Raw genomic sequence first — 57671 nt, forward strand, 5'->3', positions numbered from 1 at the left:
ATACCATAACAGCACTTTCGCTTTGGAATGCTGCTGCACTGGGACTCACATCAGATGAGGTGCTCAAACGCCTTGAAGCCTATTCAAAATACCCTCTGCCTCAGAATGTCGCTCAAGATATTTCTGAATTAATGGGGCGTTTTGGTAAAATTACCCTTGAGAGTGTTTCTGAGGGGTTGGCTATCTGCTCACAGGATACCCAGATGCTGCAAAATCTCTGCAAGCATCCGATGGTAAAACCTCTGCTGGGGAAAGCACATAACCAAAACAGCTTTCTCGTGCCGGCTCAAAACCGTGGCTTGCTTAAGCAGGTGCTTATAAGCATCGGCTACCCGGCCCACGATAAAGCTGGCTATGTTGATGGTGATCCATTTCCCATAGATCTGCGGAGTGAGACTAAAGGTGGAGAGCCGTTTAATGTACGTACCTATCAGCATCAGGCCGCCGAAAATTTTATCGGTAATAAAGAGTCGCCCGGTGGAAGCGGGGTGGTGGTGCTTCCCTGTGGTGCCGGAAAAACCATCGTGGGCATTTTGGCCATGAGTCTTCTGAAACGAAGAACTCTTATATTGGTCACCAATGTTACAGCTGCTCGTCAGTGGCGACGGGAAATACTCGATAAAACAACTATCGACGAAAAAGATATCGGTGAATACAGCGGAGAGTTAAAAGAGATCAAGCCGGTAACGTTAGCCACCTATCAAATTCTTACCTATCGCAGAAAGAAAAGCGACATTTTCGTTCATTATGACATCTTTAACTCTGAAAACTGGGGGTTGATCCTGTATGATGAGGTGCATCTGTTACCCGCACCCATATTTAAATTTACCGCCGACATTCAGGCAAGGAGGCGCTTAGGGCTTACTGCAACTCTTATAAGGGAGGATGGGCATGAAAACGATGTTTTTACACTCATCGGGCCCAAGAAATTTGATATGCCCTGGAAAGATCTCGAGAAGCAGGGCTGGATTGCATGTGCAACATGTGTGGAGATCAGAATTGATCTGCCTGCAGCTGAAAAGATGCGTTTTCTCTCACTTACTCCAAAGCAGCAAATTAGACTCGCCTACGAAAACCCCAACAAACTCGATGTAATAGAGGAGTTGATTGAAACACATAAAGAAGACCAGGTGCTTATAATCGGTCAGTATATCTCACAGCTGGAGCAGGTTGCTACTCGTTTCAACACGGCAATAATCACCGGTGCTACTCCAAACAAAAAAAGAGAAGAGCTGTTCAACGCGTTTCGCGCAGGGGAGATAAAGGTACTTGTTCTTTCAAAAGTAGGAAACTTTGCAATTGATCTGCCCGATGCGAATATCGCGATTCAGATATCTGGCTCTTTTGGGTCCAGACAGGAGGAGGCTCAAAGGCTGGGACGAATTCTAAGGCCTAAGAAAAAAGGTGAGCAGGCAACCTTCTACTCGATTGTAACCCGTGAATCAAAGGAGTTGGATTTTGCAATGAACAGACAACTTTTTCTAACCGAACAGGGCTACTCTTATGAAATTCAATACAGGGAGAGCGATAATTAAGTGCTGGCAGAAGGTTTGTGAGAAGCCTTCTGTGTACTTTCAAAAAACTTGACCGCCTCTTCAACCAAAGACATATCAACGCAGGTGTTATGGCAGGGACCATAAGGCCTGTCATTGATCACTCCGTATACAGGAATAGGGTAGGCATCTAGAATACCAAGTGTCAGATCTCTTTCGCATGCTACAGCTATAATACCGTCAGGCCTGAATTGAACTATTCTGCGCCTTGCAAGAGTGCCGCCGTTTACGACTTCAATTTTTATACCGTGTTTTTGCCCCAGCTCAACAAGACTGCCCACATGGCACCGAGCGCAGTTTATACAATTATTTATATCGTTGGTGATTTTTCTGTTACAAACATCAATCTGAAGACAATGAGGCAGCAAAATAAGAACGCGTTCTCCTCTGATCCGTTTTGACTGTGCCAGCGTAAGGGCGTTGTTTACCTTAACAAAAGATACTCTCAGTGTGTTGCGGTTGACTCTGAGCATCTCTCCGATAAAAATGGCTATGGGAAAAAGAAGTCTTACTGTTACAGACTTTTTTCTATGGGGATACAGAAGGTCAATACCACTGAGAGCAGTAATGGTAATAAGGCTCAGTCCGCCTGAAGGGATAAGAAACATAAGAGAAAAGAGTGCGATCGTTACGGAATTTAAGACAGGGTTAATTGTCTGCAGGCGCGGCTGAATAAGGTATAGAATCAAAAACAGGACCGCTGCATACGTGATAAGCGATGCCCAGCAAAATCCCAGAAAAGGCAGCTTTCTCCAGGCTCTGCGCCAGGCAGACTCGTTACCAATTGCCTGGCGATTTAGAATAGCAGTTTGATTTTGTTCCATTATTGAACGTTTTCAACCCCTTTGACTTCAGGAATTTTTTTGATAAGGTATCGTTCTACTCCCATTTTTAGGGTCATAGCAGCACCCGGACATCCTGCACAAGCGCCCTTGAGTCGTACTTTTACAATCCCTTCTTCAGTAACATCCACTAATTCAATGTCTCCACCATCGGCCTGTAGATTTGGACGAATCTCTTCAATTACTTCCTGAACCCTTTCTTTCATCTCAGATCCCTTCATTCAAAGTTTTAAAGACTTAGGCAATAAAATAATTACTTTTTTTTACTCCAAACAGAATTAACTGATATTTTCTGCAGCCTTAGGGTCATCTGTTTTTGATCGGTCGGCGAACTGGATATCATAGAGGTATCGGTAGCGCCCATCTAAGCCCAGTAGTTCTTTGTGAGTACCACTTTCAACAATCTTGCCATTATCGAGTACAAGAATGCGGTCAGCATGTTGAATTGTAGAGAGACGGTGAGCAACGACAAGAGCAGTCCTGTGTTGCATAAGGTTATTTATTGCAGATTGTACCAGACGCTCAGATTCGGTATCCAGGGCCGAGGTTGCTTCATCAAGAATAAGGATGTCGGGGTTTTTCAAAAGGGCTCTTGCGATTGAGAGCCTTTGACGCTGTCCACCGGAAAGCATTACTCCACGTTCACCGATAATAGTATCCATACCCTTTGGAAGCTTTTCGATGAAATCCATTGCATTAGCGGCTTTGGCTGCATTTAATACCTCTTCATCGGCAGCATCAGGTAAACCGTAGGCAATGTTGTTAAAAATTGTATCGTTAAACAGAACTGTTTCCTGGGATACAATGCCAAAAAGTTCTCTTAACATGGAGAGGTCGAAATCCCTTATATCTTTTCCGTCTATGGAAATTGAGCCTCCGGTGACATCATAAAAACGTGGTAACAGATCAAGAATCGTTGTTTTACCACTTCCACTTGATCCAACGAGTGCAATTATGGAGTTCTTTTTCATACAAAAGTTAATATTGTAGAGTACCTGTTCTTCACTGCCCGGATAGGTAAAGTCAACATTTTTGAAGCAGATTTCATTGTTAAAGGAGATCTGTTTGTCTTCGGTAACGGTTCCTACTGCTTCTGTATCTTTATCCAGAACAGTAAAAACTCTTTGTGCAGCCGCAAAACCCTTTTGTAAGACATTGTTAACTTTGCTGAGAGCTTTAAGGGGCGTAAAGGTAGAAAACAGGAAAATCAGGAATCGTACAAAGTCGTCTGCCCCAAAGTCGCCGCCGGTTAAAACCTGACTTCCGCCATACCATAGCAGAATGACTACTACTACCACCCCAAGAACTTCAGTAAGTGGGCTTGAGATGGCACTTATATATACTGAACGCATTGAGTGATGAACGTAGCGACTGTTCTTGTCAATGAATTTTTGTGATTCTTTGTTGTGCATATTAAACATTTTAACGGCACGAACTCCGTGGACTGTTTCGTTGAGTATAGAGACCAGTCCCGACATTTGTTCAAGAACCCGCTTGCTTCTTCTTCGAACAGCCTTGCCGATGTAGGCAATAGTAAAACCAAGGATTGGAAAGATGATAAAAACTGCCAGTGTAAGGCGAACGTTAATAATGAAAAGGGCAGAGATAAAGAAAATAACTCGTATCGGTTCAATGAAAAGTTTGTCAAAAGTGCCGGTCATAGAGGCATTGATACTTGCGATGTCGTTGAGTGTAAGGGATATTATGTCACCGGATTTAGACCGGTCGTAATAGGTAACCGGAAGTTTTAGGGCATGAGTATAGAGTTCATTTTGCATGTCACGCACGACAAATAGATTCAGGCGTGACATAACAATGGTTTTTAGATAGAGAAAGATGTTTTTGAATAGAAAAGAAGCAGCCATTATGGCGCAAACAAGTTTTAAAGAGTCGAGCGGGTTGTTTTGCTGAATTAATCGGTGGGTATAATATTTTAAGATCTCATTTAAATTGGCGAGATTAAAATCAGGCCTGGTCATCGCCGATTCTTCTGGATTAAAAAGTGTCTCTACCAGTGATGCACTGAACCATAACGATAAGGCTTCAGATGCAACGACTAAAAGGGAGAGAAGCATGGAGCATGCAATAAAAATTCGGTACCTCCAGAGGTACCGAAACATCCTGTTGTATAACCTGGTACTTTTCATGCTACTGTTTTTCCGGGGTGATTCACTCTATACTTTAAGGTAGAGAGTAAATAGGGGGTGTTTTATTCTTTCTCTCTGTAATCCCATATCAAAATAGAGCCACAGCTTTCGCAAAGAATTATCTTGTGCCCTTTTTTGATTTCGTTATAAAGCTGCGGTTCGAGTATTTTAAAACAAACTGTGCAGTTCTTGGACTCAGCAATTAAGCTCAGTGCTTTTCCGGTTTTGCGCTTTTTTCGAATATTGTCATACACCCTGAGAACCTGTTTTGAAATCTTAGGCTCAATTTCTTCTCTCTCTTTGGTGATTTCAGCAATAACGGAATCTATTGCATCAATTTTACTTTGAAGCTCTTGTATTTTGGGTAAATTTTCACCTTTAATCGTTTCCAGCTCTTGTTGCGTTTCATTTACCGCAGCATTTAAAACCTCGATTTCCTCTGTAAGGTTGGCTTTTTTTGCTTCAGCATTTGAAACGCTGTTTTTCTGCGATTCGATTTGTGAATGAATGGCATCGTACTCACGGTTGGTTTTGATAAAGCTCAATCTTTCCTGGCTTTGTTCCAGCGCACTTTGGGCTTCCTTGATTTGCTGGTCGATTTCATCGAACTGTGCCTTGGCTTTATTTAGACGCTCCTGAGCAGAGTTATACGCCTCTTCTGCTCTGGTGATACCGCTTTTTAATTCTGAAACTGCTACAGGAAACTGCTCCTGGCCCATCTCCTGTTCCTTGATACGTAGATCAATTTCCTGCAACTGTATTAAATGCTTCAATTCCTCGTTCATAAAACCTCCGTGATATAGGGAAGTTGCAACCGCTGCTGAATAAAAAAAGCACTCCCAACAGGAAGTGCTTTTTTTATAATTTCAATATTTAGTTAAAAACTGTAGATGTCTGCGAACCAAGAACGGTTGCAAGGGACCCCCCCAAAGCTTTTGAAATTTTATGGGCCCACTAGGACTCGAACCTAGGACAAACGGATTATGAGTCCGCTACTCTAACCAACTGAGTTATGGGCCCTTGAAGTTTAAATATAATACAATCCACTTTTAAGAGCAATAAAGATATTGATTGTCGGGAATGTTTTTTGCATCTCAGTATCTAAAAGATGTGAAAGGGATAAGAATTTTAAAGAGATAAATATGCTTTTATGGCTGGTGATCTTTTTGCTGCTGGCAGCATTGGCTGCACTATTTGGTTTCACGGAAATAGCGGTCTCTTTTGCTCAGATCTCAAGAGCCCTCTTTTTTCTATTCATACTCTTATTAATTACCCTTTTGCTCGTAGCTCTGTTTTCTGCACCAGTAGCAGAGGATGGGCCAGGTACCAGTAACAAAACGGTACTTTTAGCTAAAATAAGATAAATGGTTATTTTCTTAAGCCTAACCAGAGTATATTTTTTTAAATCTGATTTTTTATTACTGTAGACCTACAACATCTGTATGGTGTTGTATCAAATTAAACTCAAGGAGTATGTATGGGTAGAGGAGATCGTAGATCACGTAAGGGGAAAATTTTTCGTAAAAGTTTTGGAAAGACCCGCCCCAGAAAAGAAAAAAATGAGCAGCAATCAAATAAGACTATTTCTCAGTCATAGTACTTTGCTGAAATGGTTACATCAGAGGCGATTCAGAGCAGTTCATTGAACTTTCTGAGTTCTGCCTCTATAATAAACGAGCAAAAAGAGTGCTTGCATATCAAAAATGATTGTTGCTAAAGAAAATCTTTTCTCCCCTCAAGTTGCACCCGCCCAAAAAAGAAGTACACCAATGGCCCGATAATGTTTATCAGTGAAATGAGCCTCCACCATAGTTTTCGACCTCTGATCTGAAAGGGCGATCTTTTGGTTATACTAATTTGGGCAAGTAGTAAAAGAGAAAGTTGCGCAGTTATCAGCAGGGCAATAGGTGTGCTATGTTTTTTAATTTCCCCTTTAGAGATAACTGATTTCATAAAGTTACTCCATGACTTGAGGTTCTAGTAGTAGAAAAAGGGAACCAAACACAAAAATTTGTAGTATCCAACCCACAAGTACTACCAGTACTGCTCGTAAGGTGCTGGTGTAATCAAGCGCCTGGCGGACTGCAATTACCATTGCCACAAGCATCCATAGAGATGCAATGAAAAAAACAGGGTCCCTGATTTCTGGAATAATTCCTAAAATACGAATAATTCCAGGGGAACTTGAGAAACCTATAGTTCTAAGCAGTTGCCCGTAGTCTGCTTCTGTTTGGGATTGAGGGAAAACTTTTGCGCCTAAGAGATAGGTGATTAATGCCCAGAGAAACCATCCTACCAAAGCTCCAAATGTAGTGCTAATTAACTCTATAGAGGTGATTTCGGCTACAGAACCTATTCCTGCTGCAATATTTGAGGCCACGATCACTATAATAGCCTGGCTTAATGAACTACGGTCAGCTTCTACTTCTTCATAAAGGTTTGGGTCCAGCCTTGCCGCACGAATAATTCTTGAAACAAAAAGATTCAAAACATTTACCTGGTGTTTGGGGTGGTATTTTTTTCTCTAATTAGTGCAAATAGTATGCCTTTGAACGTGAAGCCTTCTGATAACCTGAAGAAATAAGTCCTTAACCACCAAAGCCATCTAAGAAAAAACGGAGGGCATGGCAGGGGAATCACTCAGGCTCAGGGATGAAGTATAACACTGGTGTTTTTGTGTACTAGTGTTTAAATGGGAAATGTAAGGGGCATGACTGTCACTTGTTTGTGAATACTCTGAGAGTTGCCAGATCTGGGACGTTTCCATGGTTTCGCCTGGCTGAAGAGTTACATAGGGAGTATGGTATTCAAGCTCATTGAGCGCCTCACTTCTGGAGTGAGTGGTGTAGTTATACAATTCAACAAGTGAGTGTTCGGGATGTATAAGAGATTCAGGGTGTGGTTTAAAATGAATTATTAAAGATTGCGATTGGTTGAATGCAGCCATAAACCCTTTATCAGCAGGAATAAACGCTTTTGTCCACCTGCACTTTTTCTCCTTTTTCGGAGAAAGGGGGTCAAGGCAATAGAAACCCTGAGTGTGGGAAAAGTCACTCTTTTGTTCAAGCCTGCTGTTTGTGGCACAAAGGGTTCTTACTTTAGTGGGGTTATTTACAGGGACATAACATCTGGCAAACCCATCGAGCCGGGTATTGAGCCAAAGGTCCCATGATACAGCTTCATTTCTTATATTTTTCGCTCTTACCTTGAAAATTACCCTGTCCAGTTCATCAATATAAATGCTTTTAAGAAGCTGAACACCGCTGAATTCACTTTCCGGGCCCAGCATGAGAAGGTAGCGGTTAGTAATCTCAAGTATTTGGTAGTTACCATAGCACAGATAGGGGTCTGGTGGCCACTGAGCTTTTCTTCTAAGTCTTCTGGGGCTTTTGTCTTGTTGTGTCCACCAGCCGCTTTGAGGGCCCAGCCACACAATATGCCCGTTATAGGCTCTCCATCTGGCTTCAGGGGAAAAGGTTTTTTTGATCTTTGGGGGACTGTTCCATAAAGAGCTGTCTGCTTTTAAGATATTATTCATGCCTGCCAGTCTCAGTAATACTACCCGTCCCCCAAGATCAGCAAGAACTCCAACTTCCACATTCCCTGAAGAGAGTTTGATTAGCCTTTCAGCCATGAATTTCCCCTATAAGTGCAAGAAACCTGTTTAGAATAGCACAATATAGAAAATCGAGCGGTTTAGGGCAATACAAAAGCGTTGATATAGTAGGCCCGTTGTGAGATCAAATACAGAAATGTATTTAAATAGGGGACAATATGAGGGGCTAATGATTCGAAATATCAGTTAAATCGGCAGATGGTTTAAAAAAATCTGGGTGAAGTGTGAGGTTGGCATAGTAATTGTTTGTTTATATGGGTGAACGCTAATTATGACTTCGCCTGAAAGGAGAGAAAAATGAGGAGAAACGATGCTCCCGGGCGCATAAAGAAGGAAAAAAGAGTAGAAGAACAGAGAAAAAGGGCCATCCCTTTTCTTCGGGGCAGACCAGAACGGGAAACAGCAATAGGAGCAGATGACATTACAAATTTGGTGATAGCTCTGTATGCAAGTAAGTCCTTAGAGGAGTTCTTAAGGAAAACTTAAAGAGAGCGAGCGGTGAATGATCTGCCTAAAAAAGACCATTCACCGCTGGTTTCGCTCCCCCCTCAGCCCCTCGCTAGGTCATCCATCGTCTATCTGATGTCCCTTGTACCCCTTGTATCTGAAGTTCAAAATCATCGGGATTGCTTGCGTTTTGCTTTGCGGTTTCAAGGGTTATATGTTCATCCTGGTAAAGATGTAAAAGCGCCTGGTCAAATGATTGTGAACCGTAGGTAGTGTAGCCATCGCAGATCGCTGGCAAAATCATATGGTTCATTTCAGGCTTTTGGATATACTCTGCTATTGATGCATTGTTTATGAGAACTTCTGCTGCCGGAACACGTCCTGCCTTCTCTTTTTGGGGCAGCAGTCTTAAGGATACAACCCCAACAAGCACACTTGAGAGCACAAGTCGGATCTGGTCATGTTGATGTGGTGGGAAAAAGGATACTATACGGCTGATCGTTTCAACCGTATTCATTGTATGCAGGGTGCTTAATACCAGGTGGCCGGTGTCTGCTGCACTAAGAGCAGTCTCCATTGTTTCCTGATCTCTTATTTCTCCTATGAGCAAAATGTCGGGATCTTGTCTGAATGAGGCTCTAATCCCTTCGGCAAAATTGGCCGCATCAGTACCGATCTCTCGCTGGGCGATGATACTTCTTTTGTCCCTGTACAGAAACTCAATCGGGTCTTCAATAGTGATAATGTTAACAGAGGAAACTTCGTTGATATGGTTAATCATGGAAGCCAGAAGTGTGGATTTACCACTACCGGTCGTTCCGGTTACCAATATTAAACCCCGCTTTCTCATCGCCAGATCCAAAATGACCTCGGGTAAGGTTAATTCAGAGAACTGTGGCACAGTAGTTTTTATTGAACGGATAGCCATAGAGGCGGTACCTCTTTGTCTGAATGCGTTCACTCTGAATCTTCCAATACCTTTGATTCCAAGGGCAAAATCCAGCTCATTGGTGAGCTGAAAAGTATTGTATTTGTCGGCAGAAAGAACGGATTTAAGCATCTGCTCCATGTCGTCAGGAAGGATAGGGTCCATAGATGCTCTGAAAAGATTACCGTTCACTCTGTATACCGGAGCTGTCCCACACCGTAAGTGAAGGTCAGATGCTTCACGGTCAACCATAATTTTTAGCAGCGCGTTTAAGTTTATCATAGTCCCAACTCTATAAGCTTTCGAGGTGAATGAGTGAGAAGTTTTGAACCATTATTAACCACAACAACCATATCTTCAATACGTACCCCCCCCACTTCTTCTAAATATATTCCTGGTTCAATGGTAATGACACTATTTTCTGAAAGAACCGATTCATTTTCTGCTTTAATTCGTGGCTTTTCATGAATCCTTAGCCCCAAACCATGGCCAGTGGCATGGCCAAAAGCGCTTCCATATCCAGCCTCTTTAATGTGGTCGCGGGCTGCAGCATCTACAGCTTTGCACTCGGTTCCAGCCTTTACAGCTTCCCGTGCCTTTGCCTGAGCCTGGTAAACAACCGAATAAATCTTTTGCTGTTGATCATCTGCTTTGCCTGCCACAATTGCTCTGCTCATATCGGAACAGAAATTCTCTACAGTACAGCCAAAATCAAAAAGAATCAGATCGTTTGGGGCTAAACGACTCTTACCTGGTCTTCCGTGAGGCAGCGCTGTACGCTTGCCAAACAGAACAATAGTATCAAATGAGGGCTTTTCTGAGCCAAATTCACTACACAAACTATCAAGAGACTTTGCAAGCTCTATCTCGGTCATTCCCAGTCTGATTTTTGGTAAAACAGCTTCAAAGGCCCTGTCTCCTATTTGGGCTGCTTTCTGCATACTGCTTATCTCTTCAGGAAACTTAGTAACCGAAATAGTAAGCAGGTGCTCTGAAATGCTGACAAACCGAACCCCTTCGCAGGCCTTTTTAAGCTCTCTGTAATGGTCCATTGTAAGAACATTTGTCTGTATTCCGGCTACCGATCCCTTTTTTAAGTACTGTGAGAGAAATCGATAATTTTTATCTTTTATTTCTATGAATTCATAAAGGGGGTTATGCGCACAAAACTCCTGTGCAACACTTCTGTAACGAAAATCGGTGAAAAGATAACCTTTTTCCTGAGAAAGTAGCAAAGTAGCATTAGATGATCGAAAACCAGATATATACTCTATGTCGGTATTGTCGGTGATAAGTGCGTGGGATAAATTATCCCCGCTCATTAGTGCTCTCAGTTGCGATACTCTTGAATTCATAGAACTTACCTTTTTCAGGTGGATCGTTTTTTGGTCTTTTTAAGATTACGTTTATTTATCCTTACACCTGCAAGGGGACGAGTATCCTTAGTGGTTTTTCGTTTCTTTGCGGGTCTTTTCTTTTTCGTTTGTTTGGACAGATGACCTTCTATCGACAATGTTTCGTTTTTTTTTTGACTTTCAATCCCTTCTTCAGCCTGCCCCTGTTCAATGAGCTGTTTAACCTGCTTTGCCTTTGCGGTAAGCGATTCATTATCGGGGTCTTTTTCGATCAAACGATTATAAATGTGGTATGCTACCTTAGGTTGCCCCTGTTTAAGATAAATGTCAGCTAATGTTGGAGTCAGCACATGGTCTGGAATCGAGAATGGTTGATCTATCGATTGATTCTCCTCGGCGAATTGAGAGTAAGTTTCAATTGAATCCGTTTCTGTTTCGGTGCTGTTGGATGAATCCTCCGATATACTGTTTGCTTTTGCCCTATTTTTTTCAGCTGACTCTTCTGTTTTGCTTACTGTGTTTTTATTTATTTGGTTATCAGATTCTTTCGGTGGCTTAAGGTCATCAGCTATCGTCTCTTCAGTTTGAAATTCATCGGTATCGATCTGGTCTGAAACGGTGTTATCTTCCATTTGAGGCAGATCAGGCTCAGCAGTTTGCTCACTGTTATCGCCATTGTGCTCAGGTTGCGGCAGATCGCTTATGGTGTCTTGCTCACTGGTGATAGCGCCAGGATCTTGTGATGATTTACGATCATCCTCCAGCACCTCTTCAGTTTGAAATTCATCGGTATCGATCTGGTCTGAAAGGGTGCTATCTTCCATTTGAGGCAGATCAGGCTCCTCAGTTTGCTCACTGTTATCGCCATTGTACTCAGGTTGCGGCAGATCGCTTCTGGTGTCTTGCTCACTGGTGATAGCGCCAGGATCTTGTGATGATTTACGATCATCCTCCAGCATCTCTTCAGTTTGAAATTCATCGGTATCGATCTGGTCTGAAAGGGTGCTATCTTCCATTTGAGGCAGATCAGGCTCCTCAGTTTGCTCACTGTTATCGCCATTGTGCTCAGGTTGTGGCAGATCGCTTCTGGTGTCTTGCTCACTGGTAATAGCGCCAGGATCTTGTGATGATTTAGGATCATCCTCCAGCATCTCTTCAGTTTGAAATTCATCGGTATCGATCTGGTCTGAAAGGGTGCTATCTTCCATTTGAGGCAGATCAGGCTCCTCAGTTTGCTCACTGTTGTCGCCATTGTGCTCAGGTTGCGGCAGATCGCTTATGGTGTCTTGCTCACTGGTGATAGCGCCAGAATCTTGCGGTGGTTCATAGTTGCTGCCAATTATCTCTCTTGCCTCATCTTCAGTTTTACTGATAGGGTCTAAATCTGCTGGTTGGTTTGATACTTCACTTTCTGGTACGTAATGTATTGTATCCTGTTCATTGTCGTTTGACTGACTTCTCTGCTCAGGTGAAGGAACTGTATCAGAAAAAATTTCTTCAATTTTTCCCTTCACCTCTAAATCTTCATCTGTATCTTCTGTAGCCGGGGGGAGGGTACCAGACTCTGATAAGTCTTCATCAACAAACGCAAGCGTATCATCATTACTGTCATTCAGACTTGAATCACTGAAGTCATTACCATTTTGATTACTATCATCCAAATCTTCGAAAACGACGTCTTCATCATCGGTGATGCTGTCCACTGCAGGGGCAGGTTCACTACTTTGGGAGGCATTATCACTGCTGCGATCAAGTCCTTTGAGGTGTTGATCAATTACTTCACGGTCAAGCTGAATGGTCTCTTCCATATTGAGCTCCGGATCGAACATAGCGGGTTCGTTATCTTCATCCTGATCGCTAAAAGAGACTTCCGATTCAGATTCGTTTTGATCTTCCCGAATTAAATAAGCGGTGTCTAAAAAATTGGGGTCATCCTCTGTGCTTTGCTGTTCAAAATAAGTCGTTTCTTCATGATTGAAAGCATCGTTAGGCTCGTTTTCGTGACGGATCTCGTTATCATACTTTTCGGGAGTTTTTTCTCCCTTTTCCTGACCAAATAAGTTATCAATTTTTTCAGCGATATCATCACCGGATATACTTTTGGTTTCATCATCTGGACTGCTTTTAGTATCCTGGAACTGCTCAGATGTTTCTACCTCTCCACTTTCATCGTTACCTTGTGTTTGGTTTTCAAACATCTGATCGATTTTTTCTGAAACATCATTTCCGGAAATCGCTTGTTGCCCCTGGTCCTCAGAATTAGAGTCGTTGGCCAGCAGCTCATTTAAGTTCTGATCATCAGAAGTATCGGGAGTTTGTTTTTCCTGCTCAAACATCTGATCGATTTTTTCTGAAACATCATTTCCGGAAATCGCTTGTTGCTCCTGGTCCTCAGAATTAGAGTCATCGGCCAGCAGCTCATTTAAGTTCTGATCATCTGAAGTATCGGGAGTTTGTTTTTCCTGCTCAAACATCTGGTCTATTTTTTCTGAAACATCATTTCCGGAAATCGCTTGTTGCTCCTGGTCCTCAAATTTAGAGTCATCAGACACCAGCTCATTTAAGTTCTGATCATCGGAAGTATCGGGAGTTTGATTTTCCTGCTCAAACATCTGGTCTATTTTTTCTGAAACATCATTTCCGGATATCGCTTGTTGCTCCTGGTCCTCAGAATTAGAGTCATCGGCCAGCAGCTCGTTTAAGTTCTGATCATCTGAAGTATCCGGAGTTTGATTTTCCTGCTCAAACATCTGATCGATTTTTTCTGAAACATCACTTCCGGAAATTGCCTGTTGCCCCTGGTCCTCAGAGCTAGAATCATCAGTCAGCAGCTCGTTTAAGTTCTGATCATCTGAAGTATCCGGAGTTTGATTTTCCTGCTCAAACATCTGATCGATTTTTTCTGAAACATCATTTCCGGATATCGCTTGTTGCTCCTGGTCCTCAGAATTAGAGTCATCGGCCAGCAGCTCGTTTAAGTTCTGATCATCTGAAGCATTCGGAGTTTGATTTTCCTGCTCAAACATCTGGTCGATCTTTTCGGATACATCTTCACCAACTATCTCGTCACTCTCTGCAATTTCGAATTGGTCTGCTTGAGTATCCGGTTGGGTATGAGGTTGGGTATGAGGTTGGGTAGCCTGGTTCAGGTCCAATGTGGTAGCATCAAATGCAGAGTCACTTCCAGCTGAATCATCAGCAATAGGGTTAGGAATATCAATTTCAGATTCAACACTTTGTACATTGGAAGAGAGAACAGAAAGTTCTTCTGAAGACTGAGCGTTAGGTTTAAGTCCAAGAATATCAAACAGATCAGTTCTGCCTGTGGGCTTGTATTTAAAGCATAAAAGATTTATAGATTCATTGTCAGGATCGAGGTTGTGTAGAAGCCAGTAGAGGTCGCCTGCATTTTCTTTCATGTCCTGTTGCACATAAATGTCTGCTAACATTTTAATTGCAATTAGGTTTTTAGGATCTAAGATGCAGGCTTTTTGAAATTCCTGAAGGGCACTATTGTAGTTTCCCTGCTCGAGGTAGCATCTACCAAGGATTATTCTCCCGGTAACATATTCTGGATGAGCTTTTAACCCCTCAATACTCACTTCAATAGCGCGTTCGATTTCACCATTTTTTCTATATACATCTGCAAGCTGTGAAAATAGGCGTGAATTAGGGTTGTCCCTGAACTTCTGTTCCAGGGATTCTGTTGTTATCTCCTGAGACTGAACAGCCATCAATAGCCTCCATTAACCTGACCATATACTCTGAAGGGGCAAAATCATTCAGAGTAGTTTAAAAACGAATTTAGTAGTTCTCGAATATTCGAGTATTTAGTTATACTGTATTCTATATATAATGAAGCTTACTATGGTGCTGTAGAAAGATCAACAGCACTAAGCGATTCATAAACGAATTTTTTTGATAAGAGACGAAGTCGAGCACTCATCAACGAAAGAAACAATTCTTACCTGGCCGCCATTATTCTCTACCGTTTCCCTCTCGAGAATATCTTGTGAATAATCCCCGCCCTTAACATGTATGTCTGGTTTAATAATGTCCAGGAATGTGCGTGGGTCATCTTCCCTGAAAATAAAAGCAATATCGACCATTTTTAAAGATGCAATTAAAAATACCCGTTCCTCTTCGTCCTGAACAGGTCTTGAAGGACCTTTGAGTGTTTTTATTACATCATTGCAGTTGATGCCGACCAGAAGTAGGTCGCCCAAATCAGCAGCCTCATAGAGATACTTTACATGTCCTGCATGAACGAGATCAAAACAGCCGTTTGTAGTGACTATTTTTTTACCCGAGTCGCGAAAAGGTTTAAGATATTCTGCAATCTTGAAGTAATCTGCAAATATTAAAGGCTTTCTTTGCATCTTTTTGGTTTTTTCTTTTCAGGGTTTTTCTCTTTTTACTGTAGAAATATACCATCTGGGCACTTGCAGATCTAAATTTGTGTTGGGAAGTAAAATAAAAAGTAGTAATTTTTGCGAGAAAAAAGCAACGGGGATAAAAAAAAAGACAATACACATGTCAGCGAATTTCAAATTTGGCCAGCGTCTGGTGCATGCTGGCCAAAATTGAAATGCATAACCTGTAGCAGAAAAATGTACCTGTGCTTCTGAACTTTTTGAACTGAACTTACTTTAAAAAAGATGAAGTTCAGGACTTTGAGTTAGATGCATTGGAAATGATTCTATATGTTTGAGAAACCGACAGCTTAATTTTTTGGGCAATTTTTGTACCCGGCATACCCTCATTATACAACTTGAGGATTTCCTGGTTGCGGCTATCATACTTGTCCTCAACTGGTCCAATGTCATACTTCTTACGCATCTGGTGAACAGCCTGCCTGGTTATACCGAAAAGCTCTCCAATGGCTTTATCGGTTTTATACTTTTTTTGCAGCTTAATTAGCTGTGCTTTGCTAATTTTACGCACGTTTAGTAACCTCTTTCAGAAAGGTTGAAGTAATACTTATTATGTAAATATATCAAGTGCAACAAGACAATTACAACTTTTTATCATTTTTTTTTATGGAGTCATGTGATAAGGTGATTTAGGGGGCAAAATGGCACGGCCAAAGGGAGTCGAACCCCTAACCTTCTGATCCGTAGTCAGATGCTCTATCCAATTGAGCTATGGCCGCACAATTTTTTTTCCAGATAACCAATATAAATAATATTCGGTATCAAAGTCAAATTCGGTGTAATAATTATTCTGCTAGTATGAAGAATGGTTTTGGAAGCCCTGTTCTGGGTTTAGGCTAAAACAGGTTGACATATTTATAAACAGGTGTATAATCAAAGAAATGGGGTTGTGTGTTGGGTTAGTGGTCAGTGGTGTAGATAAGACAAAATTTGCAGTAACAGTTCTTTAGGGTATAGATTCTTTTGCGAAAAGATCAGGTGATTGAAACAACCAGGAGGAGAGATGAGGATTAAAAGCTGTTATCTAACCACTGGTCAGGTAGCAAGTCGTTTGAGGGTTTCAGTTTCAACGCTTAAAAGGTGGCTTGAAGTGCATGATTTGGCAATAGCTGAAAAACGAAACGCCAACGGTTGGCGACTTTTTTCGGAACTAGATGTGGAAAGGTTACGGCAACTTAAGCGGGAACTAAGAAAAAAGGGGCGGCGGTTTAGTGAAGCGACCCTTTTACCTGTTGAGTCCTTGGAAAAAAAAGATGGGCCTTCTAAATAAAAGACATATAATGGTTGTCATGATTTTGTTATTCTCTACGATATCTGCAGTGGGGCAGGGTACGGTTAAAAGAGGAAGGAATGAAGGTACAGCAAACATTCCAGCATCAAATGTACTTGGTAGTGGCAACGTAAATGTCTATACATCTTTTATCGGGGATCTGGTTTCAGAGGGTGTTAGTTCAAATGTTTCAGCAGGAGCATCGATAGGTGTTGCAGAGATGTTACAGCTTTCCTTCTCAGCTTCACTGGCTGACTTATCAAGAATTGGGCCGTTCGAGTCTACTTTACAAGTTACTTTGCCGGGTAATGATAGGTTTAAAATCTTTGGGACGGCACTTCTTCTCCAACTTTTTCTGTCTACAGAAGCAGATACTTTGGGAGAATCAGCGCGAGCTGATAAACCCGATTTCCACTCGTTTATAAGACCGGCGGTGATTTTTGATCTGGATTGGTTTGCTTTAAACAAATCGTTACCATTAAAAAACTACCTTATGTTTTCGTTTGTAGAAAATCAAAATATTCTTCATTTATATAACCAGGCTGTTATCAGTGCTGGTATTGAATGGAAAGGCTATAAAAACAGCTTTTTTGTTGACGGTAGATACAGTATATATAAAGAACGACGTATAAGAGGCTTTCATGGTGATAGGGGGTATAAACAAAGTCTGCTATGGATTGAGCCTGGGTGTAGGTTAAGAATAGCAAAAAATCTAAGAATTACAGTATCGGCCAGGTTACTATTAAGAGAAAATTTGAAACAAGAAACTTTGATACCTGTTACTTATAATAGGCTTGCAGTAGAAGTTGAAATTCCTCTTTTATTCAGAAAAACAAATACTGAAACTATTAGGAGTTTGATCTTTAAGGAAAAGCGGAAGAAAGAAAAGGAAAATGAAGTAGAAAAAATTTTAAAAGAGCAACAACACATTGAAGCTATGCTTCGGGATATTGTTATTGATTTACCAAAAGAAGATGACCATGAGGGTGAGATCCGCAAAAAGAGAAAAGAAATAATGCTAAAAATGGAAGAAATCAAAGAGAAGCTTCAAATTTTGGATTAGAAATATGGGAAAAAAAATTCATTACCATAAGAGTGTATTTCAAGGTGCTGCCATTTTTATAATGTTTTTTATTTGGTCGCATTGCTATGGACAGCCAGGAAGTGTAAGGGATAGAGGTGAATCCTATCTGGGGTGTCGCACATCAAATACCACAAGTTTTGGGGATATATGGCTCTCTTTTGGAGGGGTAGGCCATGTATGGGACAAGCACCCATCACTATTAGACAGTGTATCAAAAGACCAACTGAAGTGGTATTCAAACGCAAGATTCTTTCCTGAGTTCAGAGTACATGCCGGGCTGTTTAGTTTTGGTATGATAACGATTGAATCAAGGCCGGTTTCCTGGTCTTTGGAACCAGGCTGGGTATCGGGTGAACTGAAATTAACAATGCCCCAAAATGATCACCTCCGATTTGTTGGAATTGGTTATTCATTACGATATGCCCATCATTTCTGGGATGGCCCTCCCACAATAGGAGGGTACCGCGGATTTACACCAGAAGGATATATAACAGAAGGTGGAAGAATTGAAAACCGATTGCTTTTGGAATTAGATTTTCTCGCACACAAAGGGCGTTTGCCTATTAGATTTATTACTAATTTAGGGCTGAGGGTGCCAACGGATCGGGAGTTATGGTCATCTTCTCAACTGTTACTAGATGTGGGCGTAGTGTACAATGCTCATGCATATGATCTCTTTTTTCAGTATTCGCTTGAAGCGTTCAGGAATTTTCTTGAGCCCAAAGTATTTACTATGAATGATTCGCAAAAACACAGTAAACGGTGGCTTGTTTATTTTACAGAAAATATGAGCTACTTGTCCTTAGGTGGAAACGTAAGATTTCCAAAAGGTTCAATGTTTTCCATATCTATACCAATGCTTCTTAGTGTAAACCAGCAATCAAGTATAAGTATTCATCATCAGGAACTACTTGACAGAAAAAGTGGTGCTTTTCCTGATGAAGAAAAACGTGGAATAAGAGATCCCTTTGATCCATGGTTTGTGAAATGGAAGATTGTAACAACCGTTACTGTTCCGATCAGATTTAAAAGTAGTAATTCTGAATTAATCAGAAGTCATTTGTTATATCAAAACAGAAATAAACCGAACCGTATAAATTTTGATGAATTCATACGAGAACTAAATAAATAGCTGCTAGTAAAAGAGTTCTGTTTGGTGAGGAAAGAATGATAAAAATAAGAAATGAGCAACTGGCGTTAAAAAGTATCATTGTTTTAGCGCTTATTATGTTCTCGTTCACGTTCACAACGGTGGCTTATAGTGAGAATAGAGATAAATTCTTTTCAAACGAATTGATGGTAAGCAGAATGTTTGCTCATTATAATAAAGCAGACCAATTTGAAAAAAGCGTTGAAATGTTACAAGTAATCGTCGATGATATACAGTTGATAATAGATGCATATCCAAAAATTTTGGAAAGAGATGAAAGAATTCGCTTGGATGAAACGATAGCGATGGCAAAAAATAAGTTAAGGCAAAAAGAAAATAGTGTCAAAATAATTAGAAACGACATAGCCGAAGATTTAAAAATACTTCGGACGACAATCGTATCAAGGGTAAGTGAAACTAAATTAAAAGCCATTTTGGAAAAAAGTAATCATAAAAGAGTTGAAGAATTATTCAAGATAGAAAGAATGTTTCACAAACTCTGGATGGATCTTAAGGGGCAAATAGATAATCTTGGTATGAGTGCTGCAGGTTTTGATACGTCTAAGATAGAAATATTGGAGCCAACATCCACTGTAACATTTTACAAATATGGGATAAAAGAATTATCAATAAAATTAAGTCGCATTAAAGAAGGTATCATTAATAATGGCTCTGATGAAAAAGTAGGTAAGATGTATGACACGGAAGTGGTAAATCTTACTCATTATCTTGAAAAAAGTAAATATACGGCAGCTAAAATTAAAATCAAGGAGATAAATAATAGTTATAAAATAAGTGAAGAAAAAATAGATAGAATGCATATTAAACTACTGTATAAAACTGGGAAAAAATCAGATGCTTTGTTGGAACTTGAATCATTTAGAGCTGGCCCTTTTAAAAGACTTTATACTATAAAATGCCAGTACGCTTTGGGGCATTATGAGAAGGTATGGGACCAGGAATTAGAATCAGAAATAGATAATATCAATGCTGAGGAACTTAATGAAGTAATTTATCTAATGATTGAAAGTGGAATAAAGCTTGGGTATAAATCGCCAAGATTTGCACACCTTGCATCACTTGTAGATAAAGACGCTTCTTATTCTTTGCATGTGATGCATGCGTTAGGGCGATACTATTTGAATAGCAATGATATTATTATGGCAAAAGATGTCATGTATAATGCTATAAACAGTAGCAAAAAGGATCTGATAGATAATAAAGCAGCAAAAAATATTCAAATAAATCTTGCAGAGCTCGCTTATGAAGCAGGGGAATACCAAAAAGCGTTAGGGATCTATTTTTCACTTCTTAGAAATCAGTATAATATTGATAGAATACTGTTTGGTATAGCCTGGTGTTATTATAAAATGGGGCATCGTGAACATGCTCAAAAAGTTTTTAGGCAGGTATTGAATCAAAAACCCGATTCCCACTATGCAGTCAATGCTGCCTTTTATATGGCTAAACACTTATATGGTAACGCTTTAGAAGAGTGGGATATGGTGCTGAGTATAAATGCAGAAGAACAGAGAATCACTAAGTTTATTAAAGATATTGAAATGAGAAAAGGTGATTTTGTCGGAACCGAACAAGAGAAAAAAATCATTGCAGCAACTGAAAAGTTGCTGCAGCTAAAATCAAAACTTAAAGAGCAAAAAAATTCAGGCGTTGTAGATACTATGTTTACTCATTCATTAAAGGTAATAGAATTTATTAATAGGCACTACTCGATTGGAGCATTTCAGCAAGCTTATTTAGATCTGGATGAAGTGTACCTGTTAAAAAAAATCGATTCTCTTGAAACTGTTATGAAAAAGAAAAACTCATACAGAAGTGAGGCGCTCAATTTTTATGGGGAAAACAAAAAGATCCAAGAAATTGTTAATCGGGCCAATGTTTTAAAAACGGATATATTGCTAAAAAAGCATAGATGGGAAATGGATTATATAGACTTGCAAAAAACAAAACATGCAAACAGTACCGGTAGTAGTGAAGATGAAGTAAAAATTAGTAATAACATTATAGATTCACTATTGCAATTAGAACATGAAAAAAGAGAAAAAGCTATATCTTCAATTGAAAAGCAGATTAATAAAGTTATAAATAGTGGTATAACTATGAACGATAAAGCTTATTTCAGATATCATTTGGGAGAAATGTACTATTCACGAAACAACATCCAGTACGAGATAGAATACGAAAAATACGAACAGGCTATGAAAATATATGAAGAACAACAAAATAGTAAGGATAGGGCTATAAATCCAGAAGACCATACTATACCACAAAAGCCCAAAATAAGTCACGAGCAAAGTATAAAAGAATTTAAAAAAGCCATTGAGATAAATGCTTGTGAGCAGGTATCTGCTGCTGCATCCTATAGTCTGGCATGGTGTTATAATGATCTTGATATGATTGATAGTGCCTATAAATACATGAAAAAAGTCGCTGAAAAATTTTACAATAGCCAGTATGCACCGCAAGCTTTGATGTATTGTGGGGAACATAGTTTTGATATTGGCAGGCTTGATGCAGCAGCACGCTACTACAGGGCTGTTTTAAACTATCATGAAAGTGAATGGTTTGATAAAGCACTTTATAAATTAGCATGGACACAGTACAGGTTAGCTTATCCTAAGCAGGCGATTAGTACATTTCTTGCGTTGGTTGATCTTGGAGATATGGAAAGTATGGAAGCTTTGCTTCAGAGTGAGGCTCTTGATTACGTTGCAATTAGTTTAAGTGAAATTGATATGGTTGGTGAATCAGGAGTCAGAAGAGCAGTAAATTTTGCAAAGAGAATGAAAAACCATAAAAGAGGCCATGAAATTCTCCACAGGCTTGCTAATGTCTATAGAGAACAAGGAAGATATGAACTATCCAACAAAACCTATACTGAAATATTGGAGCATTTTCCTGCATATCAGAAAAATCATATCATAAGAAAAGAACTGCTTGAAATAAAAAAGAGGAATTTAGAGTATAACGAGTCTGCTAAATTGATGATGAATTATTATGAGATGTATAATAGATATAGCACTTGGGCAAAGGAACAGAATGACATTGAAGTAGTAACAGAAGCAGACAGTATTGCCTCAGACATGTTATTTAACGCTGCTAATCAGTTTCATCATCTGGCGCTGCAAAATAATATGGAAATGCATTATAAAGAAGCATTAAAGGCATACAGAAGATACAATGAGAAGTATTCAAATAGTCGATTTTCAGATGAAAGCCACTATAACATTGCAGAAATTTACTTTTCTATTGGCGAGTATAAAAAAGCAGCTTTAGAGTATATTGAAGTTTCAAGACAAAAGACAAATTCTCAGTATAGCGAAACAGCTGCATGGAATGCAATAGTTGCATCGCAGAATTATCTAAGGGATTTAGAGGAGAAATAGATAGTGAAAAGGACACTGTATCTCTTGGTACTAATTCACACTCTCTTTAGGTGTGCTGCTGTAAATACTTTTGAAAGTGATAATTTAAATAAAAGTGATAAAGTAAAGGAAACGATAATTACAGATAAAGAAGGTAGTCGCCAAAGCAAGAATCTGAAAACAGACACGCTAGATAAATTTCATAAGAACAAGCTTTTGGATGCAGAAAAAATGGTAATGGAAGCTTGTGCTAATTATTTACATCTTTATCCATCCAGCCCCAAAAGATCTGAGGTTTTAGAGATAAAAGCAAATATGTTATACAATAGGGGGCGTTTTGGTGAAAGTAGAAAGATATATCAGAAGATAATTTTAGAGTTTCCGGAGGAAAACGATATTGCCATAAGAATGACTGCTCAATCATATTATGAAGAAGAAAAGTACGATTCAGCACAATTATGGTACGGTAAGTTAATTAAGGAAGCAACCGGGAGTGAAACTAAAAGAGATGCACAATTAAGGATGGCACAAACTCTATTCAGAGTTGCTGAGCAGTATGAAAAAGAAGAAAGATATAGGGATGCAGCAGTACAATATAAAAGAGCCGCCAGGGAATTTCCGGAAACAGAAATTGCTGATGTCTCTCTTTTTAACACTGCTTTAATGTATGAAAAACTCTCGCAACTCTTGCGTGCAATAAAAACTCTCCAAAATCTTATCGTAAACTATGAAAACTCTGCAATGATTCCAGGAGCTAAATTCAGAATCGGTTTGAATTTTGAAAAATTAGAGCGGTGGGATGATGCTGCCGAAATATATTTACAATTAGTTTCAAATCATCAGGATTCTGAGCTTGCCGCAAATGCTATGTTGAATGCAGCATATTGTTTCGAACAGAGTAACCGGTTGCTGGAAGCGGCAGCAACATTTGAAAGAAAAGCCATTGTCTTTCACTCAAGTGATAATGCCCCCGATGTTCTTTTTAGGGCTGCTGATTTATATGGCCAAATAGGAGACTGGGAAAGTGCTTCAAGAGTTTCTGAAAAATTTACAAAACGTTTTGGTAGTGGAGATAATCGTTTAGTTCAGGCTCATTGTTTGGTTGGCATATCCCTGAAGAATCAAGGAAAGAAAGAGATGGCAATTCAACAACTTTTGACAGCTGTTGAAAGTTTATCAAAGATAGAAAAACCAGATGATAATAGTGTTTATTACGCCGCAAAATCATTATTCACTATTGCTCAAATCTACAAAGAAAATATGTCACAGATAGAACTAGTGCTTCCTGAAAGGGAATATAGAGAAAGAATAACTCGAAAATATGATTATCTGCACAAAGCAATAGATTATTATACGGAAGTAATTCAATTGGGACTTCTTGAATGGACCACAAAGAGCCTTTACCAGATTGGTGAAACTTACGAGGTGTTTGCGGAAGGTCTTTTCAATCAAGAGCGACCATCAAATGTCGACCTAAATAAACAAATCGCCCTTGAACTTGGTATAGTAGAAGCAATTGAAAGATATTCTGTAGAACAAGCTCTCTATTATCACCAACAAAATGTAGAACTTGGTATAAAGCAGTTTATTGAAGATGAATACATATCGGCGTCTAATAAGAAATTGACTTTACTGCCAATGATTGCAGCTAATCAATATTTATCACTTGCGGATATAGCACTAACTATGAAAAGCGCAGAAGGTCTTCAAGGTCCCAGGCTGATTGCAAAAAAACTAGATATACTGCAAAAAGTAACACCACTTCAAAAAAACGCTATAAACCTTTTCTTAAAAACACTTGAACTTGGAAGCAGATATAAACAGTTTGATAATAGTTATTTTGAAGCTGGAAAAAAGATTTTAGAAACTTCATTAACTTTAGGTGACAGTTATTATGAAGTTATTAATATAGCACGCCAGGCCCCTGTGCCCAAAGGTTTAGATGAATATGAACGATTAATTTATAAAACGAGACTTCTTTCCCAAACTGAAGATTATAAAGAAGAAGCTGTAGAGTCGTATCTATATGGGTTAAAAATAGCGCAGGCCTACAATTTAGAAGAGAGCGAAACAACAATTCCAAAGGAAAGGATTGCGCAATTACAGTTTGAGTGGGCTCGTAGCTATGATTTACTCTATCAAACAATAAAAACGGATCCGCCAATCCCTTCAAATATATCTGTACATGAAAAAGATAACTACAGAGGAAAATTTGAAGAGCTTGGGAAGCAACTAAGAAGAGAGATGATAAAAAATTATGAACGTGTCTTGGAATTTGAACAAAAAGGATATACGGCCGGTGAGTATGTCAGGCATGCATATGTTAGACTCTTTCAGAAAAGCAAAGAAATATACGGAATAAAAAAAGATACGATAATAGTCAGAACAATGTCTTCGGGAAGACGGTGGCGAGTTAAAAGGGGAATGGCCAAAGAGAATGCTGAGAGGTGGTATGAAAGAAGTTTTGATGATAGCGGCTGGAAGGAGCCAAAGAGAGTTGAAGTGTTGGACCAGGACCATTCAATGCTTAGAAATGCTTCAGAAACGGCAATGTGGATCGACGAGGAGAACTCTACTGAAAAAAAGAACAGAGATGTCTATTTTAGAAGAGAAGTGATCATAGAGGTAATACCCTTTAATGCAGAAATATTTTTAAGAGCAGACGGGGACATAAGTCTGTTTGTAAATGGTACAAAAGTGTCTTTGGAAGAGGCCCAGCCCGGCACATATAGGGCAGATCTGTTAGGAAAAGTACAAAGAGGCAATAATCTGATAGCTGTATCAGTCTCTCCCCAAAAAGATGCCAAACATGGGTTGTTACCCCTTTTGAGGATTAAGTCATCTTCTTATCATTTTATTCCCCAACCACCTAACGAAAACCCTTTACCAAAATATAGTGTTCGTCCGGAAAATTATATCTTTCCCGAAATAAAAAGTAAACTGGAGTAATAAAGTGAATGTCTTTAGAAGCGTAAGACTGTTGTTAGTAGCTATGCTTTTTCTGTATTCCTATCCTGCATGGTCAAACGAAGAAGAGGGGTTCAGTTATAAAATAGAAAAACCCGGGACAATAACTTTTACCGTAGGTGCACAAATTTCTGCCGATGTACATAAACCACAAGTAATAATTTTTCTCCCTAAGGAGGAAATTTATTATAGAGATATAAAGATGACTCATTCATTTACAGAACAAATATCAAAACCCTTATCTTTAAAAAGGATACGGAAAAATGAGATTCGATTTGACGGGGAATCATTTGAATGATACACTGATAGTGAGAGGCAGAAATCAAGATGTTGTAACTCTTTGTATGAGATTTTATTACCTGGAGTGAATAAATGGAAGTATTAGCTAAATTTTTCCAACAAGGTGGGTACTGGATGTATCCAATTGTTGCAGTATCTGCAATTTCATTAGCAATAGTCATAGATAGGGTATATTATCTATATGTTCATTGCAAGATAGATTCAAGGGCTCTTTTATTTCAGATTACCCGACTTGTTCGTAATGGAGAGGCGGAACGGGCTTCAAAGCTATGCAGTAAACTCAAAAAACCTTTGGCTATTATACTTGAAAGTGCTATTTGGCATTATGTTCAAAATGAGCCGGATCAGGAGATCCAAAATTCTATGGATGAAATAGCGCTGAGGGAGTTACCAAAAATTCAAAAAAGAACACATTATTTGTCGCTTTCGGCAAATGTTTCTACTTTGCTTGGGCTGTTAGGTACCATTTTTGGTTTACAGCAAGCTTTTGGTGCTCTGGCTGCAGCTGATCCTGCTCAAAAAGCAACTGTTCTTGCACAAGGAATTGCTATAGCTATGAATACTACAGCAATGGGTTTGATAGTAGCAATACCTTGTATGGTAATGCACTCAATTCTTGGTGCAAAAGCTAATGCTATTATTGAAGAAATCGATGAATGTACGGTCAAACTACTAAATTTGTTAAATGCCCAGGGAAGAAGTTAGTGTTTAGAACATGATGAACTTACCCAGTGAAAAAAAAAGGTCTCTGATAAAACGTTTAAAAATGGGCGGAAAAGAGGTAGATCTTTTTGATTTGGATGTTACGCCTGTTATGAATCTATTTATGGTACTTATCCCTTTTTTGGTATCGATGGCAGTATTTACACATATAGCAGTGATTGATTTTAGACTGCCATCCTCAGATGTTCAGGATTCACAAGTAGTGGCTGATAAAAGAAATGATCTGGACCTCTCAGTAGTTGTTTCTTCAAAAGGATTTAGAGTAGTTGGTACGGGGAAAAAACTGAATCTTGTACCGATTGAGCATGGTCAGTACAATTTTGATACATTAAAAGAATTGTTAAGAGTAGTAAAACTCGAATACCCTTCCCAGGAAAGCATAATACTGGTTTTTGAGGGAGGGGTTCTTTATGAGAATATTGTAAGATTTATGGATATATGCCGGGAACTGCAGTTTGAAGATATTGGTTTATCCGGAGATATCGGATGATAAATCACAAAAAAAAAGGCAGCTTTTACACAAGCAAAGGATGTAAGCCCCAGCTAACTTCTCTTATCGATGTTATGGTTATATTGCTTATATATCTGCTTCAGTCATTTTCTGCTGAAGGTGAAATAATGACTGTTGGACCTGATCTTATACTGCCAGAATCAAGTTCTGAATTAACTCCTGAAGCAATGACGACCGTTATAGTGAATAATAGTTTCATTATGGCTGAAAACAGGAAGCTAACTACAGTTGACAAAGTGCTTGACTCTGAGGATCTAATAATACCTGAACTTAGTGAATGGTTGCGTCAGCGCAGAGAGATTTCAGAAAAACTGGGTAGGGTTACAGGCAGGGAATTTAAAGGTGAAATAACTATTCAGGGTGATAAAAGAATTCCGTTTGATTTGCTTAAACGGATTTTATACACATGTGGATATCAGAATTATAATCAATTCTCACTTGCAGTACGTAAGAGAGAAGAATAAAAACCTACAATGGGTAAGATAATTGTATCAGGTTCTACTGGATGTAATATAAATAAAACGGTGCTAAAACAGGTAAAGGGATCTTTTTACCGACCCCAAAATAAAGCTTTTTTGGCTTTAATCTTAGCATCTGTTATACTACATTTTCTTATCCTTTATTATTCAAATAAAAACTTAGTACATTATGTTGAAGATGTTGAAATCGATACTGTTCCTGAAAGGTTTGCCAGATTAATTATAGAAAAACCAATACCGCAGGATCAAAGTGTAAAAGAGTTTATAAAAAAATCAAAAGTTACACATAGTGATATAGAGACTGAAATAGAAAGTAAAATGGCAAAAACTAATGTGGAAAAAAAAGCTACTGAAACCATAACTAAGGTAGAAGAACGGGTGAGAAATGTAGGGTTACTTGGAATGTTAACCGGAACTGGAAAGTCTGCAAATGAAACATCTGTACCAGATGTACTTGGAGCAATAGATAGGAAAAACAGATCGAATGATCTGGAAGAGGCACTTAAAAACATTCAGGGGCTTAGGCGGGTGCAAAAAGGTGATGCTTTAGAGCAAAAGCTTGTGAGAAGAGGTGTTGAAGCTTCTATGCAGCGGGAAAATATTGATGATCTGATTGCTGAAATCGGTTCTGCTAATGTAACTACGTTGAGTCGAAAGGGTGATCTATTTATTGAGCGACCGGAAGCTATAGAGGGTGCGGGTTTAACTAATGTAAAAAGGGGACAATCTGCAATTAATTCAGTGGTCGCTTCCCATCGATCTACTATTAGATTGGTCTATCAGAGATATTTAAGGCGTGATCCGAATCTGAGTGGTAAAATTACTGTAAAGTTTACAATCAAAGCATCAGGAAGAGTTGTTGATGTGGTTGTGATTGAAAATTCAACAGGAAGTGAAAGTTTTAAAGAAGAAGTTATTAGAAGAATACAACTTTGGCAATTTGAGAAAATTCCTGAAGGAGATGTTACTGTCACGTATCCTTTCATTTTCTCTGCTGGGGGGTAGAGGTGTATTATGAGTAGAAATAAAGCCAGATTATTGGGTTTTGTATTATTTATTATTGTTTTTAGCACCGAGTCTTCAATTTTGCAGCCCGGTGATGTGGTAGACATTCAGATAATTTCTCATCCGGAAATGTCAGGAAGGTTTACTGTCAGAGCCAATGGTACTATTAACTATCCTCTTTTCAGTGATGAAATAGTAGAAAACAGAACCACTGCAGAGTTGATGAATGATCTTGTATTCAGGCTGGCAAGGCATATTGAGAACCCTTTGGTTATGGTATCAAAAGTAGAAAACCCCGAAATTTTAGTCACAGTTCTTGGTCAGGTAAAAAAACCAGGACCAGTTGTGCTCTATGAAAATGCATCAGTGCAGGAGGCAATAGTAAAAGCAGGAGGTATCTTATCTGATGCTAATTTAGAAAAAATAAAAATACATAGAAACGGTAAACGCATACAGGCGATAGAAGTTAATCTGAAAGATTTTTTCAGCAGTGGGGATATAAATTTGCTTCCGGATTTAAAAGCTGATGATGTGGTAGTTGTACTTGGTCATAAAAAAAACAGAATGGTTAAGGTATTGGGTGCGGTAAAAAGACCGGGATTATATGAAATTGAAGAACAGGCTAATATCTTCGAAATGATATATATGGCAGGTGGGCCTAACGATAGAGCTGATTTGAGAAGGGTACGAAAAATAACCAAAGAAGACGACAAAACATCTGAAGAAATAATTGACATTCAGGCTTTATTGGACCAGGGGGATATGGATAGTATGCCCACAGTGGAAAGAGGAGATGTAATCCTGGTTTATTCCAGGTGGTTTGACTGGAAAACTATGATGAGTTTTTTAAACAATACCTTACTACTGTTAATAACCGTTCAAACCTTCGCAGGATGGTTTAAATAAAAAATGGAAGAGGTACGCAATGATTGGGTAATGGCACAACCTGCAATTAAGGACTATATTGCCGTTATAGTAAACCATAAATGTATAATCCTGTTGGCATTATGTACAGTAGTATTGTCAACGATGTACTATGTAAGACAAATTGAAGATGAGTTTGAATCATATTCCAAAATTGTGATCGAAGAACAAAGTGCTCTTCTGAACCCTGTGTTAAGATCGAACTACAGGCCTCTTAGTTTCTATGAGGGAATACTAAATAGCCGATCCTTTCTTGGAGGGCTAGTAGATAGTATTGGGATGAAAACATTTAATAGTACATACCCTGACTTATCCCCAGAAGGTGCCAGGGAATATATACGTTCAAATATGGGCCTGCGAAAAACTCCTTACACCTCTTTTATTCGCCTCAACGCAAGAGCCGGGGCAGATGAGTTGGCATTTTTGATGGCTGATAAAGGTACAAAGTTACTTATGCTAAGGTGTCATGAAATGGCAAGTGAAGAGTCAAGACGTACTGTAATTGAAATAGAAAAACAATTGGCAATAGTTAAGGAGAATTTAAAACTTTCCGAAAAGGACTATCAAAATTTTATAGAAACTGTTGGTAATCTTAAGGGAGGGACAACTCCTGAACTTACAACACTGCAGGACGCGTATACCAATAATCTGGCACAAATAGGAATAATGCAAGCCGATTTTGAAGCCGAAAGGGAACAGTTAAAAAATATTGAAAAAAGGATTGCCCCAGACTCAAGAGAGTTATCCCCTGAGTTTTATAAACTAAGGGAGAAGTTAAAAGATCTGGAAACTGAAAAGATGAGACTTGAAAACCTTGGAATCAGGTTTTCAGGTTTATCAAAAATTGATAGAGAGATCCGTGAAATCGAACAACAGTTGCTTCAATACCAAAAAAAAACTGTTGCACCGGTAGATCCAATGAGCTTACATCAGTGGCAAGAGCTTAGAAAATCGGTGATTGAAAAAGAGGGTGAACTGGAGTTGTTTAGAAGAAGACTTGATTCTTATGAGAATGCTATAGCAAATTATAAAAACAATAATCCAAACATTCACTATCAAACTCTTGAGTTGATGAGAATTAAAAGAGCAAAAGAAGTGTATGAAAATATCTATTCTATACTTCTTGAAAAGGTGGAGGAAGCAAGGATTAGAAGCAGGTCTATAGAGACGGGTATTAAAATTGTAGATGAGGCCACTTTCCCTTTGGAGCCAATTTCTAAAAATGAAACAATTTTTTATGCATTAAGTGTAATTATCGGGTTAACCCTGGGTGTTTCAATAGCATTTTTGCTTGAATACAACGATACCTCTGTAAAAACTACAGAAGATGTGGAAAAATACTTGGGTTTATCTGTTTTGGGCTCAATACCTCATATTCATCTTAAAAGGAAAGTAAAAGATAATTCAAGTAGGAAAGGCAAAGTAGCACAGTATACTAAAAACATTTATGATATCTCTAAAGAAGATTCTGTCATTTTGGAAGCGTACAGATCTTTGAGAACCAATATATCATTTGTTAGCCCTGATTACCCTTTTAAAACCATTGTGCTTACCTCTGCCAGTCCGGGTGAGGGGAAAAGTTTAACCGCTTCCAATCTTTCAATGGCTTATGCTAAAATGGGGAAAAGAACACTTTTAGTTGATACTGATTTAAGACGGCCGGTTCAACACAAAATCTTTAATCTAAAGAGAGAAAATGGTTTAACAAGTTTGTTTTTGGAGAACACAAACTATGAAAAGGTTATTAAAAAAACAGATCTGGACAATCTTAGTATCATTACAGCCGGAGTTTTTACTCCAAATCCTTCAGAGTTGATTGGATCACAAAAGATGACTCAGTTGATTGAAACCTTCAAGGAAAATTTTGATATAGTTTTGTTTGATACTCCACCTGTTATAGCTGTAACTGACCCTGCGTTACTTGGAACTAAAGTGGATGGTGTATTACTGGTTATTAAATCACAATGTACAGATCGGCAATTAGTAGGGAGGGCAGTAAAAAGCTTCAGCAATATTGGAGTTGACGTAAATGGGGCAGTTCTCAATAATATAAATATTTCACGGCATTGCAATAGTTACGGTTATTACAAGTACTATAAAAGTGATATGAGCGGCTAACTAAAAATTTACACCAATTTTAGAGCTAATCTTATGATAATAAGCTGGATATATCCTAAAACAGAAAAATGCGGCATAAATCATTATTCCATTGCTTATATAAGTGCTATTGGAAATTTGGGGGTTGAAATCAATGCTATACCCTGGAGTAGTTTGCGAGAGAGTCATAAACTAAAAGATATAAATAAAAGTGATCTGGTTCATATTCAATACGAACCATCTATATTTCTTAACAAAAACAAAGATTTCTATCCTAAGTTGTGTGCTAAAATTAACAAACCTCTCATTGTTACCCTGCATGAGATCTACGAAACTTTCCCTGGTGTTTTTCCAAAATCTAAGATAAGGGGTAGATTAAAACTCTTAAAAGAGCTCATATATGATTACCGGCATTCTGCTCAGACCGCTTTTTATCGTAATCTCAACAACAGCTTTTATTCTGACCAAATTATTGTACATCACAATTTCCAAAAAAAAATTCTTGTAAAAAAAGGAATGAGTGCTGAAAATATAGCAGTTTCAGGTTTTCCTGTAAAACATGAGTCTGAATATAGGGAGTCAAAACCACAGAAAACTGTTCAGCTTGGCTGTGCTGGTTTTATAAATTCACAATTTGATTATGAGTTGCTTTTTCAACTATTGTCAAAACTAAAAATAAAGTGGAATTTCACCTGGGTTGGGGGGGTAAGGCTCAGCGATCACAATTATCTCCAAACCAGTATAGAGCAAAAAATAAAACAACTTAATTGGGAAAATAAATTTAACATAACAGGGTATCTCGATATAAACAATTATGAACAAGAAATAAGAAAACTTGATGTAGGACTATGCCTTTTTTCAAACAGAAGTGCATCAAAGAGTATATCTGATATGATGGCAGAGGGGGTTATAATTGCGTGTAGTTGCATAGAAATGACAGAAGAAATTGCGGCTGAATACAATCCGGTATTTATGTTATCCCCAAACTGTTTAGACGCTGCTGCTCAGATAGAACAATTAAGCACAAACCATAGGCTTAGAACTAAAATTCAGGAGGGAATGGGACATTATACAAAAAAGTATAGTATAGAAAACCTGGCTGCTAAAACATTAAACTTATACAAGAAAAAAATACTGAATGTTTAAAAAAGGTCCCAAAGTATCTTTTGTTATTCCGACCCGAAACAGACCCGACGAACTTACTGTTTGTTTGGAAAGTCTTTGTAAAGAAGATGTTGGTAAAAGATCGTCTATCCATATTATTGATGATGCTTCAAATTATAGGCAAAAGGTATTAAATCAAATAATATGTAACAAATTTAAGGTTGATTACTGCTATCTTGAAAAAAACAGAGGCATGGCAGTCGCAAGAAATATCGGTATATCCAGATCTAATGGGGATTGGGTGGCATTTCTTGATGATGATGTTGTCGTAGATAGTGGCTGGTATACTACACTGCGAAATAATCTGCAATCAGTACATGAAAATGTAGTTGGTATTGAGGGAAAAGTTACAGCCTCAGGTGGCGGTTTGTGGGACAATGAGGTCCAAAACTCAAGTCAGGGCGGCTATCTTACTTGTCATATAATATACAAAAAATGCAAATTAGAGCAAGTGGGTGGTTTTGATAGCGCTTTTGAATACCTGGGGCCATTTTGCGAGGACCATGAGCTGGCCCTACGCATGCTTGAGCAAGGTTTTATTAGTTACTGTCCAGATTTAAAAGTTACTCACCAAGCAAGAAGTATAAATTATTTCGATAAAATTACAAGCACAACAAAACGAATGAGGGGACTTATAAAAGCAGAGTGTTACTTTTATTTAAAGCATCCTATGAAATATAAATCGGTAAGATATCATTCCTCTTTTTTTCAAACCTACAGGGCTATTCTTATGAAACACACGCTCACATCAATGCGCAGAAGAGGAGTTAGAAAGCTGTGCTCAAAACCATTAGAAGCACTGATGCTGGTATTAATGTCGTCTTGGGAGCAAATAAACGCCTGGTTTCTGTTGCCTGCGGTTATAAACGGTAGAATCTTAGATGTAAGATCATGTGATGAAAAAACAGATTGGTGTAAGTAACGAAAAAGGAGATGTTATGAGAATAAAACCAGGCATTTCTGTTGTTGTTGCTTCTCATCGACCTGGTTTCATTAAGGAGCTTCTTATTTCTCTGCTCAAGGCTGCACAAGACATTAAATTCCCCTATGAAATTATTGTAGTTGCAGACTACCCCATAGAGCCATTACGAAAGCAATATAACTATGTTAAGTGGATTTTTATAGATGACATAAGCATATCAAAAAAACGTAACTGTGGTGTAAAAAAGGCAAAGTATAGTATAATTGGATTCGTTGATGATGACTGTGTAGTTGATAAGGACTGGTTAAGGATTGGTTATGAATTTTTACTCAATAATGAACAGTTTAGTGCAGTTGAGGGCAAAACCTTTATCAGGGCAGATGGATCGGAATCAAGACTGATAAATGAGTATAAGCGGCTCGAAAAACCTAAGTATAGGACAAATAACATATTTTATCGAAAAAAAAATTTTGAAGAAAATGGTAGCTTTGATGAGCGGTTTACGGTTCAGAGAGAAGATGTTGATTTAGCATTTACCGTCTTAAAGAATGGTGGATCAATTGCCTTTAATCCTTCAATGAATGTGTATCATAGGTTTAGAAGTGGTGAATGGTGGGATTTACTAAAAAACTGCTGGAATAGAAGGTTTGATCCTCTTTTGCTTAAAAAACATCGCCAGGAATACAGAAAAAAGATAGGATCTGCTTTCTCGGGCACTCTACTATCGCTTTTGTCCATTCATAGTTTGATTATCATTTCACTCTTTTTTATGGATAAAGCTATTATCCCCCTTATCGTGCTTGAAATAACAGTTACAACTGCTTTTACCATAAGAAGGATAGGTGTTGAGAATGTTGGTTTTGACTACTTTATTAAAGAATGGTGGTGTATGTTGGTTTCTCCTTTTGTCCTTATGGCCGCTTTGTTGTATGGAAGTGTGAAATATAAAAAGTTACTATTATATTGAGAATTTATGAAAATCGCAATTATTAGCCGATATTTACCCTCAGATGAACCAAACGGGGTATCAATTCAAGTACACAATCTTGCTCAAACTTTAGTCCAAAAGGGACATGATGTCATTTGTTACAGTTTTAGCCCGGCTGTTAGAGGAATGCTGTATAAACACGTGCAGCTAAAATGGAAATGGAAAAATAGACTATTCAGAAAATTTGAACCAGCATTTGCCTTTAAAAAAATTGATGTGAAATCATTTGATATAGTTCATTATCATGGAGATGATTATCTTAAAGCGGGAGCTACTAACAGAGTACGTACTTTCTATGGCTCTGCAATCAGAGAGGCTATGCATGCAAGAACGTGTGTAACCTTTTTCTATCAGTTCACCTTCTATCTTTTAGAAATTGTGTCCGCTTTTCGTAAGGGCGTAACGGTTGGGATATCCAGGGATACTGTGAAATGTATACCATTAATAAAAAAAGAGATCCCCTGTATGATACCGCATAACTATCACAGGGGTGCAAGGAATATAACAACCCATCCAACAGTTCTCTTTATAGGGGCTATGGGTACCCGTAAACGCGGGAACTTAATGGTTGAGGTATTTAAAAATGAAATACTGCCCCAAGTTAAAAATTGTAAACTGATCATAGTTGGAGCCCAGGGGAGATCCGATGAACATATTACCTATAAAGGTCGGATTACTGATAAACAACTTAGGGAAGAGTATTCTAAGGCATGGGTTTATTGCTGCTGTAGCTCTTATGAAGGGTTTGGTGTGCCGGTAATTGAAGCCATGGCCAACAAATGTCCTGTCGTTGCAACTTATAACCCCGGGGCTGACCAGGTAATTACTTCTGGATATAATGGCTTACTGTGTACATCAGGTAATCTTGGAATAAATATTTTAACAGTTTTGTCTGATTCAGCTCTAAGGTCAAGGTTAAGTGAGAATGCATTTAAAACTGTAGAAAAGTATTCTTGCAAAAAAATCGTATCCCGCTATGAAAAAGTATATAACGATGTTCTTAAGCTTAAAGCTTAGAAAAGTAACTCTGTAGCAGAAAATGTTATCTTTATAAGGTAAGACGATAAACTGCAACACTTTTGCCCTTTGATCAGACCGGTTATTAAAGTTTGTACCTTAAAGCATGGTTGTTATTGAAAAAAGTACCTCCAATAAAATACCCAAGCCAATAAGAGAGATAATTGCAGAAAATTTCAACAGGTATCCAATAAACCTTCTTGTCAAAGACTGCCGATCGATTGCTTTTATAAGGTCTTCCATTGATTGAAAACGACGTTCTCTGTTTTTTGCCATCATTTTACGAATCAAAAGAACTGATTTTATAGATATATCTCTGTTAAATTTTCTCGGTGATACCCATGGGCCCTTAGTTTGCTTGGCAGCAACTTCCTGAATACATTTTCCGCTATAGACTGTGCGTCCGGTAAGCATAAAGAAAAGGGTGGCACCCAGGGAGTAGATATCGGTGCGTCCATCTATATCCCTAAGTCCGTTGATTTGCTCAGGTGAAGCAAAGTGGATGGAACCCACCATGAAACCTTCTGCCGTAAGAGTCAGGTGGTCATCATCCTGGTGCATTACCACTCCAAAATCTGTCACCTTTGTTACGCCACAGTCATCGACAAGAATATTTTCAGGTTTAATGTCCCGGTGAATAATGCTGTTTTGATGTGCATACCCCAATGCCACTGCAACATCGCGAATTATTTTAAGGGCTACTTTTTCTGTAAACTTTTTATGCTTTTTTATGTACTGGTCAAGAGACAGGCCTTCCACCAATTCCATTGTAAAATAGTAGCGTCTGCCGCTCTTGCCTGCATCATAAAGAGTTACGATATTAGGGTGATTTAGTTTGGCGAGTGCCCGAACCTCCTGAAAAAAACGGGAAACATTGGTCTTATCTGATGAAAACCTGGAACTTAGAATTTTTAAAGCAACACATCGTAATGTGAACTCATGAAGTGCCCTGTAGACTTTGCCCATCCCACCTTGACCAACGAGCTTCTGTAGCCTGTACCCTCCGTAATAATCACCGCTTTCTCCAAGACGGGATATCTCCTGTAATTCCTCGAGCTGCTCTTCACTCAGAAAGCCCTGTTTTATCATGATCTCTTCAATTGTGGTCTCAAGGCCTATTCTTCTGCTTTTTTTAACCAATTCTCTACAATCGAGATGTTGTTTACGGGAGACCAGTTTTCTCTCAACAGCAAGCTTTATTACGGGGTTTTCATAACGGACTTTTGTGCTCTTTTCACTCATTACATTTTGGTCCCTGAGCTCTGAGGGTTAGCTGTATATTCCAAATACTAGCAATATAGTTATATTTTAAACGCTCAGCAATGCGCAAAGAGCATAATAAAGCAGTGCTCAGGCGTTCTTTTATGGCTAACCCCTTTTAAATACAGCACTTTGAGGACATTCAAAACAACTCTTTAACATATACATTTAAATTGCAAACAAAGGTTCTTCAATGACTGAATCAAGTAGCTGTTTTGCCTGTTTTAACTGCCTGTCATTACCCTCAATTGCAATCCACACAGCACCTTCAGCCCCTAAAACGCCTCCTGCTGATACTAAATTGGCATTACAACCACTAAGGTAGTGTATTGCCTGCAGCTCGGTAATTATGTTCCCTGTAACGGGAATTAAGCGAGGACCGGTAGCCTTTGGAGAGTTCAGGGATAAAGCAATGGAGTCGATATCATCACAAACCCTCTTCTCAAGACCTACGGGAATTATAAGCTCAACCCTTTTTCCAATGTTTGCCTGCAGTGCTGCGATAATAGTGCCTCCTTCGGGGTGTCCGATTAAAACACCTGCTTTTTTACTGCAAAGGTTAACGCAGTTTGCTCCCTTAATGATAATATCCCCTGTTTGAAGGTTACCCTTTATATCATAGATGGTTTTCCCTTTGAGCCAGGTTCCGTTTTGAATGATTACATCACCCGGAAACTGTGATTCATCGGGAAAACGACCACTTTTGGTAGTGGTAATGCCTGGTGATGGCGTTATCCCTCTGAAAAACCGTTTGCGGCAGAAATCCTCACTTTGACCAAGATTCAAAAGCAGCTCTTCAGCAATATAGCCATTAGTGGTTCCTGCAATGATTGCAATAGTTGCGCTTTTTATTGCCTTTGACTTGGTGATTCTTTCTGCAACAGCTTTTCCAATCAGTCTTTTACCGGCGGAAGGTGTTAGTACATATTGTATCATACTGTATCCTTTCTAATCTTAGAAAAGCTATTATAATTCATTTGATTAAGGCTACTGTTATTTAAAACAGAAAACATAAAACCAAAGATTAAGTTGTAGTAACGTGATTAAAAATGTAGAATTTCCTTATAAATGGCAAGGAAATTCAGGTGTTGTTGATGGGGAAAATGTAGGTTTATACTATTGTATGTATATTTTAAGCTTTCGTGCTTCTATGAAATTATGAAATTAATTCGTTTAGAATCACTACTTACACAGAACTATTCTATTAGAATACTGATTCCCTTTGTTTCCAACGCAAAAGAAGTGATAGCGGTGAGGCGAGAGTACTATCAAATTTGTGATACCTTAAATATCAGTCCTATGGTGGAAATTGGAGCAATGCTCGAAAGAATAAATAGGATTACAATATAAGCACTTCAACTCACAGTACTATAGGTCCAGTGCCCTGTACTAATAAGTTAAAAATTATCCTCTCATCCGTGCTATTCCTGATATTCCCACAACACTGCCATTACTGTCATTGAGCGGTTTTTCAGAAATTTCAAACATACAGGTTGAGCCATTCTTTCTCTTTAGTTCAACACTGTAGGGAGGCTGTATATTTCCCTTGAGACTAAGTGCCGTATATTCAGCTACAGATTTATTAATTGGATTATCGGTCAAAAATGTTTCGAAGTTCCTCATAAACTCTTCATTGGTGTATCCAAGTGTATTCTCTATTCCAAAAGCATAGGAAAAAACTCCTTCAGTATCGTGCCTGTAGATAAAGCAGCCATTGAACTTAGATAACATAGACATAAGGCTTTCTGAAAAAACGGATAAATCAACTGCACTTGAATTGATATGTGAAATATCAGTGGCGACTGAGTTTACTTTACTATCAAAATCATTGATTACTTCGGAGATGTTTGAAAGTTCCTGAGCAGATTCGGTGACATTATCCGCAACATCTCTAGCGCCTGTACTCATTTTTACTATACTTTTTTCTACCTCATTAATGGTAGCGCTCTGCTCTTCTACAGCGCTGACGATAGAATGAGAAATAGAATCAACTTCACCAATGATTTCAGCTACATCTTTAATATCCAACACAGCAGATTGAGTGTCTGTTTGAATTTTTGTTATCTGTTGCTCTATTTCTTTGGTAGCCCTGGCTGTTTGTTTTGCTAACTCTTTTATTTCATTGGCGACAACAGCGAATCCTTTACCCGCCTCACCTGCGCTTGTCGCTTCAATCATAGCATTAAGTGCAAGAAGGTTTGTCTTATCAGCTATTTTGTTGATCACAACAGTAATTTTACCGATAGATTTTGCAGCATTATTAAGCTGAACCATCGAGTTTTTATTAGTAATAGCTTTTTTATTGGCACTCTGTACTATAGATAACTCTTTTTGGCAGTTGAGCGATACTTCATTTAAAGACGCACTTATCTCCTCAACTGCCGTAGATATGGAGACTGCTGAATCGGACATCTCTTTAGCGGCAGAAGAGATCGTACTGATATTACTGGAAGTTTTATCTGTTGCGGCTGTAATCATAGAACTTTGCTCGCTCATCTCTTTGGCGGTTTGTGACATATTGGATGATTTCGATGTCAGTACTATTGCCGAATTGGCAACACTGTCAGAAGTTAAAGTAATGTTACCAAAAATATCTTTCAGTTGAGTGGCAAGCGTGTTAAAGGAGCGCATTAGCTCTCCCAATTCGTTTTCTGGTAGTGCAGTGTTAAATTTTTGATTAAGATCACCTTTAGACAAACTTTTATTCATATCAATAATAGTTTTTAAGGGTTTTTTGATTTTGATCATGATGTATTTAAGTTGCAAAATTAAGGTAAAGGTAAGAACAGGTATAATCCAGAAAATATGTTTCCAGTCAGAAATGGCGAATATGTAGGTCGCAAGGGAGGCTTTCAATGCAAATAGAATGATTACCAAACTGATGGCATAAACTATAGAGCCCTTGAAGACTATTTTTGATACTGAAATTAAGACACTAACTGCTGAAATCAATGCTATCAGATAAGCTACATGCATATTCATAAATTGAACTACTCCTGCTACCCAATTTTTTTTTAACTCGATGTTATTTTATCACCCGGGGCACTGTCTGGGAAGTTTTTTTTAAAATTCACAGGCTGGTTTGTTGTTTAAACCTAAAAGGGTCAAAAAGTTAGGGTTTGGGGTGTATATTTTTATGTGCCATGTAGCATTTCAAATTATGTTATTGATATTGAACTATCAGCCCCCGATAAAACAGGCATAGATAAGGCAGAGAGTTGCACTATTTTTAGCTCTGTTATATTTTAAGGTAAAGTAAGTTAGCGTCACTGAAGTCAGCTTAAAAATGAAATTTTGTTTTAAAAAACTGCCTGAAATATCCGAAGATGAATTTTTTCCTCAAATACAGTACCTTCACGAAAGTATAAAACCCGAAAAATGATACGAGTTCTTTTCGATGTTGTGCAGGAATATTATTGGCCATCAATGGAGCCAATATTCAAAGAGATGGCCAAGGATTCACGTTATGACCTAAACATTCGTATCGGTCCCAATCAAAAGAGAGTGCTTGGACTATTCCTTATTAGTCGCAAAAAAAGAGATAGAAGCATCTTTTATAAAAGATGGCTATAAAATTACAGAGAAGCGCAGTGGATATGATGTAGTAATTTCGGGTGATACTCTCAAAGAGCCACAAGCCTATGGCGACGCCTTACTTTGCAATGTGGACCATGGGCCGGGGATAAAGACACTGCGTTACCGAAATTTTCTCCGGCAAAAAGATACACGATATGTGGTATTTGTAGAAGGCCGCTACAGGATTGAAAAATTTAAAAAATACGGCCTCGATAAAAAGCATACATTTATCGATGTCGGTCTGCCAAAGCATGACCCTCTTTTGAGCGGTGCATTCAGCAGGGAAGAAATCATTCAGCAGTATGGTCTTGATCCCGAAAAAAAGATCGTGGTGTATGCGCCATCATATAAGCCGACTTCCATCTTTATGATCGGGGATAAGCTCCTTCAGCTTCTTAATGACTACAATGTTCTGGTAAAACTGCATCCCTACAGTTGGGCTGGAAAATACGCCTCCCATTCTCAACATCGATTCTTTGAAAAAATGTGCTCAAAAGATCACCGTCTTCAACTTGTTCCGGCACACGAGCACAATATGCTTCCCTATCTTTGGGCTGCGGACACAATGATCAGTGAAGGCTCCAGTGTAATAAACGAATTTCTTGCGCTTGAGCGTTGTGGGATTATAGTTAATCTTCCAGATGAAAATTTGCGACATTCAGATGGGCAGCCTCATCTTGAAGAAAATTCCAGAGAGTGGTTAAAGGGTTCTTTTGTACACCTTGAAAATCCTGATCAGTTACTCAAAGCGGTTGAAACCGCTCTTAACCCCGATACTGAACGAATCAAAAAGATCAAAGAGGATAGAGAATTTCTATATACCCATGTGGATGGCAAAGCTTCTAAAAGATTAAAAAAGGCTGTTGAAGAACTTCTGGAGCAAAAATGATAGTGAATAAAAGAGTAGCACCTCCGGCAGTTATACTTGCCGCAGGAATGGGCAAAAGACTTGGGTGTGAAAGTGTTCCCAAACCTATGGTTCGTGTAAATGGAGTTGCGCTAATCGATAACCATTGAAGCACTTGTTGACTCTAAAATACTCCATGCTGTAATCGTTACAGGACACCTTTCCCAAATACTAAAAAACTATTTGAGCACAAAGTATAAATCCCGGATATCATTAACATTTATAAAAAATGAGTATTACTATTGCACAAACAATATCTACTCTTTCTATCTGGCCCGGGAGTATCTTGTTAATGGTTTTTACTTGTTTGAATCGGATGTGTTTTTTGAACATTCTCTGCTAAAGAAAATGGTCAATTCACCTTATGATAATCTGATAGTGTCAGACAACTACCGGCCACAACTTAATGGCACTGTTGTGCTGGCCAACAGTGCCGGACGAGTGAAAAAAATGCTGTTACCACAACAGCAAACGCCGGCAAAAATATCTGACTCTTTTAAAACGGTAAATTTCTACAAATTTGATTACACCTACACTAATAAATGTTTACTACCCGGTTTAGAGCGTGAAATTAGCCTTAAGAATACTGGTGTGTATTACGAACATATTATTATGAAAGATATCAATGAAGGCTGCTTCTTTACTAATCTTACCACTTCGCCATTCCGCTGGTTTGAAATAGATACGCAGGAAGACCTGCGAGCAGCAGAGAAACTATTCAGTAGTGCTGGTGACGGGGATGTATTGAGTATTAGTGATGATACGGTTATTGCTCAAACACAGGCCTCATAAAGTATTTATAACAAGCATTTTTTGTTTTTGCCCTCTTGTTTGTTTCTAAAAACTGTTGTAGCAAAACTCACTGCTCTTTCAGTCCTTTTACTAAGAGTTAAAAACGGACATAATATTCTACAAAATAGAGGCATGAGGGTTTAGTATCTAAATTTTGGGATAGTAACTCTACGGTTTTGCTGCGCATTGTTTTTACGGCGTTTTTGAGTACCGCCAGATAAACCTTTTCACTAAATTATTCAATTCAACAGCGCACCGAGCCTGTTGCTCCAGCCGAGCTGAGCGGTTGCATCTCGACTACGCTCAACGAGCGCAATGGTTGCCGCTCGATGAGCGGGAGCTGTACAACCCGGGATGTTAGTCTGCACAATGCACCCAAAAACTACCTGTCCCCAAAAGGGAAAAAGACCACCTTGTACTCCATTTTGGGTATGTTTCTTACAAAAAGAGCCATGTTTCTCAGCGAAAGATCCAATGTTTCTCAAATTTTTGGTTTAAACTATTCGTAAGAACATTGCGCTGAATATAGCAGTGCATCAAACACTGCGGAAAACAAGGGCTGTGTTGGTTGCAAATATGCCAGGCAATTTAAAGAAAATCCGTAAAACGTTCACTGGATTTCATAAAGAATATACAGGTTAAAAAAAAATCTTGATGATTAAATAGCGAAATATTAATTTAATTAGAAATCTCTAACTGAGTGAGGATCCTACTATGAGCGAACATGAATTAACATCGACCCTTGAAGACTATCTTGAAACAATTCTTAATATCGTCTCTACTCGCAAGGTCGCACGATCCATGGAGATTGCAGAGAGTCTCAACGTTAAGCGCCCCACTGTTACTGTCGCGCTGCGTACTCTGGCAGAAAAAGGACTCATTAATTACGAACCCCGATCCTACATAACACTTACTGATAACGGGGAAAAAATTGCCAAATGTGTGGATAAGAGACATCATGTACTCCGTGATTTTTTCATGGAAGTGCTCAACCTTTCATTGCAAGAGAGTGAAACGGCTGCCTGTCACATGGAGCATAGTATGGATAACAATCTTTGTGAAGCTGTTACAAACTTACTCACTGCCCTCAGAAATGACCAGGATCTTGCATCCAGATTAAAAAAGGCGATGAAAACTGCTGGTAAAACCGGTAAATGTAAGAAAGTATGTAAAGGGACTGCTTTAGGAAATAAGGAGTAGCAGTGTTTACTGCTGTTTTGTAACCTGTTTTTATTTTTCTCGGGAAGTTAGAGAGTGCTAAGAGGTTTAGTGTGGCCTATTTATTTGGAATCGTTTTTCAATGAATTTGAAAGTAACTGATCTGAAAAGTATAAAAAGGAATGTAACGTGGAAATATTTCTGCATCACATCTATGAGTACAAAAAAGGTTTACGTAGATTAGTTCTGCACACAACAGCTTCACTGTATAGAGAGTTTATCGAGGCAAAACTGAGCTCTCAGGGGATAAGCTACATAATTGTACCAGTATCCGGGATAAAAATCAATGTTTTCTTTGGTGATCCTTATTGTATTGAAATTTTAAGGTCATTTGCACATAATGATCTTTCAACTCTGAGTGATGAGCAGGACTTTATTTTGGGATCAATGCTTGGATATGATATAGTTCAACAGTGTAAACGATTTCTAAAAAGAAAAGAGGAGTATACGATTAAAGAGCGCACATGGGCAAATTCTAATAACAGCAGACTGAAAATGGTGAACACCTATGCGAATTAAGTTGGCTCTTACAGTATCATTTACACTTCTGTTTTCATTGTTTGTTAAAGGTGAGGATAGTGAGGCGATACTTTCACAGATCAGGGACTATCAGTCGAAAACTGAAGAGATTCGCAAAAAGATCACTCATGAGCAGCAGAAAGCGACAGCTGACAGTATCGCGTTCTCAGAATATGTGACAGACTATGAGAATAGAGCGTTAAGTTTACAGCAGGAGCGGGATTCTCTGAATGCTTTAGTTGAAAGGCTTAATGAGAGAAGAGGTTCTCTTGAAGCGCAGAGTGGTGTTATCCAGGCACGGAGCACCAATTATCGGGCACAAACAAGATCATTGTTACATGCCATTAGGGATAACTGCCGGCAATTTCATGACTCTCTGCAACATCTTGCATTATTCAATATGGACAGACAACTGCACGCGTTGAGGTTTCTTGAAGGGGAACTTGCTGCTGGAACTGTGGATGCAGTTGAGGGGCTCGAGAGGTACTGGCAGATAGTGGGGCAAATAGAGCAGGCATCCCAAAAAATAGAAACCTGGAGTGGATCTTCACCCCATGCTGCAGTAAGTGGTGAAGTGACTTTTTTACGCCTGAGATTTGTTTGGCTTGCATTTATAAATAATGATAATAGTAAGGGATACCTTTGGGACAGTAGTAACGATGAATGGTCAATGATAGAAAATGCTTCTGATATTGTTGAAATCAGAGAAGCGAGCAATTTGATTTCCGGAAGTGCTGCTCCTCGGCTCGTAAAGCTACCTTTCAGTCATACAATCAGTGCTACTGAAAAGGAGAGTGACTGATGGTTTTGAAGATGATTGTTTTGTTGGTATTGTTGTCTGTTCAAACTGCAGTTGCCCGGAGAGGCAGATCTCAGGAAGATGAAAGTGAAACGCAACAGTTGTTACAGAGCCTACAGGAAGCCAGAAGTACCTATACATCTCAAGTCGCAGCTTTGCAACGTGTTACTGATTTACGGTGGTCTCAGCGTCAAAAGCAGGTTGATCAGAAAAGTAGCTGGCAACGGGAAGCTAACCGGACCCAAAACGAAATAGAGCGGCTTTATACAGAGATTGCCAGAATTCGTGAAGAGATACTGCTCCGTGAAGGGGGGGTAAGCGGGGCTGAATCGGAGCTTAAAAGAGAGAGAGAGGGTTTTGAAGCCATTAGCAGGACTGTTGAATCGATAATCGAACGGGAAGAAGATGCTGTCAGAACTAATTTTGCCCTTGATCAGCAGGAGCGATCTTTGGAGGTGCAGCAGATCGCAACCTCTCGAAGTACTACACCAGCTCAGCTTCAGCGACGCTTACGGTTGCTTCAACAGTATGTACTTGGACGAGTCGCTAATCAAAGCTCGATAGAGATTACAAAAAGTACAATTTTGTTAAATGATAACTCTCTGGATGAGGGCACAGTGTTAAGATTTGGTAATGTATTTGCCCTGGCAGTAAATGATACGGGAGATGTCTACTATCATGGATTCACGGGACAGAGAGCTGAATCACCGTTTGAATGGGTAAAACTGACTGACGAAGATGCCGAAAAAAACATGATTACCTATGCGCCGACCTGGCTTAAAAATGGTAGAGTCGATGGCCGTGTGTATATGGACGTTATGCAAAATACTCATACCGGTGAATTGCTTGGAGTTCAAAGAAAAACGTTGATGCAGGCTGCTGAAGACTATATACGTGCAGGAGGAATACTAATGATTCCGCTTGCAGCTATTTGCTTATGGGCTCTTCTTCTGATTTTAAACCGATTAATAGTGTACTCTCTGACCCATTCACGGGATAACAAGTTTATAGATAATGCAGTTGATTACCTCAATGATAAAAAAATGAATGAGGCAACCGATCTCGCAAATCGGTCCAAAGGTGTTCTCGCACGCATTTTGAATACTTGTTTACATCATTCAAAATGGAAACGTCCGGTAGCCGAAAAAGCGGTGAAGGAACTTCTGCTTGATGAGGTCCCATCTCTTGATAAACACCTTGATACGTTGGCTGTGCTTGCTGCCGCAGCACCCCTCCTTGGACTTTTGGGAACAGTAACCGGTATGATTTCGATGTTTGAATCGATAACGAGGTTTGGTACAGGTGATCCCAAACTTCTTGCGGGGGGAATCTCTGAAGCTTTGGTGACCACAAAAACTGGACTTGGAATAGCAATCCCGTTACTGTTAATTCATAACTTCCTTCGCAATCGCAGAAATCATATACAATCAGAGATGGAAGTTTATGCAATGCGCATACTCAACAGACTTTGGCCTCAGGATTAGAGGTAGTTAATATGTACCCTGTCTTTAACTACTATGCAAACAATGGTGGTATCGTAAATGCTGCAATATTTATGGTTGCAGTGATGTGTGTGTACATAGGTACAGGTAAATTATTACAGTTTAATTCCTACAGGAAAGTGAAACTGGTTGGTTGTGTAAAAAGCGATAAGCTTGCAAAAGAGGTTACCTATATTTACGATTGGTTTTACAGTGAAAATAGTTATTCTTTGGCGTACTATAAAAACCATTTTAGGGAGAGGCTCATTGAAGTTGTGCCAAAACTTGAAGAGGGGTTAGATACTATGGCCGCTCTTATTCAGGCTGCGCCTCTCTTAGGATTATTTGGTACGGTTGTAGGTATGATAAGGACGTTCTCGCTCATCACAACCTTTGGAACAGCTAATCCTGTGGTATTAACAGAAGGCATAACCATATCCCTTCTTACCACACAGGCAGGGCTTTTGGTTGCTTTTCCCTGTATGCTCTTTCATAACTACATTACAGGAAGAAAAAATGAATTGGTTCAGGATATACTAAATCAGGGCGAAAAGATGATCACTCTGGTATCAGAAGAAAAAGGGTAAAGATGTTTGATGATTATGGCTTGACAAGAAAGAAGGCTGCAACTGCTGAAGTAAATATTGGTCCTCTGTTGGACATGGTTTTTATTTTGCTGATATTTTTTGTGGTTACCACCAATTTTAACAGGGAAACCGGGGTAGATGTTACAAAACCAAGCTCTCAGAGCGCGGTTTCTCTTGGGCAAAAGACTATACTGGTTGGGGTTTCCCGTGAAGGAACCATTCATGTTCATGGTCGGCAGGTGACAGCTGAGGGATTGCTTAGTGTATTGAATCGCGAAATTTCGCAGCGCCCGGATGCCTCAGTGGTAATCGTGGGTGATGTGGGATCAACACTGGGTAAAACAGTTGAGATTATGGATATATGTGCAAGAGCAGGGGTAACTAATGTTTCGGTCTCGGCAGATAAGAGATAGAGATTAAGATGAGAGCAGCAGCATTAAGAAGATTTATACTAAGTGCTTTTCTGATTATAGTAAGATTAGTAATCGCTTTGTGTGCTGTTACATTTCTCTTTGCACTATTGCCATTTGCAAAAAGTGTGTTTAATACGGAAAGAAGTATTGATTCAACCAGACCCAAACAGATGCCGGTAATTATGCAACAAGTTGTAAGAGAACAAAAGAAAACTGAACCCATCGTACGGGAAATACGTGAACTGAAAACACCAACCTCAAACAGATCAACTTTTTCTGGGTTGGGGCATTCGATGCGTTTTACACCCGATTTAAGCGTGGATGGTGGAGGTGATGGAGTCGGATTAGGGTCGGATAATTTGGGTAGTGCGGTGTTTGAAGAGGGTGAAGTTGATGAACCGGCAAGGCCAGTATCGAGAATGGGGGTTGAGTATCCCAGAAGGGCGAGAAATCTTGGAATTGAGGGTAGTGTATCGGTGGTGATACTGGTTGGTAGAGGTGGAGACGTTCTTGATGTTACCATAGAAGAAACATCTCATCAGTTGTTTGTAAGGCCAGTACAGGAAGCGGTACGGCAGTGGAGGTTTTTACCGGCAAAATACCAGGGAGTCCCGGTACAGGTGCGCTTACGGCAAGAAATAAACTTCAGGCTTGAGAATTAAATATGACTGTAGCAGCACTAAGAGTTGGTAGTGTGATCGTTTTATTTTGCCTGTTTGTTACTTATGGCGGCACCGGGAAAAATCTTGCCAGAGGAAACCAGTACTATCAAAGCGGCCAATACAATAAGGCAATAGCAGCCTATAAAAGGGCTTTAAATGAGGGTGAAAACAGTGCTCTTTCACGATTCAATTTAGCAAATGCCTATTATCAAATACAGGAATATTCAAGAGCAATTGGTAACTATAAGGCTGCAACTCTGGAGGCCACAGATTTTACCAGGGCATGGATCAATCTTGGAGTGATGTATCATGAGATGGGGGATCACGGGGCAAGTATTGCAGCTCTTGAACAGGCCCGTAGGTTGGAAGCTGAAGATGTAATGGTGTATCAGTTCTTGCTTCTGCATATATGGCACTTGAAAAGTACAGCAAAGCTGCCGTTAATTTAGAAAAAGCACTTGAAATAGACAGCACAATGAGTGATGCTTATCTTATGCTTCATGAGATAGCGCGTTCAGTGGGGGATCGAAAAGAGGCGTTGGAATGGTTAAAAAAATATCCTAAGGATGGTGCAAGAAGGTATGATGTGTTATTGATAACTGGTGAACTGCTGCTTGAAATGGGGGACAGTGCGGGCGCTTTGGCTTCATTTAGGCAGAGTACAAGAACAGCGCCTGAGCGTATGCGCGGGTGGATGGAACTGGTGCAGCAGCTCAAAAGAATGGGGACGCCCTATACTGCACTTATAGAAGCACAGGCTGCACTCGACAGTAACAGTGAGTTTATTCCACTGGCACTTATGGCTGCACGAATCGCATTTGAGGCCGCTTTTTATGACAGGGCTGAAAAATTTTACCAGGTAGCGTTTAAAGCAGGACATCCCGATGGAGTGGTGGGGTTAAGTAATCTCTTGACTCTTTATGGAAGATACAACGACAGTGATGGTGTGCAAAGAGTTCAATCGATAATAAATAATTACAATTGAGAGTTATAGTATGCAACCGCTGATAAGTATAATAATAAACTCAAAAAGAGCGGGTTGTAAAAAGGGAATTGTTTCCATCCAGATTGATAAATTAAAACAAAGAGTTAAATGCTTAGCAATTAGGAAAATCCGGCTTTCATTCAGTTGTGATTAAGACATCTTCCAAGCTGAATTGCAGATCGTTTACTCTTAGCCCTTCAATACGGTCGTTTCCATCCTGCATAGTAACTCCATTGAAAATCAAATGCTGTGTTCCCAAATAATGTACGGGTAAACCGCGCAAGGGGGGGGGCGGAAGGTGGTACTTTCTTAAGTGCCAGTGCCCTCAAAAAGCGAAGAGAGCTTGCTGTGAGCTTGTCGAACTGTCCTCGCAGCGCTATAACCGAGGCACCGAGGAGGTACGACGAGCCTGCCCGTACTTCGCCCGCCTTTCGAAGCAAACTTCTGCGCCCGTACTCCGCAGTAGTCTGCTACGTAGGACGTGGAGGACATTGTGCCCGAATGGGTGAACCGATGCCGTCCGCGGCAGGCGCCCGGGATATCTCAATTCCTTAGCTTTCAATTTACTATTATCCCTCTCTGCGCCCTCTATCGTTATACCATTCTCTTAAATTGTTTACTATCCGCTTCACTCATTCTATCAGTTTAGTTTAAAAACCAATCCGTTGAACATTTCCGGATCTATTTTTTTCACTACGGGGCAAAATAGAGGGTTAAACCCACAATATGACCAATCGATGTTGAACAGCGCTTCAACATTTTTACAGTCCTCAAGGCTGCAACATGCCATCAAAACCTTTATATTGTAGTATAACGGTTTCACCACTGTGGTATTCTGAATAACAGATGAAATCTCTATATTCAACGACTTTAACATATAAATTGTTTCCGGGAGGGGTCCAACATGACGAAAGTTTTTTTTAGTAATCGGCGGTCTCTGCTGCTATATCTGGCGGGTCCATCCTGGCAAACCCTCTAATCAGCCACAATCAATCCAATAAGGAAGCTTTATGACACGCTTTAAAAGTATCGCAGCAGTAGTAATGTTGGTCGCGCTGTTCGCAAGGTCGGTTTTTGCGCAGACCGTCGTTATCCGCGACAGGTTCGAGGTCAGTTACGACGGGTGGACCAATTCGGGCGACGGCGTCCCCGTTCTAAACGCGGTACGCGGGGAGGGGTACAACTCGGGGCGGGCGATGATGGTTTCCGGCAGAACGCTGCCGAAACACGGCGCGGCGTCGCTCAAGGAGTTCTATATTGACGACGGTGAGGCTTATAACTACAGCGTCCACGTCAGGCACGCGGGGGCGGAGGACGAAACGTTCAACCTGACGCTACAGTGGCAGCTGCCGGATGGCACTTTCAAGTCGGACGATATCGCCTCTGCCGTCGTCAAGCCAAACACCTGGACGGCGCTCACCGCGTCTTACACTACGCCGAGTGGCAGCTTCAATCCGACGTTCTTCATCACCACCAACAGCAATACAGACTTCTACTTTGACGAGTTCACAGCAACCGGCAGAAGCGCAGGCAGCCTCGGGAAAGCTATGGCTCCCGCCAACACGCCCAGCGACGTCGGGCTTCAGGACATTTACGCAGGACATTTCCGCGTGGGCAATATCCTTAACGGTCATACGGCAAACAATGCCGGCATACAGAATATGTTCCGGCTCGAATACAACAGCGCCACTGCGGAAAACGAGCACAAACCCGATGCGACCATGACAAGGAGCGGCTCGACCAATACCAATATCAGGGCGCAGATCAACACCGGCGCGGCGGCCATAATGAATTTCTGTGAGCAAAACAATATCCCCATGCGGGGACACGTTCTTGCCTGGCACGGTCAGTCGCCGGACTGGTTTTTTGTGGAAGATATAAATGATCAAAGGGCTCGCCAATCTACCAGCGACGGCCCCCGCTATCGCGACATACCGGTAGACGAAGTTCCGTGGGCCTCGGTTGATGTTATGAACTCGCGGTTGGAGAGCTATATCGAAAATCTTTTCAACCTGTATGAAGAGCAGTATCCCGATCTGATTTTCTACGCCTACGACGTGGTGAACGAGGCGGCGGGCGGCAGCGGCGGGTTACGCGCGCCCGGTTTCGACCATCAGGGTGCGGGCGGACAAGCGGGAAGCGTTGCGGGTGCCTCGCCCTGGCAGGCGATTTACGGCGAGAACAGTATCGATTGGATAAGAAACGCTTTTGTTTACGCACGCAGACACGTCCCCGCTCATACCAGGCTTTTCTATAATGACTATAACGAGTGGCACGAGCCTAAAAGAAACTGGATCGCCGAAAACATCCTGATACCTTTTCACAATGATGGAATATTGGATGGTATGGGTATGCAAAGCCACGTAAGCGCAAATCCCAATGACGGGTGGTCGGGTGAGGACCGCCATCTCGCCGCGATGGATTATTACGCCAACCTTGGCATCGAAGTGCAGTTGACCGAGCTTGACCCCAGCACTCATGGAGGTCAATATGTAGACCAGCAGCCCGGAAGATACGCCAATATTTTTAATAAGGCGATGGAGATAAACGCCAGAGACGTCGGAAAGATCACGGCAATCGTCATGTGGTGTCCCAACGACGCCAATACGTGGCTGGGAAGCGAGAACTCGCCCTCGCTTCACGATGGTAGCAACAACAGAAAGCCCGCCTATGATGCAGTCGCGGCACTGGTACCTCAATCGGAGTGGGGTGACGGGAGCAATCCCACCTTTGAATCCGGCAACGGCGGCGGAACGACCGAACCGAACGAGTGGGGCTGGTGGTTCCACGACACGTTTGAGGATAACGCCGGCGGCTGGCAGGGCCGGGGAGACGCTAGCGTCGAGACGAGCACCGAGTACAGTGCGTTGGGTGAGAGATCACTCGCGATAACCGGACGCACCGCCGAGTGGCACGGGGCGATAATAACTCTTCCGGCCGGTTTTGTTGCCGATACTACCTACAGTTTCAGTGTTTGCGCGCTGTATACCGGCGGTGACGCGACCGAGGAGATCAAACTTACGCTTGAGTATACAGTGGAGGGAGAAACGCAGTGGGCAGATATAGCTTTGGTGACGGCGCCGCAGGGTCAGTGGGTACAGCTTGCCAACCCCGATTTCCAAATACCAAGCGGAGCGACGGGGCTGCGGATTATTGTAGAGTCCCCGAGCAACACCACTATACCACTATACATTGATGAAATGATAGGCGCGGTCGCGGGAACCGGTATCGCCGCGCCCGAGGGTGTGTTGACGGAGTCCACGAGTATGAAGAAGCTGGTCGGCAACAATACCGTACGTCCGCGGATAGCCGTGAGCGGCAAGACGATGAACATCAACTCGCCCGCCGGTAATGAAATGAGAATAAGGCTAATTAACATCAGGGGCAAGACTGTCGCCAATCACACCGCGTCCGGCAGCGCCAGGATATCGCTGGAAAGGATCCCGGCGGGCCGCTATTTTGTACAGGTTAGGAGCGTGGGAGTTATACATACGACTCCGATCATAGTAAAATAAAAAAATGACGCTTGGAGCCAATGTCCCCAAGCGCAACTTCGGGCGGGCGTTTCACTACACGAAAGAACAAAATCATGACACGCGTTAAAACTATTTTGTCGGCGGCCGTAATCTCTGCTGGTTTTATGATCGGAATCACTGTGGTTCCGCTTTCGGCTAACCCGATTCTTAGCCACAAGTACACCGCCGACCCTCAGCCTATCGTTTGGAACAACAGGCTCTATGTCTACGCTTCCAACGATGATCAAAGCGTAGACCCCGACGCCGGATATGTGATCCAGGCTTACACACTTGTTTCCACCGACGACATGGCCAACTGGGTCGATCACGGCGAGGTGTTCCGTGTGCCCCGCGACTGGAACAGAGGCACCGAAACCAGCGCCCGTGCTTACGCCCCGGGTGCAGCCGTGCGCGACAATACCGTTTACCTGTACCCTTGCGGCGCGGGAGGTCCGGTAGGAGTAGTTACCGCGCCCCGACCAGAGGGACCGTTTAACGATGTGCATAACGGAACAGCACTTGCCGACAGAGGTGATTGGTGCGTAAACTGTAATGTTGATTGGCTGTTCGATCCCGCAGCGTTTGTTGACGATGACGGTCAGGGGTATCTCTATTACGGCGGCGCCCCCGGCGGCGATAAAGACCCTTTTCGCGTGATGCTGCTCAATGACGATATGATTTCCCTGAAGGATTCTATTGCACACACCATTGAATCGCCGCGAGCCTTTGAAGCCGCTTATATGCATAAGCGCGGGGATATATACTACTTTACTTACGTCAATGACTTTGATCCTCCCCCTGGTGAGCCCGGAGCGGCTATCGTGTATATGACAGGAGATAATCCCATAGGACCGTTCACTTTTAGAGGCCCGGTACTGCGCAACCCGGCTATTAACGGACAAAACATCAACAGGCACAACAACAATCATCACGGAATTATAGAATATCAGGGCAATTGGTACATGTTCTACCACGATCGCAGGGTAGCGGACGCCAATAACGCCCCCAGCGTTAATCAACGGAATATCAGCGTGGACTCTCTTGTATACAATGAAGACGGTACGATGAGGGAAGTTATCGTTACCCATGACGGCGTCAGGCAGATCAAAAATTTTGATCCATACAAGGTGATACCAGCGACGACTATCAACAGGCAGTCCGGCATCACGACCGACAGTATCATTGACGAGGGAATGATAGTCAGATCCATTTCCGACAGTGACTGGATCCGCCTCAAAGGCGTTGATTTCGGAGCGGGAGCGGAGGGGGTTACCGTGCGCGCCGCGAGCGGGTCATCGGGCGGGAGCATTGAGTTCAGGACCGGAAGCGCGTCGGGGACTTTGATCGGGACTTGTAACATCACTTCAACGGGCGATTGGGACACGTGGCAGGACTTCGAGTGCGATATCGAAAAAGCGGTCAGCACCGGCGTTCAGGATTTTCTCTACCTGGTATTCAGGGGGGCGGGGGAGCCGTTCAGGTTGAGTTGGTATCAGTTCTACGAAGAAATGGTAGTGTGTGATGATCCGCCGGATGCCACCCCAAATAACTTAGTCGCGGACGGTATTTTCTCTGGTCTCGGTCTCGGTCCAAACTGGACGCTTGCGAACGTGAGCGATGGCGCGGAAGCGTCCGCTGCGGTTAGGTGCAACAAAGCGCAAATTAACATTACGAGCGTAGGCACGGAGTCATATCAGCCGCAGCTCATACAGCAAGGCATAATGCTTGAGCAGGGGAGAACCTACAGGCTTACCTTCAATGCGTCGGCCGCTGAAAACGGGTCGATCGTCGTACAGCTCGAAAGACTGGGCGGGGAGGGCATAGACTGGGGACACCTATACAGCGAGGCGGGATCATTCGATCTGACGAGTAACGAGGGTACGTACACGCTTGATTTCGAAATGACCGACCCGACCGATGAGAACGTTCAGCTCGCTTTTAACTTTGGCGGTTCGGGTTCGGGTGTTACTCAGAACGTTACGATAAGCGACGTCGTGCTCCTGCCCACCGGTACGACATCTGTTCTCGCCAAACAGGCGTCGCGAGCCATTAGCCCGTCTGTCAGTGTAAGGGGCAGGATGTTAAACGTATCGTCGTTTGATAGCAACATGAGTATAAGGGTGATCGATCTCAGAGGCAAGACTGTCGCGAGGTTTAGTACGGCTGACAGCGGGATATATTCGTTGATGGGTATTCCTGATGGCCTGTATTTTGTAGAGTTGCGCGGCGGGGGGGTAAGGCAGACTACGCCGGTTGTTGTGAAGTAGAGATATAGTACGATTGGTAATGATGCAGGTAGGGGCGCGAGTTGTCGCGCTCCTTTTTTATCTTACAAAAATAGCACCACAGAATGCCTGATCCAACAATGGCTGGTGCGATAAGTGATTGGTTAGTGGGTAGTGCGTACAAGTTTAACATGAAAAGATAGCAATCTGTGCACGGAAACAATAAAAAGTCTCACGTAAAATGACCGGTTAGCCCCTACAAAAACTATCTAAAAATGAAAAGGGAGAGGTGAACGGACTGGTCAAATAAAGTTTTTCAGGGTCGGACCAGTCTAAATGCCTTTTGCAGGCTCTAATCGCCATTTTGGATGACTTTTCACCTGTTTTTACCTCCTTAGAGCTCGATGAGTACCCTTTGTATCGCGCTCTAAGACGAAAGTTCCGACCACACCTACCTGCCATGGAATATTAAATAAAAGTAGGGTTTACAGCAAGACGCATTTTTTCCGGACGCTTACAGACAAAACCCTTTCGAAACACCCTCCAGGCCTGTTGGGTTGGGGTAAGGCCATGTATCGTTTGTGTCGTAACGTAAGCCCAGGCCTTTGACACTTGCATTACCACTGGCGCCCATCACCGAGAATGGGTCAAGCCCATCGAACATCCAGCGGCCCAGTCCCATAGTCTGCAATACAAGAAACAAGAAAATAGGGTCGGACCAGTCGAAATGCCTTTTGCAGGCTCCAATCGCCCTTTTAGGTGACTTTTTACCTGTTTCTATCACCTTAGAGCTCGATGGGTACCCTTTGTATCGCACTCTAAGACGAAACTTGGGACAAATTTCAGCTCACTGCCGGAAGCATTTCTATTATTTTCTTCTTTTCCGCATACATTGTAGGTTCAAGAATATTTCGGGCACTCAAACACATCTCACCTCATGAGAAAGGCATCTGCTTATGCCAAGAGCTAACCGAACATATCTTCCCGGCTTAATTTGGCATATAACTCACCGTTGCCATGATCGGCGATATTTGTTGCAGCATACTCCCCAAAAACAGACATGGAAGAAATGGCTTATGGAGTCGAAGCAGAGGTATGGGTTGACGGTTCTGGATTATACCATTACCGACAATCATATTCATTTGCTGGCGTATGATGGCGGAAAAGAGTCTGTGATTGCTCCGAGCATGCAGCTTACCGAGGGCCAGACTGCTCAGCGCTACAATTTAGTTAACAAAAGGACGGGGGCTTTTTGGTCGGACAGGTATCATGCAACGGCAGTTGAAACAGGAGATCACCTGCTGAAATGCTTGTGTTATATCGATTTTAATATGGTGAGGGCAGGTGCAGTGAGTCACCCCAGAGAATGGGCATGGGGAGGGTATTGTGAAATTCAGGGGATTCGGCAACGGTATTGCCTTGTTGATACGGAGCTTTTAGCGTGGCTGGTGGGTGCGGAAAATCCAAAAGATCTTCAGAGGATACACAGTCGGATGATCGATGCACAGTTAAGTAAAGGTGGTTTGAAACGTGATGACTGCTGGACATCCAGTGTTGCTGTTGGGAGCTCTGAATTCGTTCGTTCAATTCACGAGCGACTAAATGAAAGATTGGTGGTGAAAAGCACAACCGATGAGGAAAAAGAGATGAGCCTGGTTAAGGAACTGGAGGCACCCTATTCAGTATTCAAGGAGAAACGTGCTTCGAATCTTTATCGATGGGCCTTGGGAGATGCGCCATTTTAGATTCTTAGAGCTTGATTAGATGCCTTCCCATCGAGCTCTAAGGTCGGGATATTTGGCTAGAAGACAGATGTTTTTGCCCATTTCAGCTCAATTTGGGCAGTTAGGTTGTCCAAATCTGGTCCGACCCCAACCTACGAAACGAGAATCGTGCTTCGAACCTTTATCGATGGTCCTTAGGAGATGCACCATTTTAGATTCTTAGAGCTTTATGAGGTGCCTTCCCATCGAGCTCTAAGACCGGGATATTTGACTAGAAGACAGATGTTTTTGCCCATTTCAGCTCAATTTGGGCAGTTAGGTTGTCCAAATCTGGTCCGACCCCAACTACGAAATGAGAATTGTGCTTCAGAACCTTTATCGATGAATCTTAAGAGATGCACCATTTTAGATTCTTAGAGCTTTATGAGGCGCCTTCCCATCAAGCTCTAAGACCGGGGTATTTGACTAGAAGACAGACGTTTTTGCCCATTGCAGCTCAATTTGGGCAGTTAGGTTGTCCAAATCTGGCCCGACCCCAACTACGGTCCATTATTCGCGAAAATATCGACCCAATGCGCCAAAAGTGCTAGCCACAGCGCCTCAACTAGCACCCACTGCACCCAGATTAGCACCTACTGCGCCCAGATTAGTGAGCAACGACAATCAGCGCCGGGTGAAGTAATTTTGTAAGTGTAATGGAGTTGTACCGATTCTGATAACTATACTTTGAAAGGAGTATGCACAATCTCTGGTGATAAAAGCCTGAAAGATACCGCCCAAAGAATTAGCCCACCTCAGCTTGTTTATAATGTGTATGAACATCTATTTTTAAGAGGCAAGATTGAAAATTGGCATCAAAAGCAGAACTTTGAGGAGCAGCCATGTTATGTGAAACAGTACATACCACACCGGATAACCGAAGAAATAAGAAACGAACAATTGTGGTAATGACAATTACGGCACTCACCATGGTTGCAGAAATCACCGTGGGACTGATATCCGGATCAATGGCGCTTCTCTCAGATGGTATCCACACAGGGACACACACACTGGCTTTTCTATTTACCCTGATTGCCTATGCTTTTGCAGAGCGTCACGGTAAAAACAAAAAGTTCACCTTCGGAACAGGGAAAGTGGGTGTTTTGGCTGGATATACCTCTGCCATAGCACTTATGATAACAGCGGGAATAATGGTGAAAGAGTCTGTTCACCGTCTTATCTCTCCCACCGATATTCAGTTTCGTGACGCTCTTATCGTATCGGTGATCGGGCTTACGATCAATCTTTTCTGTGCCCTGATACTTTCTGATCATCACCATCATAGCCATAATCATGACGACAGCCATGGCCACCACCATCACCATGATCACAATCTGCGTGCAGCTTACCTTCACGTACTAACCGATGCACTTACTTCATTTCTTGCTATCATTGCTCTTCTTGCAGGGATGTTCAGGGGCATGGTATGGCTTGATCCTGCGGTGGGGATTGTGGGTGCAGCTGTTATTCTTCACTGGGCTGTCGGGCTCCTGAAGAGTACGGGAAAAATTCTTCTCGATTATGATGATAATAACTCTCTTATGGATGAAGCAAAGAGAATTTTGCTTGAGGGCGGGGTGGAGCACATCCGGGATCTTCATATCTGGCGGGTATCGCCTGAACAACGGTTCCTTATGGCAACTGTGGAAGGTGATGCTATC

At 40.9% G+C, this 57671-nt stretch carries 52 protein-coding genes and 2 tRNA genes (2 of these 54 running past the window's edge); 36 read left to right on the forward strand and 18 right to left on the reverse strand.

The window, feature by feature from the left end; genetic code table 11:
* Positions 1 to 1535, forward strand: the 3' portion of a protein-coding gene (locus tag QA601_00740) for a DEAD/DEAH box helicase (GenBank protein MDG5813594.1). The gene continues 142 nt to the left of window position 1, outside the view; only the last 1535 of its 1677 coding nucleotides appear in the window; its start codon lies beyond the left edge, outside the window; the stop codon is at positions 1533 to 1535.
* On the opposite strand, the gene QA601_00745 is transcribed toward QA601_00740, so the two are convergent.
* The 5 genes from QA601_00745 to QA601_00765 all read right to left on the reverse strand — a co-directional run bounded on the left by QA601_00745 (position 1532) and on the right by QA601_00765 (position 5562).
* A complete protein-coding gene (locus QA601_00745; GenBank protein ID MDG5813595.1) occupies positions 1532 to 2377 on the reverse strand; it encodes a DUF116 domain-containing protein in 846 nt (281 codons plus the stop codon). The two genes, QA601_00740 and QA601_00745, sit on opposite strands and share 4 nt — an antisense overlap.
* A complete protein-coding gene (locus QA601_00750; protein MDG5813596.1) occupies positions 2377 to 2601 on the reverse strand; it encodes a NifU family protein in 225 nt (74 codons plus the stop codon). The genes QA601_00745 and QA601_00750 overlap by 1 nt, the downstream gene beginning before the upstream one ends.
* 72 nt (positions 2602 to 2673) lie before the next feature.
* Positions 2674 to 4542: an ABC transporter ATP-binding protein gene (locus QA601_00755; GenBank protein MDG5813597.1), complete on the reverse strand. Its 1869-nt coding sequence runs from the start codon at positions 4540 to 4542 to the stop codon at positions 2674 to 2676.
* 62 nt (positions 4543 to 4604) lie between these two features.
* Complete coding sequence (locus QA601_00760; protein MDG5813598.1) at positions 4605 to 5327, reverse strand: C4-type zinc ribbon domain-containing protein; 723 nt, start codon at positions 5325 to 5327, stop codon at positions 4605 to 4607.
* 161 nt (positions 5328 to 5488) lie between these two features.
* A tRNA-Ile gene (locus tag QA601_00765) sits at positions 5489 to 5562 on the reverse strand.
* 122 nt (positions 5563 to 5684) lie between these two features.
* Between QA601_00765 and QA601_00770 the strand changes: the two genes are divergently transcribed.
* The gene (locus QA601_00770) at positions 5685 to 5906 is read left to right on the forward strand and encodes a DUF1328 domain-containing protein (GenBank protein MDG5813599.1); all 222 of its coding nucleotides are present in this window, start codon (positions 5685 to 5687) and stop codon (positions 5904 to 5906) included.
* A 349-nt stretch (positions 5907 to 6255) separates the two neighbouring features.
* On the opposite strand, the gene QA601_00775 is transcribed toward QA601_00770, so the two are convergent.
* From QA601_00775 to QA601_00785, 3 genes are all read right to left on the reverse strand, one after another.
* Complete coding sequence (locus QA601_00775; GenBank protein ID MDG5813600.1) at positions 6256 to 6495, reverse strand: PLDc N-terminal domain-containing protein; 240 nt, start codon at positions 6493 to 6495, stop codon at positions 6256 to 6258.
* Positions 6496 to 6499: 4 nt separating this feature from the next.
* A complete protein-coding gene (locus QA601_00780; GenBank protein ID MDG5813601.1) occupies positions 6500 to 7030 on the reverse strand; it encodes a YIP1 family protein in 531 nt (176 codons plus the stop codon).
* 117 nt (positions 7031 to 7147) lie between these two features.
* Entirely contained in the window at positions 7148 to 8176 is a 1029-nt protein-coding gene (locus QA601_00785; GenBank protein MDG5813602.1) for a DUF4380 domain-containing protein, read from the reverse strand.
* Positions 8177 to 8455: 279 nt separating this feature from the next.
* Between QA601_00785 and QA601_00790 the strand changes: the two genes are divergently transcribed.
* Positions 8456 to 8644: a hypothetical protein gene (locus QA601_00790; GenBank protein ID MDG5813603.1), complete on the forward strand. Its 189-nt coding sequence runs from the start codon at positions 8456 to 8458 to the stop codon at positions 8642 to 8644.
* A gap of 73 nt (positions 8645 to 8717) precedes the next feature.
* Here the strand turns inward: QA601_00790 and QA601_00795 are convergent, their stop codons facing one another.
* From QA601_00795 to QA601_00820, 6 genes are all read right to left on the reverse strand, one after another.
* On the reverse strand, positions 8718 to 9815 hold the full coding sequence (locus QA601_00795) for a PilT/PilU family type 4a pilus ATPase (protein ID MDG5813604.1): 1098 nt from the start codon (positions 9813 to 9815) through the stop codon (positions 8718 to 8720).
* Positions 9812 to 10888, reverse strand: a complete 1077-nt coding sequence (locus QA601_00800) for an aminopeptidase P family protein (GenBank protein MDG5813605.1) — start codon at positions 10886 to 10888, stop codon at positions 9812 to 9814. Before QA601_00800 ends, QA601_00795 begins: the two co-directional genes overlap by 4 nt.
* A 14-nt stretch (positions 10889 to 10902) precedes the next feature.
* Positions 10903 to 14622 carry a tetratricopeptide repeat protein gene (locus QA601_00805; protein MDG5813606.1) on the reverse strand — a complete coding sequence of 1240 codons (3720 nt, stop codon included), beginning with the start codon at positions 14620 to 14622 and terminating at the stop codon, positions 10903 to 10905.
* A 168-nt stretch (positions 14623 to 14790) separates the two neighbouring features.
* Positions 14791 to 15267, reverse strand: a complete 477-nt coding sequence (locus tag QA601_00810) for an adenylyltransferase/cytidyltransferase family protein (protein MDG5813607.1) — start codon at positions 15265 to 15267, stop codon at positions 14791 to 14793.
* Between the two features lie 286 nt (positions 15268 to 15553).
* Entirely contained in the window at positions 15554 to 15832 is a 279-nt protein-coding gene (locus QA601_00815; GenBank protein MDG5813608.1) for a helix-turn-helix domain-containing protein, read from the reverse strand.
* 131 nt (positions 15833 to 15963) lie between these two features.
* Positions 15964 to 16040, reverse strand: a tRNA-Arg gene (locus tag QA601_00820).
* A 284-nt stretch (positions 16041 to 16324) separates the two neighbouring features.
* Between QA601_00820 and QA601_00825 the strand changes: the two genes are divergently transcribed.
* The 16 genes from QA601_00825 to QA601_00900 all read left to right on the forward strand — a co-directional run bounded on the left by QA601_00825 (position 16325) and on the right by QA601_00900 (position 35308).
* Positions 16325 to 16591: a MerR family transcriptional regulator gene (locus QA601_00825; protein ID MDG5813609.1), complete on the forward strand. Its 267-nt coding sequence runs from the start codon at positions 16325 to 16327 to the stop codon at positions 16589 to 16591.
* Complete coding sequence (locus QA601_00830; protein MDG5813610.1) at positions 16575 to 17654, forward strand: hypothetical protein; 1080 nt, start codon at positions 16575 to 16577, stop codon at positions 17652 to 17654. The genes QA601_00825 and QA601_00830 overlap by 17 nt, the downstream gene beginning before the upstream one ends.
* Before the next feature lie 4 nt (positions 17655 to 17658).
* Positions 17659 to 18807, forward strand: coding sequence for a hypothetical protein (locus tag QA601_00835; protein MDG5813611.1), 1149 nt, complete (start codon positions 17659 to 17661; stop codon positions 18805 to 18807).
* Positions 18808 to 18842: 35 nt separating this feature from the next.
* Positions 18843 to 22232, forward strand: coding sequence for a tetratricopeptide repeat protein (locus tag QA601_00840; protein MDG5813612.1), 3390 nt, complete (start codon positions 18843 to 18845; stop codon positions 22230 to 22232).
* A gap of 3 nt (positions 22233 to 22235) precedes the next feature.
* Complete coding sequence (locus tag QA601_00845; protein ID MDG5813613.1) at positions 22236 to 25160, forward strand: tetratricopeptide repeat protein; 2925 nt, start codon at positions 22236 to 22238, stop codon at positions 25158 to 25160.
* Positions 25161 to 25164: 4 nt separating this feature from the next.
* On the forward strand, positions 25165 to 25476 hold the full coding sequence (locus QA601_00850) for a hypothetical protein (GenBank protein MDG5813614.1): 312 nt from the start codon (positions 25165 to 25167) through the stop codon (positions 25474 to 25476).
* Positions 25477 to 25550: 74 nt separating this feature from the next.
* A complete protein-coding gene (locus QA601_00855) occupies positions 25551 to 26183 on the forward strand; it encodes a MotA/TolQ/ExbB proton channel family protein (protein MDG5813615.1) in 633 nt (210 codons plus the stop codon).
* A 10-nt stretch (positions 26184 to 26193) separates the two neighbouring features.
* The gene (locus tag QA601_00860) at positions 26194 to 26691 is read left to right on the forward strand and encodes a biopolymer transporter ExbD (protein ID MDG5813616.1); all 498 of its coding nucleotides are present in this window, start codon (positions 26194 to 26196) and stop codon (positions 26689 to 26691) included.
* Positions 26688 to 27176 carry a biopolymer transporter ExbD gene (locus QA601_00865; GenBank protein MDG5813617.1) on the forward strand — a complete coding sequence of 163 codons (489 nt, stop codon included), beginning with the start codon at positions 26688 to 26690 and terminating at the stop codon, positions 27174 to 27176. The genes QA601_00860 and QA601_00865 overlap by 4 nt, the downstream gene beginning before the upstream one ends.
* A 9-nt stretch (positions 27177 to 27185) precedes the next feature.
* Positions 27186 to 28196, forward strand: a complete 1011-nt coding sequence (locus QA601_00870) for an AgmX/PglI C-terminal domain-containing protein (protein ID MDG5813618.1) — start codon at positions 27186 to 27188, stop codon at positions 28194 to 28196.
* 9 nt (positions 28197 to 28205) lie between these two features.
* The gene (locus QA601_00875) at positions 28206 to 29102 is read left to right on the forward strand and encodes an SLBB domain-containing protein (GenBank protein ID MDG5813619.1); all 897 of its coding nucleotides are present in this window, start codon (positions 28206 to 28208) and stop codon (positions 29100 to 29102) included.
* Between the two features lie 3 nt (positions 29103 to 29105).
* The gene (locus QA601_00880; GenBank protein MDG5813620.1) at positions 29106 to 31238 is read left to right on the forward strand and encodes a polysaccharide biosynthesis tyrosine autokinase; all 2133 of its coding nucleotides are present in this window, start codon (positions 29106 to 29108) and stop codon (positions 31236 to 31238) included.
* 33 nt (positions 31239 to 31271) lie between these two features.
* Positions 31272 to 32363: a glycosyltransferase gene (locus QA601_00885; protein MDG5813621.1), complete on the forward strand. Its 1092-nt coding sequence runs from the start codon at positions 31272 to 31274 to the stop codon at positions 32361 to 32363.
* Complete coding sequence (locus QA601_00890) at positions 32356 to 33303, forward strand: glycosyltransferase (protein MDG5813622.1); 948 nt, start codon at positions 32356 to 32358, stop codon at positions 33301 to 33303. The genes QA601_00885 and QA601_00890 overlap by 8 nt, the downstream gene beginning before the upstream one ends.
* Before the next feature lie 16 nt (positions 33304 to 33319).
* On the forward strand, positions 33320 to 34270 hold the full coding sequence (locus QA601_00895; GenBank protein ID MDG5813623.1) for a glycosyltransferase: 951 nt from the start codon (positions 33320 to 33322) through the stop codon (positions 34268 to 34270).
* Between the two features lie 6 nt (positions 34271 to 34276).
* Positions 34277 to 35308, forward strand: coding sequence for a glycosyltransferase family 4 protein (locus QA601_00900; protein ID MDG5813624.1), 1032 nt, complete (start codon positions 34277 to 34279; stop codon positions 35306 to 35308).
* A 99-nt stretch (positions 35309 to 35407) separates the two neighbouring features.
* Here QA601_00900 and QA601_00905 read toward each other — a convergent pair whose 3' ends face one another.
* Both QA601_00905 and QA601_00910 read right to left on the reverse strand, forming a co-directional pair.
* Positions 35408 to 36550: a serine/threonine-protein kinase gene (locus QA601_00905; protein ID MDG5813625.1), complete on the reverse strand. Its 1143-nt coding sequence runs from the start codon at positions 36548 to 36550 to the stop codon at positions 35408 to 35410.
* Between the two features lie 186 nt (positions 36551 to 36736).
* Positions 36737 to 37504 (reverse strand): hypothetical protein, encoded by a 768-nt coding sequence (locus tag QA601_00910; protein MDG5813626.1) that lies wholly within the window; start codon positions 37502 to 37504, stop codon positions 36737 to 36739.
* 222 nt (positions 37505 to 37726) lie between these two features.
* Here QA601_00910 and QA601_00915 point away from each other — a divergent pair, with 222 nt between their 5' ends.
* A complete protein-coding gene (locus QA601_00915; protein MDG5813627.1) occupies positions 37727 to 37918 on the forward strand; it encodes a hypothetical protein in 192 nt (63 codons plus the stop codon).
* 54 nt (positions 37919 to 37972) lie between these two features.
* Here the strand turns inward: QA601_00915 and QA601_00920 are convergent, their stop codons facing one another.
* Positions 37973 to 39550, reverse strand: a complete 1578-nt coding sequence (locus QA601_00920; GenBank protein MDG5813628.1) for a methyl-accepting chemotaxis protein — start codon at positions 39548 to 39550, stop codon at positions 37973 to 37975.
* A 526-nt stretch (positions 39551 to 40076) separates the two neighbouring features.
* Here QA601_00920 and QA601_00925 point away from each other — a divergent pair.
* The 12 genes from QA601_00925 to QA601_00980 all read left to right on the forward strand — a co-directional run bounded on the left by QA601_00925 (position 40077) and on the right by QA601_00980 (position 48507).
* Complete coding sequence (locus tag QA601_00925) at positions 40077 to 41033, forward strand: CDP-glycerol glycerophosphotransferase family protein (protein ID MDG5813629.1); 957 nt, start codon at positions 40077 to 40079, stop codon at positions 41031 to 41033.
* Positions 41030 to 41161 (forward strand): hypothetical protein, encoded by a 132-nt coding sequence (locus QA601_00930; GenBank protein ID MDG5813630.1) that lies wholly within the window; start codon positions 41030 to 41032, stop codon positions 41159 to 41161. Before QA601_00925 ends, QA601_00930 begins: the two co-directional genes overlap by 4 nt.
* Before the next feature lie 73 nt (positions 41162 to 41234).
* On the forward strand, positions 41235 to 41843 hold the full coding sequence (locus tag QA601_00935; protein MDG5813631.1) for a hypothetical protein: 609 nt from the start codon (positions 41235 to 41237) through the stop codon (positions 41841 to 41843).
* Between the two features lie 714 nt (positions 41844 to 42557).
* On the forward strand, positions 42558 to 43043 hold the full coding sequence (locus QA601_00940) for a metal-dependent transcriptional regulator (protein ID MDG5813632.1): 486 nt from the start codon (positions 42558 to 42560) through the stop codon (positions 43041 to 43043).
* A gap of 147 nt (positions 43044 to 43190) precedes the next feature.
* On the forward strand, positions 43191 to 43580 hold the full coding sequence (locus QA601_00945; protein MDG5813633.1) for a DUF2023 family protein: 390 nt from the start codon (positions 43191 to 43193) through the stop codon (positions 43578 to 43580).
* Positions 43570 to 44382, forward strand: coding sequence for a DUF3450 family protein (locus tag QA601_00950; GenBank protein MDG5813634.1), 813 nt, complete (start codon positions 43570 to 43572; stop codon positions 44380 to 44382). Before QA601_00945 ends, QA601_00950 begins: the two co-directional genes overlap by 11 nt.
* The gene (locus QA601_00955; GenBank protein ID MDG5813635.1) at positions 44382 to 45863 is read left to right on the forward strand and encodes a MotA/TolQ/ExbB proton channel family protein; all 1482 of its coding nucleotides are present in this window, start codon (positions 44382 to 44384) and stop codon (positions 45861 to 45863) included. The genes QA601_00950 and QA601_00955 overlap by 1 nt, the downstream gene beginning before the upstream one ends.
* A gap of 11 nt (positions 45864 to 45874) precedes the next feature.
* On the forward strand, positions 45875 to 46447 hold the full coding sequence (locus QA601_00960; protein ID MDG5813636.1) for a MotA/TolQ/ExbB proton channel family protein: 573 nt from the start codon (positions 45875 to 45877) through the stop codon (positions 46445 to 46447).
* A 2-nt stretch (positions 46448 to 46449) separates the two neighbouring features.
* Positions 46450 to 46860 (forward strand): biopolymer transporter ExbD, encoded by a 411-nt coding sequence (locus QA601_00965; protein MDG5813637.1) that lies wholly within the window; start codon positions 46450 to 46452, stop codon positions 46858 to 46860.
* Between the two features lie 8 nt (positions 46861 to 46868).
* Positions 46869 to 47522, forward strand: a complete 654-nt coding sequence (locus QA601_00970; GenBank protein MDG5813638.1) for an energy transducer TonB — start codon at positions 46869 to 46871, stop codon at positions 47520 to 47522.
* 2 nt (positions 47523 to 47524) lie between these two features.
* Positions 47525 to 47971 carry a tetratricopeptide repeat protein gene (locus QA601_00975; protein MDG5813639.1) on the forward strand — a complete coding sequence of 149 codons (447 nt, stop codon included), beginning with the start codon at positions 47525 to 47527 and terminating at the stop codon, positions 47969 to 47971.
* Positions 47932 to 48507 (forward strand): hypothetical protein, encoded by a 576-nt coding sequence (locus tag QA601_00980; GenBank protein ID MDG5813640.1) that lies wholly within the window; start codon positions 47932 to 47934, stop codon positions 48505 to 48507. Before QA601_00975 ends, QA601_00980 begins: the two co-directional genes overlap by 40 nt.
* 640 nt (positions 48508 to 49147) lie before the next feature.
* Here QA601_00980 and QA601_00985 read toward each other — a convergent pair.
* Positions 49148 to 49384, reverse strand: coding sequence for a hypothetical protein (locus QA601_00985; GenBank protein ID MDG5813641.1), 237 nt, complete (start codon positions 49382 to 49384; stop codon positions 49148 to 49150).
* 133 nt (positions 49385 to 49517) lie between these two features.
* Here QA601_00985 and QA601_00990 point away from each other — a divergent pair, with 133 nt between their 5' ends.
* The 4 genes from QA601_00990 to dmeF all read left to right on the forward strand — a co-directional run.
* Positions 49518 to 52022 (forward strand): endo-1,4-beta-xylanase, encoded by a 2505-nt coding sequence (locus tag QA601_00990; protein ID MDG5813642.1) that lies wholly within the window; start codon positions 49518 to 49520, stop codon positions 52020 to 52022.
* Positions 52023 to 52096: 74 nt separating this feature from the next.
* Entirely contained in the window at positions 52097 to 54289 is a 2193-nt protein-coding gene (locus QA601_00995) for a family 43 glycosylhydrolase (GenBank protein MDG5813643.1), read from the forward strand.
* Positions 54290 to 55203: 914 nt separating this feature from the next.
* Positions 55204 to 55992 carry a transposase gene (locus QA601_01000; GenBank protein MDG5813644.1) on the forward strand — a complete coding sequence of 263 codons (789 nt, stop codon included), beginning with the start codon at positions 55204 to 55206 and terminating at the stop codon, positions 55990 to 55992.
* 860 nt (positions 55993 to 56852) lie between these two features.
* A protein-coding gene (gene dmeF / locus QA601_01005) for a CDF family Co(II)/Ni(II) efflux transporter DmeF (protein MDG5813645.1) crosses the window boundary here: on the forward strand, positions 56853 to 57671 show its 5' portion. It continues 108 nt past the right edge of the window; only the first 819 of its 927 coding nucleotides appear in the window; its start codon is at positions 56853 to 56855; its stop codon lies beyond the right edge, outside the window.

Source organism: Chitinispirillales bacterium ANBcel5, from assembly GCA_029688955.1.
Classification (GTDB): Bacteria; Fibrobacterota; Chitinivibrionia; order Chitinivibrionales; family Chitinispirillaceae; genus Cellulosispirillum; species Cellulosispirillum alkaliphilum.

Bases quoted from the DNA above. Each gene is read 5' to 3' on its own strand.
- QA601_00750 (MDG5813596.1), bottom strand. From the start codon at position 2,601: ATGAAAGAAAGGGTTCAGGAAGTAATTGAAGAGATTCGTCCAAATCTA.
- QA601_00865 (MDG5813617.1), top strand. From the start codon at position 26,688: ATGATAAATCACAAAAAAAAAGGCAGCTTTTACACAAGCAAAGGATGT.
- QA601_00760 (MDG5813598.1), bottom strand. From the start codon at position 5,327: ATGAACGAGGAATTGAAGCATTTAATACAGTTGCAGGAAATTGATCTA.
- QA601_00940 (MDG5813632.1), top strand. From the start codon at position 42,558: ATGAGCGAACATGAATTAACATCGACCCTTGAAGACTATCTTGAAACA.
- QA601_00990 (MDG5813642.1), top strand. From the start codon at position 49,518: ATGACACGCTTTAAAAGTATCGCAGCAGTAGTAATGTTGGTCGCGCTG.
- QA601_00980 (MDG5813640.1), top strand. From the start codon at position 47,932: ATGGCACTTGAAAAGTACAGCAAAGCTGCCGTTAATTTAGAAAAAGCA.
- QA601_00800 (MDG5813605.1), bottom strand. From the start codon at position 10,888: ATGAATTCAAGAGTATCGCAACTGAGAGCACTAATGAGCGGGGATAAT.
- QA601_00870 (MDG5813618.1), top strand. From the start codon at position 27,186: ATGGGTAAGATAATTGTATCAGGTTCTACTGGATGTAATATAAATAAA.
- QA601_00950 (MDG5813634.1), top strand. From the start codon at position 43,570: ATGCGAATTAAGTTGGCTCTTACAGTATCATTTACACTTCTGTTTTCA.
- QA601_00790 (MDG5813603.1), top strand. From the start codon at position 8,456: ATGAGGAGAAACGATGCTCCCGGGCGCATAAAGAAGGAAAAAAGAGTA.
- QA601_00830 (MDG5813610.1), top strand. From the start codon at position 16,575: ATGGGCCTTCTAAATAAAAGACATATAATGGTTGTCATGATTTTGTTA.
- QA601_00795 (MDG5813604.1), bottom strand. From the start codon at position 9,815: ATGATAAACTTAAACGCGCTGCTAAAAATTATGGTTGACCGTGAAGCA.
- QA601_00810 (MDG5813607.1), bottom strand. From the start codon at position 15,267: ATGCAAAGAAAGCCTTTAATATTTGCAGATTACTTCAAGATTGCAGAA.
- QA601_00825 (MDG5813609.1), top strand. From the start codon at position 16,325: ATGAGGATTAAAAGCTGTTATCTAACCACTGGTCAGGTAGCAAGTCGT.
- QA601_00920 (MDG5813628.1), bottom strand. From the start codon at position 39,550: ATGAATATGCATGTAGCTTATCTGATAGCATTGATTTCAGCAGTTAGT.
- QA601_00840 (MDG5813612.1), top strand. From the start codon at position 18,843: ATGATAAAAATAAGAAATGAGCAACTGGCGTTAAAAAGTATCATTGTT.
- QA601_00910 (MDG5813626.1), bottom strand. From the start codon at position 37,504: ATGATACAATATGTACTAACACCTTCCGCCGGTAAAAGACTGATTGGA.
- QA601_00875 (MDG5813619.1), top strand. From the start codon at position 28,206: ATGAGTAGAAATAAAGCCAGATTATTGGGTTTTGTATTATTTATTATT.
- QA601_00930 (MDG5813630.1), top strand. From the start codon at position 41,030: ATGATAGTGAATAAAAGAGTAGCACCTCCGGCAGTTATACTTGCCGCA.
- QA601_00900 (MDG5813624.1), top strand. From the start codon at position 34,277: ATGAAAATCGCAATTATTAGCCGATATTTACCCTCAGATGAACCAAAC.
- QA601_00965 (MDG5813637.1), top strand. From the start codon at position 46,450: ATGTTTGATGATTATGGCTTGACAAGAAAGAAGGCTGCAACTGCTGAA.
- QA601_00755 (MDG5813597.1), bottom strand. From the start codon at position 4,542: ATGAAAAGTACCAGGTTATACAACAGGATGTTTCGGTACCTCTGGAGG.
- QA601_00975 (MDG5813639.1), top strand. From the start codon at position 47,525: ATGACTGTAGCAGCACTAAGAGTTGGTAGTGTGATCGTTTTATTTTGC.
- QA601_00855 (MDG5813615.1), top strand. From the start codon at position 25,551: ATGGAAGTATTAGCTAAATTTTTCCAACAAGGTGGGTACTGGATGTAT.
- QA601_00835 (MDG5813611.1), top strand. From the start codon at position 17,659: ATGGGAAAAAAAATTCATTACCATAAGAGTGTATTTCAAGGTGCTGCC.
- QA601_00785 (MDG5813602.1), bottom strand. From the start codon at position 8,176: ATGGCTGAAAGGCTAATCAAACTCTCTTCAGGGAATGTGGAAGTTGGA.
- QA601_00770 (MDG5813599.1), top strand. From the start codon at position 5,685: ATGCTTTTATGGCTGGTGATCTTTTTGCTGCTGGCAGCATTGGCTGCA.
- QA601_00995 (MDG5813643.1), top strand. From the start codon at position 52,097: ATGACACGCGTTAAAACTATTTTGTCGGCGGCCGTAATCTCTGCTGGT.
- QA601_00985 (MDG5813641.1), bottom strand. From the start codon at position 49,384: ATGTTAAAGTCGTTGAATATAGAGATTTCATCTGTTATTCAGAATACC.
- QA601_00745 (MDG5813595.1), bottom strand. From the start codon at position 2,377: ATGGAACAAAATCAAACTGCTATTCTAAATCGCCAGGCAATTGGTAAC.
- QA601_00955 (MDG5813635.1), top strand. From the start codon at position 44,382: ATGGTTTTGAAGATGATTGTTTTGTTGGTATTGTTGTCTGTTCAAACT.
- QA601_00970 (MDG5813638.1), top strand. From the start codon at position 46,869: ATGAGAGCAGCAGCATTAAGAAGATTTATACTAAGTGCTTTTCTGATT.
- QA601_00885 (MDG5813621.1), top strand. From the start codon at position 31,272: ATGATAATAAGCTGGATATATCCTAAAACAGAAAAATGCGGCATAAAT.
- QA601_00775 (MDG5813600.1), bottom strand. From the start codon at position 6,495: ATGAAATCAGTTATCTCTAAAGGGGAAATTAAAAAACATAGCACACCT.
- QA601_01000 (MDG5813644.1), top strand. From the start codon at position 55,204: ATGCCAAGAGCTAACCGAACATATCTTCCCGGCTTAATTTGGCATATA.
- QA601_00890 (MDG5813622.1), top strand. From the start codon at position 32,356: ATGTTTAAAAAAGGTCCCAAAGTATCTTTTGTTATTCCGACCCGAAAC.
- QA601_00960 (MDG5813636.1), top strand. From the start codon at position 45,875: ATGTACCCTGTCTTTAACTACTATGCAAACAATGGTGGTATCGTAAAT.
- QA601_00805 (MDG5813606.1), bottom strand. From the start codon at position 14,622: ATGGCTGTTCAGTCTCAGGAGATAACAACAGAATCCCTGGAACAGAAG.
- QA601_00880 (MDG5813620.1), top strand. From the start codon at position 29,106: ATGGAAGAGGTACGCAATGATTGGGTAATGGCACAACCTGCAATTAAG.
- QA601_00905 (MDG5813625.1), bottom strand. From the start codon at position 36,550: ATGAGTGAAAAGAGCACAAAAGTCCGTTATGAAAACCCCGTAATAAAG.
- QA601_00860 (MDG5813616.1), top strand. From the start codon at position 26,194: ATGATGAACTTACCCAGTGAAAAAAAAAGGTCTCTGATAAAACGTTTA.
- QA601_00895 (MDG5813623.1), top strand. From the start codon at position 33,320: ATGAGAATAAAACCAGGCATTTCTGTTGTTGTTGCTTCTCATCGACCT.
- QA601_00915 (MDG5813627.1), top strand. From the start codon at position 37,727: ATGAAATTAATTCGTTTAGAATCACTACTTACACAGAACTATTCTATT.